This window comes from Flavobacterium sp. ZB4P23, assembly GCF_003970375.1.
In the GTDB taxonomy this organism is placed as follows: domain Bacteria; phylum Bacteroidota; class Bacteroidia; order Flavobacteriales; family Flavobacteriaceae; genus Flavobacterium.
Genome location: NZ_RYDK01000002.1, coordinates 57,672 through 115,342 on the forward strand (window position 1 = coordinate 57,672; position 57,671 = coordinate 115,342).

Annotated in this window: 45 protein-coding genes (2 of these 45 cut by a window edge); 22 read left to right on the forward strand and 23 right to left on the reverse strand. The window is 35.8% G+C overall.

The annotated features are described in order from the left end of the window. Positions 1-1,713, forward strand: the 3' portion of a protein-coding gene (locus tag EKL99_RS03450) for a TonB-dependent siderophore receptor (protein WP_126576407.1). Its footprint begins 495 nt before the window's first position; 1,713 of the gene's 2,208 nt are visible here — the last part of the coding sequence; its start codon lies beyond the left edge, outside the window; its stop codon occupies positions 1,711-1,713. Between the two features lie 59 nt (positions 1,714-1,772). Continuing rightward, positions 1,773-2,321: a PepSY-associated TM helix domain-containing protein gene (locus tag EKL99_RS03455; protein WP_126564400.1), complete on the forward strand. Its 549-nt coding sequence runs from the start codon at positions 1,773-1,775 to the stop codon at positions 2,319-2,321. A 91-nt stretch (positions 2,322-2,412) separates the two neighbouring features. On the opposite strand, the gene EKL99_RS03460 is transcribed toward EKL99_RS03455, so the two are convergent. Beyond that, entirely contained in the window at positions 2,413-5,046 is a 2,634-nt protein-coding gene (locus tag EKL99_RS03460; RefSeq protein ID WP_126576534.1) for a valine--tRNA ligase, read from the reverse strand. Positions 5,047-5,263: 217 nt separating this feature from the next. On the opposite strand from EKL99_RS03460, the gene EKL99_RS03465 reads away from it, so the two are divergent. Further along, complete coding sequence (locus EKL99_RS03465) at positions 5,264-5,650, forward strand: DUF1573 domain-containing protein (RefSeq protein WP_126461017.1); 387 nt, start codon at positions 5,264-5,266, stop codon at positions 5,648-5,650. 198 nt (positions 5,651-5,848) lie between these two features. On the opposite strand, the gene EKL99_RS03470 is transcribed toward EKL99_RS03465, so the two are convergent. Next, positions 5,849-7,177, reverse strand: a complete 1,329-nt coding sequence (locus EKL99_RS03470) for a PDZ domain-containing protein (RefSeq protein ID WP_126576408.1) — start codon at positions 7,175-7,177, stop codon at positions 5,849-5,851. 127 nt (positions 7,178-7,304) lie between these two features. Between EKL99_RS03470 and EKL99_RS03475 the strand changes: the two genes are divergently transcribed. From EKL99_RS03475 to lgt, 5 genes are all read left to right on the forward strand, one after another. Beyond that, positions 7,305-8,510: a pyridoxal phosphate-dependent aminotransferase gene (locus EKL99_RS03475; protein WP_126461023.1), complete on the forward strand. Its 1,206-nt coding sequence runs from the start codon at positions 7,305-7,307 to the stop codon at positions 8,508-8,510. Between the two features lie 225 nt (positions 8,511-8,735). Further along, the gene (gene folE, locus EKL99_RS03480) at positions 8,736-9,407 is read left to right on the forward strand and encodes a GTP cyclohydrolase I FolE (RefSeq protein ID WP_126461026.1); all 672 of its coding nucleotides are present in this window, start codon (positions 8,736-8,738) and stop codon (positions 9,405-9,407) included. Positions 9,408-9,548: 141 nt separating this feature from the next. Continuing rightward, positions 9,549-11,027 carry a cysteine--tRNA ligase gene (gene cysS / locus EKL99_RS03485; protein ID WP_126461029.1) on the forward strand — a complete coding sequence of 493 codons (1,479 nt, stop codon included), beginning with the start codon at positions 9,549-9,551 and terminating at the stop codon, positions 11,025-11,027. A 75-nt stretch (positions 11,028-11,102) separates the two neighbouring features. Then, a complete protein-coding gene (gene yidD, locus EKL99_RS03490) occupies positions 11,103-11,360 on the forward strand; it encodes a membrane protein insertion efficiency factor YidD (protein ID WP_126461032.1) in 258 nt (85 codons plus the stop codon). A 54-nt stretch (positions 11,361-11,414) separates the two neighbouring features. Continuing rightward, positions 11,415-12,368, forward strand: a complete 954-nt coding sequence (gene lgt / locus EKL99_RS03495) for a prolipoprotein diacylglyceryl transferase (RefSeq protein WP_126454092.1) — start codon at positions 11,415-11,417, stop codon at positions 12,366-12,368. 59 nt (positions 12,369-12,427) lie between these two features. Here lgt and EKL99_RS03500 read toward each other — a convergent pair whose 3' ends face one another. The 11 genes from EKL99_RS03500 to EKL99_RS03550 all read right to left on the reverse strand — a co-directional run bounded on the left by EKL99_RS03500 (position 12,428) and on the right by EKL99_RS03550 (position 31,724). Continuing rightward, a complete protein-coding gene (locus EKL99_RS03500) occupies positions 12,428-13,036 on the reverse strand; it encodes an acyloxyacyl hydrolase (protein ID WP_231507369.1) in 609 nt (202 codons plus the stop codon). 139 nt (positions 13,037-13,175) lie between these two features. Further along, on the reverse strand, positions 13,176-16,148 hold the full coding sequence (gene secDF, locus EKL99_RS03505; RefSeq protein ID WP_126568265.1) for a protein translocase subunit SecDF: 2,973 nt from the start codon (positions 16,146-16,148) through the stop codon (positions 13,176-13,178). 226 nt (positions 16,149-16,374) lie between these two features. Next, complete coding sequence (mdh, locus tag EKL99_RS03510; RefSeq protein ID WP_126461042.1) at positions 16,375-17,310, reverse strand: malate dehydrogenase; 936 nt, start codon at positions 17,308-17,310, stop codon at positions 16,375-16,377. An 85-nt stretch (positions 17,311-17,395) separates the two neighbouring features. Next, complete coding sequence (gene gyrB / locus EKL99_RS03515; RefSeq protein ID WP_126461045.1) at positions 17,396-19,339, reverse strand: DNA topoisomerase (ATP-hydrolyzing) subunit B; 1,944 nt, start codon at positions 19,337-19,339, stop codon at positions 17,396-17,398. Between the two features lie 184 nt (positions 19,340-19,523). Continuing rightward, positions 19,524-21,140, reverse strand: coding sequence for an asparagine synthase B (asnB, locus tag EKL99_RS03520; RefSeq protein WP_126461048.1), 1,617 nt, complete (start codon positions 21,138-21,140; stop codon positions 19,524-19,526). Positions 21,141-21,582: 442 nt separating this feature from the next. After that, positions 21,583-23,208 (reverse strand): amidohydrolase, encoded by a 1,626-nt coding sequence (locus tag EKL99_RS03525; protein ID WP_126576410.1) that lies wholly within the window; start codon positions 23,206-23,208, stop codon positions 21,583-21,585. Positions 23,209-23,380: 172 nt separating this feature from the next. Beyond that, positions 23,381-25,057: an asparagine synthase B gene (gene asnB / locus EKL99_RS03530; RefSeq protein WP_126576411.1), complete on the reverse strand. Its 1,677-nt coding sequence runs from the start codon at positions 25,055-25,057 to the stop codon at positions 23,381-23,383. Between the two features lie 269 nt (positions 25,058-25,326). Further along, positions 25,327-25,776 carry a hypothetical protein gene (locus tag EKL99_RS03535; protein WP_126564263.1) on the reverse strand — a complete coding sequence of 150 codons (450 nt, stop codon included), beginning with the start codon at positions 25,774-25,776 and terminating at the stop codon, positions 25,327-25,329. Positions 25,777-25,899: 123 nt separating this feature from the next. Then, on the reverse strand, positions 25,900-27,705 hold the full coding sequence (locus EKL99_RS03540; RefSeq protein ID WP_197037204.1) for a TonB-dependent receptor: 1,806 nt from the start codon (positions 27,703-27,705) through the stop codon (positions 25,900-25,902). A gap of 66 nt (positions 27,706-27,771) precedes the next feature. Then, positions 27,772-28,635 (reverse strand): PhzF family phenazine biosynthesis protein, encoded by an 864-nt coding sequence (locus tag EKL99_RS03545; RefSeq protein WP_126576412.1) that lies wholly within the window; start codon positions 28,633-28,635, stop codon positions 27,772-27,774. 74 nt (positions 28,636-28,709) lie between these two features. After that, positions 28,710-31,724, reverse strand: a complete 3,015-nt coding sequence (locus EKL99_RS03550) for a tetratricopeptide repeat protein (RefSeq protein ID WP_126576413.1) — start codon at positions 31,722-31,724, stop codon at positions 28,710-28,712. Positions 31,725-31,977: 253 nt separating this feature from the next. On the opposite strand from EKL99_RS03550, the gene EKL99_RS03555 reads away from it, so the two are divergent. From EKL99_RS03555 to EKL99_RS03575, 5 genes are all read left to right on the forward strand, one after another. Then, a complete protein-coding gene (locus EKL99_RS03555) occupies positions 31,978-34,479 on the forward strand; it encodes a TonB-dependent receptor (RefSeq protein ID WP_126576414.1) in 2,502 nt (833 codons plus the stop codon). Positions 34,480-34,484: 5 nt separating this feature from the next. Further along, positions 34,485-35,438 carry a carboxylesterase gene (locus EKL99_RS03560; protein WP_126576415.1) on the forward strand — a complete coding sequence of 318 codons (954 nt, stop codon included), beginning with the start codon at positions 34,485-34,487 and terminating at the stop codon, positions 35,436-35,438. Positions 35,439-35,442: 4 nt separating this feature from the next. After that, positions 35,443-36,357, forward strand: a complete 915-nt coding sequence (locus EKL99_RS03565) for a glycerophosphodiester phosphodiesterase (RefSeq protein WP_126576416.1) — start codon at positions 35,443-35,445, stop codon at positions 36,355-36,357. 304 nt (positions 36,358-36,661) lie between these two features. After that, the gene (locus tag EKL99_RS03570) at positions 36,662-37,348 is read left to right on the forward strand and encodes a cell division ATP-binding protein FtsE (protein ID WP_126461087.1); all 687 of its coding nucleotides are present in this window, start codon (positions 36,662-36,664) and stop codon (positions 37,346-37,348) included. Continuing rightward, positions 37,348-38,244: a glycosyltransferase family 2 protein gene (locus EKL99_RS03575; protein ID WP_126576417.1), complete on the forward strand. Its 897-nt coding sequence runs from the start codon at positions 37,348-37,350 to the stop codon at positions 38,242-38,244. The genes EKL99_RS03570 and EKL99_RS03575 overlap by 1 nt, the downstream gene beginning before the upstream one ends. On the opposite strand, the gene EKL99_RS03580 is transcribed toward EKL99_RS03575, so the two are convergent. Genes EKL99_RS03580 through EKL99_RS03590 form a run of 3 tightly spaced genes read right to left on the reverse strand, consistent with a single transcriptional unit; the run spans position 38,241 to position 40,848 of the window. Beyond that, positions 38,241-39,344: a glycosyltransferase family 4 protein gene (locus EKL99_RS03580; protein WP_126564268.1), complete on the reverse strand. Its 1,104-nt coding sequence runs from the start codon at positions 39,342-39,344 to the stop codon at positions 38,241-38,243. The genes EKL99_RS03575 and EKL99_RS03580 overlap by 4 nt on opposite strands. Continuing rightward, entirely contained in the window at positions 39,341-39,745 is a 405-nt protein-coding gene (locus EKL99_RS03585; protein WP_126461096.1) for an FdtA/QdtA family cupin domain-containing protein, read from the reverse strand. Before EKL99_RS03585 ends, EKL99_RS03580 begins: the two co-directional genes overlap by 4 nt. Beyond that, on the reverse strand, positions 39,742-40,848 hold the full coding sequence (locus tag EKL99_RS03590) for a glycosyltransferase (protein ID WP_126561847.1): 1,107 nt from the start codon (positions 40,846-40,848) through the stop codon (positions 39,742-39,744). Before EKL99_RS03590 ends, EKL99_RS03585 begins: the two co-directional genes overlap by 4 nt. 46 nt (positions 40,849-40,894) lie before the next feature. Here EKL99_RS03590 and EKL99_RS03595 point away from each other — a divergent pair, with 46 nt between their 5' ends. After that, positions 40,895-41,794, forward strand: a complete 900-nt coding sequence (locus tag EKL99_RS03595; RefSeq protein WP_126461102.1) for a glycosyltransferase — start codon at positions 40,895-40,897, stop codon at positions 41,792-41,794. Position 41,795: 1 nt separating this feature from the next. Here EKL99_RS03595 and EKL99_RS03600 read toward each other — a convergent pair whose 3' ends face one another. From EKL99_RS03600 to EKL99_RS03620, 5 genes are read right to left on the reverse strand one after another with little or no spacing between them, the layout of a single operon-like run. Continuing rightward, entirely contained in the window at positions 41,796-42,551 is a 756-nt protein-coding gene (locus EKL99_RS03600) for a transferase (RefSeq protein WP_231507370.1), read from the reverse strand. After that, a complete protein-coding gene (locus tag EKL99_RS03605; protein WP_126461105.1) occupies positions 42,544-44,031 on the reverse strand; it encodes an oligosaccharide flippase family protein in 1,488 nt (495 codons plus the stop codon). Before EKL99_RS03605 ends, EKL99_RS03600 begins: the two co-directional genes overlap by 8 nt. Positions 44,032-44,034: 3 nt before the next feature. Then, complete coding sequence (locus EKL99_RS03610) at positions 44,035-45,153, reverse strand: DegT/DnrJ/EryC1/StrS aminotransferase family protein (protein ID WP_126576419.1); 1,119 nt, start codon at positions 45,151-45,153, stop codon at positions 44,035-44,037. Continuing rightward, entirely contained in the window at positions 45,150-46,100 is a 951-nt protein-coding gene (locus EKL99_RS03615) for a GNAT family N-acetyltransferase (RefSeq protein WP_126461112.1), read from the reverse strand. Before EKL99_RS03615 ends, EKL99_RS03610 begins: the two co-directional genes overlap by 4 nt. Before the next feature lie 35 nt (positions 46,101-46,135). Next, entirely contained in the window at positions 46,136-46,738 is a 603-nt protein-coding gene (locus EKL99_RS03620; RefSeq protein WP_126461115.1) for a trimeric intracellular cation channel family protein, read from the reverse strand. Between the two features lie 177 nt (positions 46,739-46,915). Between EKL99_RS03620 and EKL99_RS03625 the strand changes: the two genes are divergently transcribed. The 6 genes from EKL99_RS03625 (at position 46,916) to EKL99_RS03650 (ending at position 53,741) form a co-directional block, all read left to right on the forward strand. After that, entirely contained in the window at positions 46,916-47,701 is a 786-nt protein-coding gene (locus tag EKL99_RS03625) for an RNA methyltransferase (protein ID WP_126461118.1), read from the forward strand. A 394-nt stretch (positions 47,702-48,095) separates the two neighbouring features. Next, complete coding sequence (locus tag EKL99_RS03630) at positions 48,096-50,315, forward strand: bifunctional (p)ppGpp synthetase/guanosine-3',5'-bis(diphosphate) 3'-pyrophosphohydrolase (RefSeq protein WP_126556323.1); 2,220 nt, start codon at positions 48,096-48,098, stop codon at positions 50,313-50,315. Between the two features lie 116 nt (positions 50,316-50,431). Then, positions 50,432-50,914, forward strand: coding sequence for a Fur family transcriptional regulator (locus EKL99_RS03635; RefSeq protein WP_126461125.1), 483 nt, complete (start codon positions 50,432-50,434; stop codon positions 50,912-50,914). Between the two features lie 31 nt (positions 50,915-50,945). After that, entirely contained in the window at positions 50,946-52,217 is a 1,272-nt protein-coding gene (locus tag EKL99_RS03640; RefSeq protein WP_126461129.1) for an adenylosuccinate synthase, read from the forward strand. A gap of 61 nt (positions 52,218-52,278) precedes the next feature. After that, positions 52,279-52,860 (forward strand): GDP-mannose pyrophosphatase NudK, encoded by a 582-nt coding sequence (gene nudK / locus EKL99_RS03645; RefSeq protein WP_126576420.1) that lies wholly within the window; start codon positions 52,279-52,281, stop codon positions 52,858-52,860. Beyond that, a complete protein-coding gene (locus EKL99_RS03650; RefSeq protein ID WP_126453668.1) occupies positions 52,860-53,741 on the forward strand; it encodes a DMT family transporter in 882 nt (293 codons plus the stop codon). Before nudK ends, EKL99_RS03650 begins: the two co-directional genes overlap by 1 nt. An 82-nt stretch (positions 53,742-53,823) precedes the next feature. On the opposite strand, the gene EKL99_RS03655 is transcribed toward EKL99_RS03650, so the two are convergent. Together EKL99_RS03655 and EKL99_RS03660 are read right to left on the reverse strand one after the other, a co-directional pair. Further along, positions 53,824-54,462, reverse strand: coding sequence for a peroxiredoxin (locus EKL99_RS03655; RefSeq protein WP_126461136.1), 639 nt, complete (start codon positions 54,460-54,462; stop codon positions 53,824-53,826). Between the two features lie 287 nt (positions 54,463-54,749). Next, positions 54,750-55,961, reverse strand: a complete 1,212-nt coding sequence (locus EKL99_RS03660) for an MFS transporter (protein WP_126556334.1) — start codon at positions 55,959-55,961, stop codon at positions 54,750-54,752. Positions 55,962-56,795: 834 nt separating this feature from the next. Here EKL99_RS03660 and EKL99_RS03665 point away from each other — a divergent pair. Beyond that, positions 56,796-57,017 carry a hypothetical protein gene (locus EKL99_RS03665; protein WP_126561839.1) on the forward strand — a complete coding sequence of 74 codons (222 nt, stop codon included), beginning with the start codon at positions 56,796-56,798 and terminating at the stop codon, positions 57,015-57,017. A 189-nt stretch (positions 57,018-57,206) separates the two neighbouring features. After that, a protein-coding gene (locus EKL99_RS03670) for an RNA polymerase sigma factor (RefSeq protein WP_126561838.1) crosses the window boundary here: on the forward strand, positions 57,207-57,671 show its 5' portion. It continues 120 nt past the right edge of the window; the window shows 465 of its 585 coding nt (coding positions 1-465); it begins with the start codon at positions 57,207-57,209; the stop codon falls past the right edge of the window.

Sequence of the window (57,671 nt, forward strand, 5' to 3'; positions counted from 1 at the left end):
GTAGCACCCGGAGGAATATTGAATATGGTGACCAAAATCCCTTCCTTTAAAAAAGGAGGAGAAATTGCGATGCAAATGGGCAGCTATTCTTTTTACAAACCTTCCATCGATATTTACGGTCCCTTAAATGATAATATTGCCTATCGATTCACCGGCTCTTATGAAAACTCTGAAAGCTTCAGAGATAATGTGACCAAAGAACGGTATTACATCAATCCTTCTTTCCTTTTTACAGTGAGTGCCAAGACTGAAATCATAGTACAAGGAGATTATCTGCACGATGACTGGACTCCGGATTTTGGTACTGGAATCATCGGAAAAGAAATTGTTGAACTTCCTCGAAATACTTATTTAGGGGCAAATTGGTCTAATGGACAAACAAAACAAGCCACCGTATCTACCTTAGTAAAACATGATTTTAACAGCAATTGGAAATTAAACTTCAATACCTCTTTTCAAAACTACGACCGAACTTCAAAAGGAACGGAACGCATTCAACCGGCAACAAACGGTGACTGGAAAAGACCCTTAGGACAAAACAAAAATCTGGAACAAATCATTGGAGAACAATTCAGCATACAAGGTAACTTTAAAACTGGAAAGGTAAAACACCAACTATTCACGGGAGTTGATATGGAAAATGCATTTACACAAGCCTATGCTTTTGCATTCAGCCCTACAACCTATGGCAGTGGAAACATTTTTGATTTTGAAAATTTCAATCAAGGCGGTGCCATACCGGATGCAACTACAACCAGAATCGTAAAAACAGACACCAACCGTTTTGGGATATACGCCCAAGATTTAATTTCACTAACCGATAAATTTAAAGTTTTAGCAGGAATTAGGTGGTCTTGGCAAGAAGCTCAAGTAGCGACAACGGATGTCCTTAAAACCACAGTTACCGAAGCTCCAAAACGCAAAGATGTTGCTTTCACCCCAAAACTAGGACTTGTATTTCAACCTACAAAAAACATGTCCCTTTTTGCAAGTTACTCCAATTCATTTACACCAAACACCGGAACTACAGTAGATTTAAAAGCCATTGAACCGTCTATCATAGACCAGTATGAAGTTGGAATCAAAAAGGATTTCTGGAGAGGAATACTAAGCACAAACGTAACGGTGTACCAAATTACCAATAGCAACTTAGCACAAACTGCTGAATTCAAAGCCGATGGTTCCAGCAATATCGATACATCGATAAAAATTTTAAGCGGCGAAACCACCAGCAAAGGGGTCGAATTTGACATTATTGCAAAACCCATAGAAGGCTTAAATATCATAGCCGGTTACAGTTATAATGACATGCGCTATACTAAAACATCCGGTATAAAAGGAAGCTTTATAGAAGGAGATCGTTTGGCCAGAACTCCGGCTAATACAGCTAATCTAAGCTTTTTTTATACGCTGCCTTCCGGAATATTAGAAGGAGTATCTGTTGGAGCTTTAGGGAATTATATTGGAAAAAGAGTAGGCGGATGGAATAATCAAATTGACCAATCCTTGCCTAACGGGATTTATGACCGAGAAATTCCAATAAAAGGATACACCACAATTGATGTTTCAGTAGGATACAACTGGGAGAAATTCTCTCTATTATGCAGATTGTCAAATATTACAAATGTTTTGAATTATACCGTACATGAAAATTACAGTGTAAACCCAACAGCACCTCGTCAAGTGATGACCAGCTTAAAATATAAATTCTAATTAAACCTTTTACCAAATAAAAAGTCTGATACATAATTCAAAACCTAAAATTCAAACCCATGATGAAAATAAAAGCAAGAAATTTACACCGTGATTTAGGGTATTTCTATATCGGATTAATTGTTTCTTTTGCCATCTCAGGACTTATGATGAACCACAGAGAATACTGGCATCCGGAAAAATACACTACCGAAACCAAGGCGATCCAAGTAAAAGTTTTTGCTGAAAATGAAATTAATGAAAAATTTGCTGAAGATTTAGGCAAACAATTGGGCATCGATGATAAAATGAGACGTCAAATGGTAAAAAAAGGAACCTTTAAAATTTCTTTTGAAAAGCACGATGTCGAAATTGACCTGAAAACTGGAAAAGGAGAAATTGTTTCCTTCTCTAAAACGCCAATTATCAGCCAAACGATGAAATTGCATAAAAACACCTCTAATTTTTGGATTTATTATTCTGATATTTTTGCGATCAGCTTAATCATTATTGCCTTAACAGGAACGGTTATGATTAAAGCCGGAAAATTCAGTTGGAAAAACAGGGGTTGGAAACTAGCCGTTGCCGGAATTATATTTCCGTTATTATTCTTGTTTTTATTTGGCTAAATTTCTGCTTCAATCCTGCTAAACTAAGTTGACTTAAAAAAGAACCCGACCCATATTGAAAATGGGTCGGGTTTATATATTTTGACTAAGTCTATTTTAAACCCGCCAAACTGTGCTCGATAGTTTCCATTTTTGCCAGAGCATCTGCTTCTTTTTGTCTTTCGTTGGCTAAAACTTTCTCCGGTGCACCAGCCACAAATTTCTCGTTGGCTAGTTTATTTTGTACTGATTTCAAGAAACCTTGCGTATAGACTAACTCCGCCGTCAGTTTAGCAATTTCAGCTTGCACGTCAATATTTCCGGTGATTGGGATGAAATATTCATTCGATTTGACACGGAAAGACAAGGCGCCATCCACTTTATCCAAAACATATTCTAAGGAAGTCAAGTTTCCTAATTTAGTCACCACCGAATCAAAATAAGCCGAAGTATTGTCATTATTGACAATTTTAAATTCAATCGCATCTTTAAACGGAATATTCTTGTCTTTACGGATCGTACGAATTCCGGAAATAACCTCCATTGTGTTTTCAAAATCAGCAATTAAACGGGAATCAAACGGTTTTATTTCTGGCCAAGTCGAAACGATTAATGCTTCATCTGTAGTTCTTTCGGCAAGAATTTGCCAAATTTCCTCTGTCAGGAACGGCATAAACGGATGCAATAATTTTAAATTATTTTCAAGCATTGCTATGGCTTTCGCCAAAGTAACGCTGTCGATTGGCTGTTGGTACGCCGGTTTTATCATTTCCAGAAACCAAGAGCAGAAATCATCCCAAACCAGTTTGTAAATTCCCATTAAAGCTTCGGAAATTCTGTATTTTTCGAAATTATCTTCGATTTCTAGAAGTGTTTGTTGCAACTTGGCTTCATACCACTCGATTGCTACTTTTGAAGATTCCGGTTGTGGAATCGTTTCCGAAACTTCCCAACCTTTGATCAATTTAAAGGCATTCCAAATTTTATTGGTGAATGCTTTTCCTTGGTTGCACAATTCTTCGTCAAACATAATGTCATTTCCGGCAGAAGCGCTCAAAAGCAATCCCACTCGAACTCCATCAGCACCAAATTTCTCAATTAAGTCTAAAGGATCAGGGGAATTACCTAATGATTTAGACATTTTACGTCTTTGTTTATCCCGAACTAAACCCGTTAAATATACATTGGTAAACGGTTTTTTATCGGTATATTCATAACCCGCAATAATCATTCTCGCTACCCAGAAAAACAAAATATCCGGGCCCGTAACTAAATCATTGGTTGGATAATAGTATTTAAAGTCTTCACTTTCTGGATTCATTATACCTCCAAAAACGGACATTGGCCATAGCCAAGACGAGAACCAAGTGTCAAGAGCGTCAACATCTTGCTTTAAATCTTTTGTTTCAAGTTTAGGGTTTAAAGTTTTCTCTCTCGCTAACTTTAGAGCGTCTTCAATATTTTCAGCGACCACGAAATCCTCTTTTCCGTCGCCATAGAAATAGGCCGGAATTTGTTGTCCCCACCACAATTGACGCGAAATATTCCAATCGCGAATGTTGTTTAGCCAATGGGCGTACGTATTGTTAAAACGTGCTGGATGCAATTTAATTTCGCCAGCAACCAATACGGATTGAATTGCCGGTTTTACCAAATCTTCCATTTTCAAGAACCATTGGTCTGATAAACGAGGCTCGATAACTGCTTTGGTTCTTTCCGAAGTACCTACTTTATTTAAGTGTGTTTCTGTTTTTGCTAAAGCACCTATAGTCCCTAGTTCTTTTGCAATTTCTTCACGAACCACAAAACGATCTTGACCCTGATAATGCAAACCAAAACTATTCATCGTTGCATCTTCGTTGAAAATATCAATAATCTCCAAATTATGCTTTTCTCCCAATGCCTTGTCATTCATGTCGTGAGCTGGGGTCACTTTCAAACAACCAGTACCAAATTCGATATCAACATAATCGTCTTCGATAATAGGTATTACTCTTCCGCAAATAGGCACAATCGCTTTTTTGCCTTTCAAATGAGCAAAACGTTCGTCATTTGGATTAATACAAATGGCGCTATCACCAAAAATAGTTTCCGGACGCGTTGTTGCTATTGTCAGAAAATCTTCGGATCCTTCTATTTTATATTGTATGTAATATAACTTTCCTTGTTGTTCTTCATAAATTACTTCTTCATCAGACAAAGTCGTTTTGGCTTCCGGATCCCAGTTCACCATTCGGTATCCTCGATAAATCAAACCTTTGTTGTATAAATCTACAAAAGAACGAATCACTGAGGCTGACATATCAGGATCCATGGTGAATTTTGTTCGATCCCAATCACATGAACAGCCCAATTGTTTGAGTTGTTCCAGAATTACACCGCCATATTTATCCGTCCATTCCCATGCATGCGCCAAAAATTCTTCACGTGTTAAATCATTTTTATGGATTCCTTCAGCTTTTAATTTGGCTACCACCTTAGCTTCTGTAGCTATTGAGGCATGATCCGTTCCCGGAACCCAGCACGCATTGAACCCTTTAAGACGCGCTCTTCTTATTAATACATCTTGAATAGTATTGTTCAACATGTGTCCCATGTGTAAAACTCCAGTCACATTAGGCGGTGGAATTACGATAGTATATGGTGTTCTTTGATCCGGCTCTGAGTGAAAATAATTATTTTTCATCCAGTAGTCATACCACTTATTCTCAATAGTTTTAGCGTCAAATTGTGCAGGAATAATCATTTTATTGTGGGTCATTTAATCGTTAAATTCAATTGTTTGTTGGTTCCGTTAAACCAATAACCAGATCAACAAATACCCTTGTAGACTTTGGTCTGATATTTGTAATTCTGATAGGGCACAAAAGTAAATAATTAAGTAGACTATAAAAAGGGAAATAAAAATTTGTGCGTTAATTAAAACAAAGTATATTTACTTTAATGAATTTAAAAAAATGAAAATGAAAAAAATACTAATTTTATTTGCATTCACATTAATTAGCACCGTAGGATTTGCTCAAAATGGCCCTAAAATTGAATTTGCTGCAAAAGACAATACAATCGATTATGGGAGGGTTACCAAAAATGATAATGGAACCCGTAATTTTATTTTTACGAACACTGGAAATGCGCCATTACTTATTACAAATGTACTTTCTACTTGTGGGTGCACCATTCCAACAAAACCAACCGAGCCAATTATGCCGGGAAAAACAGGAAAAATATCCATAAAATACAATATGGCTCCCGGACCAATTAGAAAAACAATAACTGTTGAATCGAATGCCGTGAATTACGATTCCGGGAGAGTCGCTTTAAAAATAAAAGGGGAAGTAGTTGCAAATTAAATCACGCAATTGTGATTTATTTAAAACAAGGAGATACCCTGTTTTCTCAGACTTTCGCGTTAAGGAGCCAATGGACAAAAACACTATTCCTCTAAATCCAATGTGTCCTATTTGATTTTTACCCGACCTACTTGATGGATTTAAATTCCATGTGTACACATCAATACGCTTCCTGAAACCCTCTGGAGGCGTTTTTTGTTAGAGAAAATCCTGTAACTGAAATCTAAATTTCAGAATCTGACTGTTTCTTTCCACTTCCAATGTTATCCATTTTTCCTCCTCAGATCTAAAGAGAGAATTAACTTTTTGCAACGAATATCTATAAGCAGGAGCGTTATTGATTAAAATAATAATATCGCCTTTTTGTACTCCTGAATTTGCTGCAGGCGAATTATTTCTAACATTTGCAATCTCATAAATAGGCTTTAATTGGAATTTATATTTAAAGTCATTGAGTACTTTAGTTTCGCCTGACTCATTATATTTTGGTAACAAAGGGACGGTTTCCATCCGAACAGTTTCCTGAACCCACTGTAATCCATTGTGCTGGATCTCTACTCCGCTTTTATTGTATGCAAAAGGATCGTTGTAAAGACTATTTTTTTTTACATACATTTCTTTTTTAGGGTAATTAAAAATAACGGTAAATCTTTTCATAATCTCTCCTCCTACTGATCCCATCCGATCAGGAACCATAGTAACATTCCTAATTGAAGTAGAGTCCGGGAAAGCTACTATTGGATTATTAAATACAAACTGATTCATTGCGAATTTTTGAATTCTGGCTCTTTTTCCTTCAACATCACCACTAAATCCTCTGCCCAAAAAATCAGCAAAATTTTTCGGGGGAACTTTAAGAAATTCGGAGCGATCCTGAAACAACCATATTGCATCACTATTTCCTATATCAATCAGCAACTTGACCACCAGTTCCTTATTATTCAACAACACCGTACTTTTTAAATACGGCTTTGATTTCTCGATAGCGATAGGAATAGTTTTGAACTTTCTAACTATTTTTTTTCTATTTTTAGCGGTATCGCTATAGACTATAACTCTCTTTTTAGAGTAATTAATTTCGACCAGATTATTTCTAAAAAACTGAAATCCTATAATTCCGTTTACAGGAATCCCAATATGAGAGGATAAATTAAAATCCTGATTCAAAACAATATAAACCATATGATCCGCATACAACATGCTGCCGAATTGCAATATATTATTGGTCGATTTCAATCCCTCGACCGCCTCTTGACTCCCTAATCCTCTTAATAGTACTTTTTCAGCGTTAAAAAAACGAACTTCTTTTTTTTCTTCCAAACTAAATAATATGGTCTCTTCTACACCGGAATCCAATAAAAAATTCAATTCTACTCCATTCACTTTTATAGGCAGAAGCACTAAATTATTGATCAACTTGAAAGGCACACTAATTTTGTCTCCGTTTTTTTCAAACTGAAATCCTTGCTGCGCCAAAACACTGAATATTGAGAAGATTAAAAAAAATAAATTTAGCGTTCTTTTCATTGTGCTAGCTTTCTATAAAAATACTAAAAATATAAAACAAAACCTTGTTTTATATGATATATCCGGGCATAAATTGTGATAAATTCGAAAAAAAAATCGCAAATTTGCAATTCAATAATTTAAGACTATGCCAACAATATCAAATAAAGGCAAACAAATGCCTGAATCACCAATACGAAAATTGGTTCCCTACTCTGAAATAGCGAAAAATAAAGGCCATAAAGTATACCATTTAAACATTGGCCAACCCGATATCAGAACTCCTGAAGTTGCTATGAATGCGGTTAAAAATATAGATTTAACTATTTTAGAATACAGCCATTCCGCCGGGAATGAAAGCTATAGAAAAAAATTAGCTGCCTATTACACAAATCAAGGAATTCCTGTACATATTGAAGATATTATAATCTCCACCGGAGGATCTGAAGCCTTGATGTTTGCTATAGGCAGCACGATGGATCATGGTGATGAGATCATTATTCCGGAACCATTTTATGCAAATTATAATGGATTTTCAACCGCATCAGGAGTTTCTGTAGTTCCAGTAATCTCGAGTATTGAAACCGGTTTTGCATTACCGGCCGTAGCTGATTTTGAAAAGCTGATTACGCCAAAAACAAAAGCGATCCTGATTTGTAATCCAGGAAATCCAACGGGTTATTTATATTCAAAAGAAGAAATCATGCAACTGGCTGCCTTAGTCAAAAAACATGATTTATTTCTAATTTCTGATGAAGTATATCGTGAATTTACTTATGATGGTGATGTCCATTATTCAGTAATGAATGTTCCCGGGCTTGAAGAACATGCAATCATGATTGATTCTGTTTCAAAAAGATACAGCATGTGCGGTGCCAGAATAGGATGCATTGTTTCTAAAAACAAGGAACTGATGGCTACTGCAATGAAATTTGCACAAGCAAGATTAAGTCCACCAACGATTGAACAGATTGCAAGCGAAGCTGCTCTTGACACTCCACAAAGTTATTTTGACGAAGTAATTTCAGAATATAGAGAACGCAGAGACACTTTGATTGAAGAATTAAATAAAATAGATGGCGTTATTGTAAGCAAACCAAAAGGGGCTTTTTATTGTATTGCGCAACTACCAGTTGCTAATGCCGATGCTTTTGCGCAATGGCTATTAGAAAGTTATGACCTAAATGGAGAAACAGTAATGGTAGCGCCAGCAGCCGGTTTTTACTCTACTACGGGAATGGGATTAAATCAGGTTCGAATTGCTTATGTTTTAAAGAAAGAAGATTTAATTAGCGCAGTACGAATCCTGAAAGCAGCGATTCCTGTTTATAATGCGACACTAACGAAAGTATAATCAAACACATTTTGGTAGACATCCCCTTTAGGGAACCGGAACTATTTTATAAAAGGCAGTAACGAGTTCGTTATTGCCTTTTCTTTTTAGATCCAAAAAAGAGAGTATAACGGGCGGCTGAACCGATAAAGTAGTCTTAAATAGTAGGAGCGATAGAAATTTTTTAATTTTTATTATTTACCTTTACCCCTTAAATATTTACACCAACAATAATAGTTGCTTTTAATGATAAAAAACGAAGAATTTCAAGACGAAATAGGAGAAAACCATATTAGTTTATCCGCAAAAAATCCAGTACGAGATGATGCTTTTGTCATTTCTGATGAGGAAAAAATTGAAAAAATAAAAAAGGACGTGGAGAGCATTCTAATCACACTTGGAATGGACTTGACCGATGATAGTTTAAAAGGCACGCCCAATCGTGTTGCCAAAATGTTTGTAAAGGAAATTTTTGGCGGTTTAAATCCTGCTAAAAAACCAAAAGCATCTACATTTGACAATAATTACAAGTACGGTGAAATGTTAGTTGAAAAAAATATCATCGTATATTCTACCTGTGAACATCATTTATTACCAATTATAGGAAGAGCGCATGTGGCTTATATTTCAAACGGCAGAGTTATTGGTTTGTCTAAAATGAACCGTATCGTAGAATATTATGCTAAAAGACCTCAGGTTCAGGAGCGCTTAACCATGCAAATTGTTCAGGAATTACAAATCGCATTAGGTACAGAAGATGTAGCCTGTGTAATCGATGCCAAGCACCTTTGTGTAAATTCAAGAGGAATCAGTGATATTGAAAGTAGTACCGTAACCTCTGAATTTGGCGGAAAATTTAAAGATAGTGTCACTCGCAGAGAGTTTTTAGATTACATTAAATTAGAAACTAAGTTCTAGTCCTCTCCCCGACCCTCTGCAAAGGAGAGGGAGCCCAGCTTGGTAAGATCAGAACAAGATTACAACAATTATTAATAACGCATTCACGTCTCAACTCCTTTCCCTTTGGGAGGGGTGGGGTGGGGAAAACAATAATCTACAATGCCATTATACAATAGCCAAAATCTAAAAATATACAATTCTCTTTCAGGAGAAAAAGAAGTTTTCAAACCTATTCATGAAGGAAATGTAGGAATGTATGTTTGTGGACCTACAGTTTACAGCAATGTACATCTTGGAAATGTGCGTACCTTTATGTCTTTTGACGTGATTTTTAGGTATTTTTTGCATTTAGAATACAAAGTACGCTACGTTAGAAACATTACGGATGTGGGGCATATTGTGGACGATGTGGATGAAGGTGAGGATAAAATTGCCAAAAAAGCACGTCTGGAACAACTCGAACCAATGGAAGTAGTGCAACGCTATACGGTTGATTTTCATGAAATTCTGAATGCTTTTAACTTTTTGTCACCAAGTATCGAACCTACTGCAACGGGACATATTATTGAGCAAATTGAAATTATCAAAACCATAATTGAAAAAGGAATTGGTTATGAAGCCAATGGCTCTGTTTATTTTGATGTGGTAAAATTTAATGAAACCAATCATTACGGCAGATTAAGTGGCCGAAACATTGAGGATATGCTAGCCAATACCCGCGATCTTGACGGGCAAAGTGACAAGAGAAATCCACAGGATTTTGCGCTTTGGAAAAAAGCGGAAACTCAACATATTATGCGTTGGCCTTCGCCTTGGAGTGATGGATTTCCTGGATGGCATTTAGAATGTACTGCAATGAGCACTAAATACTTAGGCAATCATTTTGACATTCACGGTGGCGGAATGGATTTAAAGTTCCCGCATCATGAGTGTGAAATTGCACAAAACGAAGCCTGTACCGGTCAAACTCCGGTTAATTATTGGCTCCACGCCAATATGTTGACTTTGAACGGAAAAAAAATGGCAAAATCTACGGGAAATAATATTTTGCCAAGAGAAATATTGACTGGAGAAAACACCGTTTTAAGTAAAGCTTTTTCAGCATCAGTAGCACGATTTTTTATGCTCCAGGCGCATTACAGAAGTATTCTTGATTTTTCTGATGATGCCATTGTTGCTGCCGAAAAAGGATACAAACGATTGATGGAAGCGATGAATTCGTTGAAAGAAATCACTGTTCACACAAAAAGCACCGTTGACATTCCGGCTTGGAAGCAAACCTGTTATGATGCAATGAATGACGATTTTAACACGCCAATTTTGATTGCGCAGTTGTTTGAAGGTGTACGTTTTATCAATTTATTAAAGGATGAAAAAGAGACCTTGAATGCGGAAGATTTAAACCATTTTGCAAAAACAATGCATGCATTTGTGTTTGACGTATTAGGATTAGAAGACGAAAAAGTCTCGGACAGCAATAACGATAAGTTAGAAGGAACGGTCAATATGCTTATTGAAATGAGAAAACAAGCTCGCGACAATAAGAATTTTGCACTTTCTGACCAAATAAGGGATCAATTGATTGTACTAGGAATTCAGTTAAAAGATGGTAAAGAAGGAACTTCGTTTAGTATCTAGTCCGCTAAATACCGAAATCGATTACAACTGAAAAATAATTTTGAATAACAACAGAGAAGTTTTAATTTTAAAATCATGTTATCAAAAATCATCATTTACCCATTTTTACTATTGGTTCGTTTCTATCAAGTGGCCATTTCACCCTTTACACCTGCGGCTTGTAGATTTGAACCCACGTGCTCCTCGTATATGATTGAAGCTTTACAAACCCACGGTTTGTTTTATGGCGGGTTTTTAGGTATAAAACGTGTTTTTAGTTGCCATCCTTGGGGAAAAACCGGCTATGATCCGGTTCCCAAAAAATCATGTACGCATAAAGATTCTCTTTTTTAATACGAATTTTACATTTAATCTCTATTTTTACGTCAAACATATAAAATACAATACATGACACACGCTTTAAACATCGTTTGGAATCCATCAGAAGGAATTGATTTAGGCTTTTTTATCATTCGTTATTACAGTTTAATGTTTGTAATTGCTTTTGGATTAGGCTGGTATATTATGAAAAATATCTTTGATCGTGAAGGGGAATCAATAGAAAAATTAGATTCGTTATTTATCTGGACTGTATTAGCGACCTTACTTGGTGCACGTTTGGGTCACGTTTTCTTTTACGATTGGGAGTATTATCGCAATCATTTATTGGAAATTTTTATGCCAATACGAGAAAATCCAAACGAAACGATTTTATACATTATAAAAGGATGGGAATTCACAGGTTTTCAAGGTTTAGCAAGTCATGGTGCTGCCATATCAATAATTATTGCTATGTATTTTTACAGTAAAAATATATTGAAAAAACCCCAGTTATGGATTTTGGACCGGGTGGTTATTCCTGTTGCAAGCGGTGCTATTTTCGTCAGATTGGGTAACTTTTTTAATTCGGAGATTATTGGTCATAAAACGACTTCTGACTTTGGAATAAAATTCTTGAAAGACCATTTTAGTGCTATGGACGCGGTCAATGCGACTCAAATACCCAATCCTCAAGCTGCGTACTCAGCCATTGCGAACGACCCTAAATTTGTCTCTTTACTGGAACAAGTTCCGGTAAGACATCCTACTCAATTGTACGAGGCATTCTGTTATATTTTTGTTTTTGCAGTCTTATTTTTCCTGTATTGGAAAACCGAAAAAAGAAGGTATACCGGATTTATATTTGGTATGTTCCTGGTTCTTTTATTTACAGTCCGTTTTATAGTAGAATCTGTTAAGGAAAGTCAAGGCGGTTTTGAAAGTGCTTTAGGTTTATTTTCAACCGGACAATGGCTTAGTATCCCCTTTATTCTTATAGGACTGTATTTTATTCTTACGTCAGAAAAAGAAATAACAAACTAAATAACAATACGTTACAACAAAAAAAAGCGTTAGCTGCATCTTAGTAGCTAACGCTTTCTTTATAACGAAAAGGAGAACCCAAAGTCAATGTTTTTAGTCGTATATCCCGCATTGGTTTTCTGTAATCCCCCATTAGACACATGACGAATATTTGGTCTTACGTCTAAAGTCACACCCTTAAACCTAAAAGTAAATCCTACCGCTAAAACATCTGAAAAGGCAAAACCTTTGGATAGTCGTTCCGTTTCTGTATCTATAATCATTGGACCTATGCTCCCTAAAACATAAATACTCGCCGATTTAAAGACTGGTTTTCGCACTAAAAAGCCAAGATTAAGAACGTACTCTTTTACATCTTTTAGCTTTGTATAGCGCTCCCGTTTTGCAATATAATCCGGATCATCAGGCTCCACAAAATAAATATTTAGGAGTTGATGGCTTGCAAAATTAATTTCTGGCTGAAGCACTAGTGCGTATTTAAAATTCTTCGTTTGTTTTACAACATAATAAAATTGTACCTTATAAGACTGATTTGTAAAGGTATAATTTCTGTTTTTAAATTCATTTCCCATTCCATACGAAAAACCCAAATCAACTTTACTTGCCTTTTCTTGGGCATAAAATGGAATTGTACAAAGGACTAAAACTAAAATAACTAATACTTTCATCCGCATAACTACTAGTATTTTCGTTTATCTGATTATACAGTTTTCAAAAAAGGAATTAAAATTATGTTTGGAGTTACAAATAAAAAAAGAGATTCAACTTACGCTGAATCTCTTTTTTTGATTGGTATAAAAGCTGTTTCTAGTTTTCTAGATGCGCCTTTTCGACTCTGTCTTTATCTTCTTTTGAGATGGTGTCTACAAGTACTGGTGTTGCAATAAACAATGAAGAGTATGTCCCTACAATGATACCAACTAACATAGCAAATATAAATCCTCTGATAGATTCTCCTCCAAAAATAAACATGATCAACAACACCACAATCATCGTCAAAGAGGTATTGATAGTTCTTGACATCGTTGTATTAATAGATTGATTTACGATTTCAGAGAAAGAACCTTTAGTTTTTCCGGCTAAATATTCACGAACCCTGTCAAATACAATAACTGTATCATTCATAGAATACCCAATAACGGTTAGAATCGCAGCAATAAAATGCTGATCGATTTCCATACCAAAAGGCATAAATTTATAGCACAATGAATAAATTCCTAGCACAAAAATAACATCGTGGGCAACAGCAGCAATCGCTCCTAAACTGTATTGCCATTTTCTATAACTGATCATCAAATATAAAAACACGATTGCCATTGCTCCAAGAACCGCCCAATAAGCATTGGTTTTAATATCTTCAGCAACTGTTGGCCCTACTTTAGACGCTTGTAAAATACCGAGTTTTTTACCATCATAAGCATTAACAAATTTATCATACGTCATATCAGCTGAAAAATGTTGTTTTAAAGTAGTAAACAATAATTTATTTACTTCTTCGTCTGCTTTGATTCCTGGCTCTTCCACTTTGTATTTAGTGGTAATTTTCAATTGATTATCACTACCAAAAACTTTTACTTCGGCACTACCATCAAAAACTTCCGCTAGCTCTGCTTTTACTGTTTCAGTTTCAATTGCTTTTTCAAAACGCACCTGAAAAGTTCGCCCTCCTACAAAGTCGACTCCTTCATCAAGACCATTAATAGCTAATGACGTAAAACTGATGATAACAATAATACTAGAAAATAAATACGTCCATTTTTTAACTCCTAAGAAATTAAAATTAAAATTGACAAACATATTTTTAGAGAAATTAGTAACAAACGTCAAATTGTTCTTTTTACTAATGTTCCAGTCAATAAAGATTCGTGCAATAAAAATTGAAGTAAACAATGAGGTTATAATACCGATTAATAACGTAGTAGCAAACCCCTTAATTGGCCCTGAACCAAAAATGAACAATACGGCTCCGGTCAAAATATGCGTAACATTGGCATCCGTAATCGAGGACATTGCTCCTCTCCAGCTATAGGAAGTTTTAACGGCTTCTTCTAGTGTTTTACCCGCACGCAACTCTTCTTTTGCTCTTTCGTAGATAATGATATTCGCATCAACAGCTGTTCCCATTGTCAATACGATACCTGCAATACCTGGCAATGTAAGAACTGCACCAATACTTGCTAAAATTCCGAATAAGAAAAGTAAGTTAACCGCTAATGCAATATTAGCATACCAACCTGCTCTGCCGTAATAAATCATCATCCAGAGTGACACTAAAAGCAATCCTAACAAAGCAGAATTAGTCCCGTTATCAATTGCTTCCTGACCTAAGGATGGCCCTACCACTTCTGACTGAACAATATCTGCGGCAGCCGGTAATTTACCTGCTCTCAATACATTTGCTAAATCTTTAGTTTCTGTAACATCAAAAGCTCCTGAAATTTCAGATCTACCTCCTGAAATTGGACCTGTTGAAACTCCTGGTGCAGAATACACCACATCATCAAGAACAATAGCAATATTACTTTTTTGAGTGTATGCTCTACCTGTTAATTCTTCCCATGCTTTTGCACCTTGTCCGTTCATTTGCATTGAAACTGCTGGTTTACCTGATTGGTCAAAGGTATCACTTGCATCTGTAACCACACCACCAGCCATTGCCGGTACATTGTCTCGGTTTCCTTTTAAAGCATATAATTCTACTGCTTCAACAGCTTTTGCTTTATCGTCTTTAATAGTCAAAGGTTTTCCCCAAACAAATTTCACATACCGCTGGTCTGCAGCCAATAAAACTCTAATATCCGCTCTTTTTAAATATCCGTTTACAACAGCCGTATCTTTTGGAGAGAAAAGTCCCAAAACTGGACCTCCACCTTGCCCAATGATTTTATCAAATAAAGGATTATTTCCTTTTTTTGCATCAGCTGAATCTTTACCATCCGAAAGCAAAGCGCTCAAAGAATCTTTCACAACGGGTTTAACTTCGGCAATATTGATTTCAGTTTTCTTCAATGACTCGTTAGCTGCCATCAAAAAATTACCAATTTCTTCTATTTTATATGTTTCCCAAAACTCTAGTTGAGCGGTACTTTGTAATAATCTTTTAATTCTGTCTACATCTTTAGCCCCAGGAAGTTCTACAAGAATTCTTCCCGTCTCCCCTAATTTTTGAATGTTAGGTTGGGTAACACCAAATTTGTCTATACGCTCTCTCAATACACCAAAAGCACTTTCTACAGACTCATCTACTTTTCTTTTGATTACTTTTTCGACCTCAGCATCGGTCATTTGAAAATCGACTCCACCTTCACCTTGCAAACTTCTGTTTGCAAAAATATCAGGAGAAGCTAATTTTACGGTCCCTTTTGAATTCGCTTCAAAAGCATTGAAAAATGCATCTAAATAGGTTTGATTTCCTTTTAAATTTGCTGTTGCATCAGCCAAAGATTTATTAAAAACCGGATTTTTTGAGTTATTCGATAAACCTTTCAATATGTCTTTAACAGATATTTGAAGTATTACATTAATACCTCCTTCTAAGTCAAGACCTTTGTTGATTTGCTTATCACTTACTTCATTATAAGTAAAATTAGTAAACCCAAGGCTAAATACTTTTTCTTTACCGATAGAATCTAAATATTTAGCTTCTTTATCAGGGTTTCCACCCGCAAAAGATTTCGCATCATTTTTAATTTTGCTCGCGACAAAAGTGAACGAAAGTTGGTAAATACTTACCAATGCAAATAGAATTGCGAAAAATTTAATAAGTCCTTTATTCTGCATTATTACTAAAAATTAATTATTTTATATTTATTTATTTTTGCTTTAAACCTTATGAAAGAACACTTTACATTCGTTTTTTATATTATAAAAGAATATATCGAGCTACTTCATTTTTTTTAAACCGAGCAAATATATAATTAACGGTAAGATTAACCAATTTATTTATAGATTAATCTCAAGAAAAAGACTGCAAAGATGCAGTCTTCTCTTTTTTATATGTAAATTTTTATACCAAAATCGATTTTAAAGCGTCATTCATTTGTCTGACAGCGTCTGCACTTTTAGCAAATAAGGCTTTTTCAGCATCATTTAGTTTAATGTCAAGAATTTCTTCTACTCCATTTTTACCAATAATACACGGAACACCAATACAGATATCATCCTGACCATATTCTCCTTCAACGAAAACAGAACATGCAATCATTTTCTTTTGATCATTTAAAATACTATCCACCAAGAAAGCAACGGAAGCTCCCGGAGCATACCATGCCGATGTTCCAAGCAGTCCTGTAAGTGTAGCTCCACCAACCATTGTATCGGCAGCTACTTTTTGCAATTCCTCTTCCGATAGAAATTGTGAAACCGGAATTCCGTTATAAGATGCTAATCGTGTCAAAGGAATCATAGTAGTATCTCCGTGTCCCCCAATAACCATTGCTGAAATATCATTGGCCGGTTTGTCTAAAGCCAAAGACAAATACGTTCTAAAACGAGAACTGTCTAACGCTCCACCCATCCCAATAATTCTGTTTTTTGGTAATCCCGTAGATTTCAATGCCAAATATGTCATGGTATCCATAGGATTAGAAACGACCACTATAATAGTATCCGGTGAATGCTTCAATACATTTTCAGCAACCGTTTTCACGATTCCTGCATTAATTCCTATTAATTCTTCCCGAGTCATTCCTGGTTTTCTTGGAATTCCAGATGTAATTACCACTACATCACTTCCTGCTGTTTTAGCATAATCATTGGTAACACCTGATACTTTGGTATTAAAACCAGTATTGGTAGCACATTGCATGATATCTAACGCTTTTCCTTCAGCAAAACCTTCTCTAATATCCAATAGTACTACTTCGCTGGCAATTCCTCTATAAGAAATCACGTCCGCACATGTTGCTCCTACATTTCCTGCTCCTACAATGGTAACTTTCATATTTTAAAGTTTATTCGGTTATTTGTTAATTTGGTTACTTTTTTTGCGTTATTCTATTAGAATAAAAACGGATGATTACGTTACGTTACGCATCAATATTTGCGTAAACTGCATTTTTCTCAATAAATTCTCTTCGTGGTGGTACTTCATCACCCATTAACATTGAGAAAACTCTATCGGCTTCCGCCAAACTGTCAATAGTTACCTGACGCAATGTTCTAAAACTTGGATCCATTGTAGTTTCCCATAATTGCTCTGCGTTCATCTCTCCAAGACCTTTATAACGTTGAATTCCTGCACTTCCGCCCATTCTTTCATTTGCCTGATCACGTTGCAAATCATTCCATGCGTATTCTTTTTTGTTTCCTTTTTTAACTAAATACAAAGGCGGTGCGGCAATATATACGTGCCCTTGTTCGATTAATTCTTTCATAAATCTAAAGAAGAACGTCAAGATTAAAGTAGAAATATGACTACCATCGACATCGGCATCACACATAATGATTACTTTGTGGTAGCGTAATTTTTCGATATTTAATGCTTTGCTGTCTTCGGCAGTTCCTATTGTAACGCCTAGCGCAGTAAATATATTTCGAATCTCTTCGTTTTCAAAAACCTTGTGATGCATTGCTTTTTCTACGTTCAAAATCTTACCACGCAAAGGTAAAATAGCTTGAAACGCACGATCACGACCTTGTTTTGCGGTTCCTCCCGCCGAATCTCCCTCGACAAGGTATACTTCACATTTTGCTGGATCCTGTTCTGAACAATCTGATAATTTTCCTGGCAATCCACCGCCACCCATTACGGTTTTGCGTTGTACCATTTCACGTGCTTTTTTGGCTGCGTGACGTGCTTGTGCTGCAAGAATAACTTTTTGAACAATGATACGGGCATCATTTGGATTTTCTTCCAAATAGTTTTCAATCATCTCACTTACCGCTTGACTTACAGGAGAAACAACTTCTCTGTTCCCAAGTTTCGTTTTCGTTTGTCCTTCAAATTGTGGCTCCTGCACTTTTACCGAAATAATAGCGGTCAATCCTTCCCGGAAATCGTCTCCTGAAATATCAAATTTCAATTTGTCTAACATTCCGGAAGCATCTGCGTATTTCTTTAACGATCTTGTAAGACCGGTTCTGAAACCTTGCAAGTGCGTTCCTCCCTCATGCGTATTGATATTATTCACATACGAGAAAATATTTTCCGTATAGCTGGTATTGTAAATTAACGCCACCTCTACCGGAATTTCTCCTTTTTCATGATCCATAGAAATTACGTGCGCAATAATTGGCTCACGGTTCCCATCTAAGTAACGGATGTATTCTTTTAAACCTTCGTCAGAATGAAATACTTCTGAAACAAAATTTCCGTCTTTATCAAATTCTCTTTTATCCGTAAATGTAATCGTGATTCCTTTATTCAAATAAGATAATTCACGCATACGAGCCGATAAAGTATCATACGAATACTCAATAGTTTGGGTAAATATGCTTGGATCCGGATAAAAAGTAACAATTGTCCCTCTCTTAGTCGTTTCTCCAATTTGCTTAACCGGGTATAATGCTTTCCCTTTTTCGTATTCTTGTTCGTATATTTTACCATCACTACTGTGAACTGTAGCTCTCAAATGGTTTGACAATGCATTTACCACCGAAACCCCTACACCGTGAAGACCACCGGAAACTTTATACGAATCTTTGTCAAATTTTCCTCCGGCACCAATCTTGGTCATTACAACCTCTAATGCTGAAACCCCTTCTTTTTTATGAATTCCTACCGGAATACCACGCCCATTATCTTCAACAGAAACGGATCCATCTTCATTAATATCAACTATTATGGTATCACAATGGCCTCCCATTGCCTCATCAATAGAGTTATCCACAACCTCATACACTAAATGATGCAGACCTCGAACTCCCACATCTCCAATATACATCGAAGGACGCATCCTTACGTGTTCCATTCCTTCTAATGCCTGAATACTATCTGCTGAATAACTGTCCTTCTTGATTTCTTCGCTCATATATATTTTATTCTAAAAAAAATGTACTTTTTGTCTAACACGCAAATATATAAAAACGCAAATTATATAACCGTTAAATTCCCTTTTAAAGCCCTTAAGTTATTAACATTTGTTCATATAATTACAAAAAAACGCTCTCAAAATTGAGAGCGTTCTTCATTTATAAAAAATTTAAATTATTGTTTCAAACTACAACTCCTATTTTGGCAATTTCAGTATCTGCCTGAACGTGTGCCGCATTCGCTCTTCCGCTTGGATCAAGGTTTTCCTGCCATTTTGGAATCCACTTCCTAACCGTTTGTGCCGCACTTACTTGCGGATAATATTTATTAAATACCGACCTGTAAAAATACGCTTCTTTAGTTGTAGGAGAATTATACGGAAATTCAGCTACAGCTCCAGCTAATTGCTCATCCGTAACTTGCGTAGCACAATAATCAATTAATTCATCAATCCAATTGTATCCTACTCCATCCGAAAATTGTTCTTTTTGTCTCCACAAAACCTCTTCAGGCAGATACGGATTGTCTGGCGTATCAAATGCTTTTCTTAAAATGTATTTTTCTTTTCCATCGTACGTTTTAGGCATCTTTTCTTCTGCTTTGATGCGAATTGACACATCCAAAAACGCTTTGTCTAAAAACGGAACTCTGGTTTCTAATCCGTGCGCCATCGTTGATTTGTCCGCTCTTAACAAATCGGCGGTAAACAATTTCTGTACTCTTTCAATAGTTTCCTTTTGGAAATCCTCCGCCGAAGGTGCATTTCTAAAATACAAATATCCCCCAAAAATCTCATCGGCTCCTTCGCCTGAGAGCACCACTTTTACACCTAAATCCGTAATCGCTTTCGACAAGAAATACATTGGTGTACTTGCTCTAACCGAAGTCACGTCATACGTTTCTAAATGCCAGATTAATTTATCTAAGATTTTTATTCCTTCTGCAACAGTAAAATGAATTTCATGATGTTCAGTCCCTAAAAATTCCGCTACTTTTCTGGCAGCCGCAGCATCTGGCGCATCCGCATTTAATCCAATAGAAAATGATTGTAATTTTTTGCCGCTTTCCGCCAATAACCTAGAAGCAATTGCTGATGTTAATGAAGAATCCAATCCTCCTGAAAGCAACACTCCAATGGGTACATCGCTCATTAAACGCTTACGAGTTGCTTCAGTCAACGTTTCCCTGATTAAATCCAAATCTAATTCTTGGTCGGCTTTTAAATAATCTTCATATTCCGGTTTGTAATATTTCACAAAACCTGTTTTTTGAGTATAATAATGTCCCGGAGGAAAAGTAGAAAATGTTTTACACTGATCCGCAATAGGTTTCATTTCGGAGGAAAAATAGATCCTTCCTCTTTCGTCCAAACCATAATACAACGGTTTCACTCCCATTGGATCTCTGCCGGCAATAAAATCATCGCCATCTACTACCACAAAAGCCCAGTCGCCATCCAGCATATTGCAAAAATCGTATCCAAACTCTTCGTACAAATGCACAATAACCTCTGAATCTGATTTGGTTCTAAAAGCATGCCTTTTCAACACACCATCTCTCAATTCCTGATGATTGTATATTTCGCCATTATGAACCATATAGGCCGTTTTTGTGCCTTGTATCGGTTGTTTTCCAGAATGTAAATCAATTATAGACAACCGTTCGTGACTTAAAATATGCCCTTTTTCAGTAACATGTAAATCACTTTCATCCGGACCACGATGCGTCATTCTTTTTGAAAGTGCTCCAAACAATTGTTCCTCTTTTCCTCTTCCGATAATGGCTAATATTCCGCACATAACTCTATATTTTTATTTTTTCCCAATTCTAAGTCGACAAATATGCAATAGCAGTTACAAATACAAAACACAATTATGATATTTAGTTACTATTTAAAACAAAAAGATGCATTTTGTCTTAAAAATGTAATTCAAATACCAATAAATTAAAATATTCTATTACAGCTGTAAATTATCGCTACATTTTAAAATAAACAGCATTAATTTTAAACATATAAGTCATGTAAGTTTAAAAAAGTCAGTTTCTCAAATCGTTATTAAAAGGAAAATAAGTTAAAAAAGTTCTTTGCAAGGCTATGTGACTTTACTTAAATGAACTTTTAGTTTTATTTAATTTTATTCAAATTAAAAACTTATATGACTCCTATGTTTTAACAATGTATTCTACAAAATGCTATTGTTTGCAGAATTAATCGTAAATTATAAAAGGCTGACAATTCAATTACTTCACTTTCTGACCTTTTAAATAGGTATTCGTTGGTTTCATTTTTACTATCATATTCTCTTTCACCATAATTAAATCCGTGTCAAACATCACAAAATCAGCCCATTTTCCTACTTCCAGACTTCCTTTTTCTTTTTCTTCAAAATTAGAATAGGCGGCCCAAATAGTCATTCCTCTTAAAGTTTCAACTCTAGTCAACGCATTTTCCATTTGGAAACCACCTTTTGGATATTCCTTACTGTCTTTTCTGGCTACAGCAGCATGAAAAGTAAGCATCGGATTCACTTCCTCTACTGGGAAATCAGTTCCAAGAGCTACCATTCCAGCTTTTTGAAGTAATTTTTTATAAGCATAGGCATTTTTCAATCTTGCTTTTCCCAATCTGTCTTCAGCCCAATACATATCAGATGTGGCATGCGTAGGTTGAACCGAAGGAATAATTCCAAATTTGAAATAGTCAAAATCCGCTTCACGCAAAACTTGAGCGTGCTCAATTTTCCATCTTCGGTCTTTTGTGCCTGTCAAAACTTCTCTGTAAATTTTCAAAATCACCGTATTTGCTGAATCGCCAATGGCATGTGTATTCAACTGAAAATTTGAAGCTGCAATTTGTCTAGCTACATCGCTTAATCCAGAAATTGGTGCCAACAAAGCGCCATATTCGCCTGGCTTGTCGGAATACGGTTTGTGCATGCACGCGCCACGCGAACCCAAGGCACCATCACCATACATTTTAAAGGAACGCACATTTAGATTATCTGTTTTATAAATTCCTTTTTTTAAGTATAAATCAATGTTTTTTTGATTTGCAGTAATCATTGCATATACATTAAGCTTCATCACTTTTGCCTTTTGCAAACTATCCATCAAGTGAATAATGTCCGGATCCAATCCTGCATCATTTACGGTCGTCAATCCGTAATCAAACATCACTTTTTCGGCATCAAGCAAAGCGGCTATTTGTGTTTTACGGGTTGGTTTTGGAATTATTTTGAACACTAATTCCATTGGATTGTCTACTAAAATTCCTGTTGGCTCCCCGTTTGTAATTTCGATCTGACCACCAACAGCTTTCGTATCCTTTGTGATTCCTGCTAACTTCAAAGCTTTACTATTCACGATAATGGCATGACCGTCGATTCGATTTAAAACTACAGGAATATCAGGAAACGCAACATCTAAATCTGCTTTTGTTGGATATTTTTTGACTTTCCAATCGTTTTGATCCCAACCATTACCCACAATAAAGGTTGGATTTTTATCTTTTTGAAAAGCCTTTAAACGGGAAATTATTTCGTTCATGCTTTTGGTACCGCGCAAATCCGATTCCTGCAAGCTCAATCCATAGCTATAAAAATGGCAATGTGCATCAATCAGGCCTGGATAAATGAATTTACCTTTCGCATCTATCGTATTCTTGGATTCATATTGTTTTGAAATTTCACCATTAGTCCCAATAGCGATAATTTTACCTTCATCGATTGCCATAGCCGAAGCTTTCTCAAAGGAGTTATTGACCGTGTAAATAGTGGCACCGGTAATAATGGTATCAACGGAAATCTTATTTTTTTGATCACACGAAATCAATAAAAATAAAACAAAGAATAAAGTAATATCTCTCATAATAAACATTTTAGTTTTGCTAATATAAAGAACTCCTCCTAATTATTTTAGACAATGTGTAATTATAATGTTTCTTCAAATTCTAAACTACTCTCGAAATATATTTCTCATAAAAAAACGCTCTCAAAAGGGAGAGCGTTTTATCTATTTATAAAATCTTATTTAATTGTATTTATGCTTTTGCATACGCATCATCATGCACACTTGCCACCGCTCTTCCGGACGGATCATTCATGTTTTTGAACGCTTCATCCCATTCCAATGCAATTTTTGTACTACACGCCACACTTGCTTCTTGCGGCACACACAAAGCGGCGGCATCACTTGGAAAATGCTCATGAAAAATCGAACGGTAATAATATTCCTCTTTTGAAGTAGGAGTTTGCAACGGAAATTTATATTTAGCATTTGCTAATTGTTCATCGGTAATTTCAACAGCGACAACTTCTTTTAATGTATCAATCCACCCATAACCTACACCATCACTAAATTGTTCCTTTTGTCTCCAAGCTACACTTGGCGGCAACATCTCTTCAAAAGCTTTACGAACCACCCACTTTTCCATAGGATGTTCTGTATTGATCATTTTATCTTGTGGATTAACGCGCATCGCCACATCCATAAATTCTTTATCTAAAAATGGCACACGTCCTTCAATTCCCCATGCGGCTAAACTTTTGTTCGCTCGTAAACAATCGTACATGTGAAGTTTTCCTAATTTACGTACGTTTTCTTCGTGAAATTCTCTCGCGTTTGGCGCTTTGTGAAAATACAAATATCCTCCAAAAAGTTCATCTGCTCCTTCACCTGATAACACCATTTTGATACCCATAGATTTAATAACTCTTGCCATCAACCACATTGGTGTTGATGCTCTAATCGTAGTCACATCGTAAGTCTCCAAGTTGTAAATTACATCTTTAATTGCATCTAACCCTTCTTGAATAGTGAATTTAATTTCGTGGTGAATGGTTCCAATATGATCCGCTACGATTTGCGCCGCCGCTAAATCTGGAGAACCATCTAATCCTACCGAGAAAGAGTGCAATTGCGGATACCAAGCATCAGCAACATCTCCGGATTCAATACGTTTTTGCGCATATTTTTTGGCCACAGCCGAAGTAATAGAAGAATCTAAACCTCCTGAAAGCAAGACACCATAAGGTACATCGCTCATTAGTTGTCTGTGAACAGCAGCTTCTAAAGCCACTTTGATTTCATCAATGCTGGTTACGTTGTCTTTTACAGCATCATAATCTGTCCATTCTCTTTTATACCATTGTACAAATTCGCCATCTTTGCTCGACATATAATGTCCTGGAGGAAATAATTGGATTTTAGTACAATAGCCTTCTAATGCTTTCAATTCAGAAGCCACATAAAAAGTTCCGTGTTCATCCCAACCTATGTATAATGGAATAATTCCCATGTGATCCCGAGCAACAAAATACTCGTCTTTTTCGACATCATAAATAGCAAATCCAAAAATCCCATTCATTTCATCTATAAAATGAGGCCCTTTTTCTTTGTAAAGTGCTAGAATTACTTCGCAGTCACTTTCGGTTTGAAAGTTATATTTACCCTCAAATTGTTTACGTAATTCTCTGTGGTTGTAAATTTCACCATTTGCTGCTAAAACAAGTTGTTTGTCTTCACTGAACAACGGTTGTTTCCCTGAAGCAGGATCAACAATTGCCAGTCGTTCGTGAGACAAAATGGCTTTTTCATTACTAAAAATTCCACTCCAGTCCGGTCCACGATGACGGATAATTTTAGACATTTCTAATACTTGCGGTCTTAAAACTTCCGCTTTTTGTTTTAAATCAAAGGCACATACTATTCCGCACATAATTTTTTTGTTTAAAGTTTAAGGTTTGCTTCGCCTGTTCGAGTAAAACTCTCGAGTCAAGTTATGAAAGAAACCTGCTTTGTTCATTTTGATAGGGCAAAGATGGAGTTATAGTTCTAATTGAAAAACGCAAATACTCTTTTTAGTTATAATTTATAACTAAAAAATAGAATTTACGTTTAAACCGTAATGGAAAGGCGCTAAAAATAGAATTGAAGTTGCGGATTGTAAAATGGGACGCAAATGAGACGGATGTAAATAACGGATTTTTATTTAATATCCTCAACCAAATACTTCGTACCATTTATCTCAAAAGTAAATCCTTCTTGATTTCCCATCAGTTTATTTCCCAAAGGTGATTGTGGTGATAATGCGATAATATTGATTCCTTCGACATTGATTTTAGGAAGTGCCACACTCAGGTACAAATAGATTCCGTTCGCTTTTACCAAGCTCCCCACAATAATGGTTTCGGCAACTGTGCCAGCATCAATTTTATCCAAAACTGTTTTTTGGTCCAGTACTTCTCTCAATTTACGATTGAGTTTTTCCTGCTCAATGTGCATCATAGACAAAGCGGTTTCATGTTTATCTCCGGCTGAACCTTTAGCATCGTTTTTAGAATCTTCGGTAAGTGCGACAATCATGTCTTTGAAAACATCGATTCGATCCTGAACTAATTGCAGGTAATGGGTATGTATTTTTTGTTTGAAAGTCATAAGTAGATTTACATGCCTGACAGGGTTTTGAACCCTGTCAGGCATTCAAAGTTTTTAAATAAAAAAAGCGAAGATTGTTTTACTTTTCGGCTCCTTCTCCTTCGGGGAGGCCTGGGGTAGGGATTAAAAATCAAATTTATAGTTCACGCCTAAAATCACCTGAAATCCCTGCACTGGATAATTTTGCCATTTTTGGTAGGCATTATTAGTGATATTATTGGCTCTGGCAAAAGCAGTCAATCGGTCGCTATATTTGTAACCAACATTTGCATTGACATCAAAATAAGACCTCAAAGTTACAGGAGCAGCGTTAGTCACCACATTGGTATTAACCTGAAAATCTTTTCGCTCGCCCACATAGAACACATTTGTACCAGCAAACCACTTCTCTGTTATGTTAACATCCAAGCTTGAATTTAATTTTATAGCTGGCAAATTCCACGCTTCTTGTTGAAAATCATTTGTAAAACTGCTAAAGCTTCCGTTGATTCCAAAAGTCACGTTCTTAGAAAAATCAGCTTTTACTTCTCCATAAAAATTCAACGTTCTCATATCGTCATACACCACTTGAAAAGAATTCCCAAAAGCATAGTCCTGATTGGTTGCATTTTCATTGTAATCATTGCTTTTAAACAACGCCTTATTGCGCTCATTAATATATGAACCTCTTATATTATAACTCATATTATTAGTCAATTTCCCTTTTAATCCTGCAAAAATATCATACTGCTGATCCGTAGGTGCAATAGCGAGTGTTGGTGACAAAAAAGGATTTTCATCTACAAAGTCCTGGTACGAGTTTTGTTTTAAATTTCCTTCGGCTCCCGCATAAAAAATCATCAAATCACCAACAACATTATAGGAAGCGTTAAATTTTGGATACACAAAAAATTTATTATTGCTGTTTTGATTGTCCAGACTATAAAAAATAGCGGCACCAATATTCAGTGTCCAATCCTCCTCCTGCATCACAAAACTAGGTGCAATTCCCAGATTTGTAAAACCGTATTTGATTGGTTCTGTATTGGTATTTAAATAATTATTATTGAAACTTCCACCAACATAATCTATGATTAAGTCCGTTTTTACAGCACTATCCATCACATCAAATTCTACAGTTGGCTTGGCGTAAAACCTATTTTCTGAAGAATCAAAAATATCAGAAAAATGATTAAATTTCAGACTCATTTTATTAAAAAAACTTTCGTTAAAGGCTACATTCCCTCCTAACGTCAGCGTACTGTAGGATTGCTGCGGCCTGATTCCACTGATCAAGATTGCTCTGTCCTGAGGCGCCAGCGTAGTACCAAAATCAGCCGGTAATCCATACCAATTGTACGTTTGGTTTTGATATCCTAAATCCAGATTCCATGAAACTTCTTTTCGATTTGATCCATACATCAAATCAATCGAAGTGTCATAAAAACGATCGTCCAGAATCACCTTTTCAATACCCCCTTGGGAGGAGTGATGCCGAAACATGCCACCAATATAATCCGTAGCATTAAGGTCATGATTCACATATAATTCCCCTACAAAGGTTCCGTAATTCCCTACACCAAATGTGGCGTAGTTTTGAAACAAAACGGCTTCTTTTTCTTTCTCTACGCCTGCTGCTTTTCCTTTAGACGGCGTGAAAGTTGATGCTACCGGGAAAGAGAAAATAGTATACTTTACGGTTTCCTTTTTCGTATTATCTTCTTCGTCCAGCAACGGTGTTTCCTTCACTTTGAAAGCATCTAATATGGTTGGTGTGTAGGGCTTGACTACATTTACGGTCTCGGTACCTATTTGCTCTTTCTTTTGTGCAAATGAAACTTGAGAAACGAAAAGAAATAAAATCCCCAACCCAACGCTCCCCAAAGGGAACGGATCCGAAAACGTTACGCTATTATTTATAAACGATATTACTTTGTTTTTAAATGTCATGTTTTATTTTTTTACTGCTAACTTCCTACTGCTACTTTTTTTACTACTGCATTTTTAACCGGTACGTTACACTTCCCATTCTCCTTTTGCGAGGTATTGTGTTTTTCCTCCAATTTTAATATCAAACTGATTTTCAGCTAATTTTCCATCGAAATAAATCTGAGAGGCTCTGTTTATAAAATCGCCCTGATGATTAATCATTTGAATTTCCGGCGAGTGATATTTTAAAAGAAAAGCCTGTAAACACGTGCTCGCACTTCCCGTAGCCGCGTCTTCTATAAGCTGATTCGCTTCAATACAAAACATCCTGCTACTCAGCTTTTTTTCTACCAAACAATAAAAATACAACGCTCTATGACTGGTTTTGCAGTGTGCATGCAGCCATTCTTTCATTTTATCCTTATCAAGAATCAAATGCTCTAGTGCCTTTTTACTTTTAATAGGAACAATCACAAAAGCGCTTCCTGTAGTCACTTCCTGAATGGGAAATTTATCCTCAAAATCAGCTCTGCTTAAATTGCTGAAGGATAAAAAATCTTCCGTTAAAAAAGTATTCAAAAACTCCGGTTGAGCCGCCTGTAGCCAAACCAAATCTCCCGATTGATATACCGGAATTTCACCAATTGGAACCGACAGCGAAATCTTTTCAGGTTTATTCTCAAATATTTTATGCATCAAAACCCATGATGTTCCTATGATTGGATGGCCTGCAAACTTCATTTCGTGGTCTGGTGTGAAAATCCTAATCGCAGCAGTTTTATTCTCCGGTTGAAGCTTAGTAATAAAGGTGCTTTCGGCAAAGTTGATTTCGCGGGCAATTGTCTGCAGCTGCTGGTCGCTCAAGGAATCAGCACCTAAAAAAACCGCGAGTTGATTGCCTGCATATTTATTCTCTGCAAAAACATCAACGATGTAAAAAGGTAGATTCATTCCGTATGTTTTTTTTGTTTTCAGTTATTTTTTCGCGTTGATTTTGGTTGTTTTTCTAACTTCCACTCACAGCTTTATTTAGTTATCGATGCATTTGTTTTGGACTCTTCCGCTTTAATTCTGTCTAATTCAGTTTGTGCCTCTGAAACTACATCCTGAAAATCAGTAAAATTCTGAATGACGTTTTCTAAAATGTAAGTCGCCTGATAGCTGTCTTTGAGTCCGTAAAAATTTTTCGCCATTAAGACTAATCCTTTGGCTCCAAAATACTTATAGCTCGCATAATTTTCGGCTAATTTTTGAACGGCAACATTAGAAGCTTCAAAATTTTCTTCTTTATTTTTAAAATAAGCATCGTAGTACAGGGCTTCGGCCGCTAATTCCCCCTTAGCAATTGTCATTACTTTGGCATAAGCCGCGCGTGCTATGGCTTCATCACCAGTTTGCATTGCTGCGCGTGCAATGATAATTTGCGCATCACTTTTGACATTATCATCAGTCTTTGGATTCATTAAGACTTTCTCCGCGTACACTACTGAATTTGTATAGTCCTTATTTTCATAAAAACATTTCATCAGATTGGATTGTGCAAATGTTTTATTCTGAGAAACATCTGCTTCGTTTTCTAGACGGGACAATACCGGAATTGCTTTGTCATATTCCTTATTTTTCAGAAAAAACTGTGCCAAACGCACTAAAGATGGCTCCGTAAATTCACTTCTGGATTGGGCTATTACAAATTCATAATTAGGAATTGATTTGCTTTCAGATCCTTCAGAAAAATACAATTGCGCCAGGTAATAATTAGCCTTCAAGGCGTGTATTCCTGGGGAAAATTGACTTAAATACCCACTAAAACCTGTAATTGCCTGTTTGGTATTGTTTTGTTGAAATTGTTTTTCGGCAGCTTCAAATGTATCATTATCCAGCTCTGCATCCGTGACAGCCACAAAATCTAGGGTACGTACCCAAGTTGCATATTCATCTACTCTGCCCATATCTACGTAAATTAATCGGGCTGCAGCTACTGCTTCTAATGCCTCCGGAGACCGAGGAAATTCAGCCGCTACTTTCTTAAACTTCACTACTGCCTGATCATTCCTGTCTGAATTAAAATAAATTAATCCCTGGCGCAAAATAGATTTTGAGGCAAAAGAACTCTTTTTGAATTCTGTATTCAGTTGCTCATACGCTTTTAAAGCCAAATCATTTTTATTTTCGGCAACATACGTATTCCCTAGTTCAAATAAAGTATCATCTCGGTAACCCGATTTTGGATACAATTGTAAAAAAGCATTCAATTCTTCTATTTTTTTATCGTTTTTATCCATAAATCCATAGGAAATTGCTTTTTGAAAATACGCATAATCCGCATCGACACTTTTAGAGGCTATCACTTTAGAGTACGCATCCATTGCGGGACCGTATTTTGAGGTTACAAAACGACAATCTGCCAAACGCAAATACGAATCATTCAAACGCACTTTATCCTCTGGTGCTTTTTCAATCTGATTTTCGAAATAATTCCCTGCCTGATCGTACTCTTTCAATTTGAAATAAGCATACGCAATCGTGTAATTGTGATTTTTATATTCAGGAGTTTTTGAGGCTTGTGCAAAGCCTGCAAATTGTTTGAAACTCAACAACGCATTTTTAAAATCATTCAAAACATATTCTGTTTCTGCTTTCCAGAAAGCCGCTCTGGCAGTAAAATACGGATCTTTCTGTTCGTTCATAGACTGCGTAAACATAGTCAAGGCTTCCGGATAATCACCGTCTGTATACAATTCTAACCCATTGAAAAAAGTAACTTTCTGGTACGCTAATTTGTTTTCAGGGGATCTGTTTTTTTCCAATATTACTAAGGCCTCTTTATAGTTTTTAGAAGAAATATAAGAATCAATCAAGAGTCTTTCTATTTCTGAACGGTTGGCATTATTGGGGTATTTCTTCAAAAAAGCATGCAAAATTGCAGGCACACTTTGATAGGAATTTCCAAGTTCATAGCTTAATTTAGCGTAATTCAAACCCGCATCTTCCTGTATTGCTTCGTCAAATGACATTTCCGACGCATTTTTGAAAGCATTTAAAGCTTGCTGTTTCTTGTTTGTATTGAGGTAACTTTCCCCCAAATGATAATAGGCGTTTTGTGCAACAAAATCTTTCCCACCTATGATTTTATTGAACTGAGAAATGGCATTTTCGTAGTCTTTTTGTTTGTAATACGCATATCCTAATTGGTAAAAATCCGTATTATTCCATCTTCCTTTTTTACCTTGATAATCAACTAAATAGGGAATTGCGGTATCGTATTTTTTTAAATTAAAATAGCTTTCGCCAATGATTTTATTAAGTTCCGATTTTTCTAAAGGATTTGATTTGGCCATTGCTTTTTCCCCTAAATCAATTGCGTTTTGGAAATTTCCTAATTTAAAATTCATATCCGCCTGATAATAAGACAGTTTTTCCTTGTATTTTTCTTCTCCGGAAACGGCGTCAAAATATTTTGTCGCTTGCTTATAATCATCTCCTTCATAGGCCATGAATCCCAAGTAATATTTAGCTTGCGAACCATATTCAGGAGCATTCACCACTTTATTAAAATAAACAGTTGCCTCTTTTTTCTTTTTGGCATTAAAAAAACTATACCCTTTTTGAAAATTAAACTGGTCTTGCTCCTTTCTGCTCAGATTCCTTTCATCCACTTTGTCAAACCATTGCAGGGCTTGGGGATAATTTCCCAAACTAAAATGATACTGTGCCACCTCGATATACGCTTGATTTTGTTTGACACTCGTAGGATAATCCGAAACAAAGCGTTCCATCATCTGATCTGCATTGGCTTGATTAGTACGAATGGCGCAATTTGCCACATAATAGGCACAATCTGATTTTAATTCATCGGTGCCGGCGGATTCTTTTACTTTATTAAAAATAATTTGTGCCGATGCATATTGTTCTTCGTTAAACAACGAAACCGCTTTGTTGAAATCCTTTAAATCGTGGGTATAAATAGTTGATTTTTGTGCCGAAATACTGATAGTGCTACTAATGAAGAAACTACAGAAAAGCCAAGAAATTTTACGCATTGTGGTTTTATTTTAATAATTCAAATGTATTGCATTCTGATCTTTATAACGAATTGCGATTGGTTTTTATTATGAATATTTTTTTTTAACCGTTTATAATTTAACCTTCTTAAAACAGACTGACCAATTATTATACCTTTTAATAACCTGATCACCGGATCCGTTAACACAATAGTAACGGACAACGAGTTTTGGCTTAACACCTTAAAAATATCTTTACTTTAATAAATTTAAACATAAACATATAAAAAAAATGAAAGTTAATTACTATTTTATTTTATTGAGTACACTATGGTTTTTTACTATTAAAGCACAAGAAAACAGCACTTTAAATGGAATCATTACAGACGAATCAGGCAAACCTCTTATTGGTGCATCAATCAACATTAATACCATATCTAAGAACACGATAACTGATATTGCTGGAAGTTACCAATTGCAAAATATAAAATTCGGCACTTACACAATTCAAGTGGCCTATCTTGGTTACGAAAGTCAAAAAATTTCAATCTCCTTAAACCAATCCGAAACAACACAAAATTTTATTTTAAAAGAAAGTTCCTTTCAATTAGATGGTATTATTGTTACCGCCCAAAAAAGAGAACAATTAAATAAAGATGTTCCCATCGCCATTACCTCTTATGGGGGGAAATTTATTGAAAATTTAGGGATTTCAGAATATGATGCTTTTTCAGATTATGTTCCTGGATTACAAATCCAGATTCAAAGTGTAAATAATCCTGGTATCGTTATTAGAGGAATTACCAGTGATAGTGGGGATTCTCGAGTAGAACCACGCGTTTCAATTTTTCAAGATGGCGTTTCCATCAGTAAATCCAGAGGATCTGTAGTAGAGTTATTTGACATTGAACGCGTTGAAGTTCTAAAAGGTCCTCAGGGAACTCTTTTTGGCAGAGGTGCACAAATTGGTGCCATGCATATTATTCAAAACAAAGCTAAAAACGAAAATTCAGGAGAACTAAAAATAGGAACGGGTAATTATAATCAGTTCTCAATGAATGGGTTTGTAAACACTTCCCTCATTAAGGATAACCTATTTGTAAGAGTAGCCGGAATCCTGAGTAAAAGAGACGGTTTTATAGAAAACAGATCTGGAGGCAACTTGAATGGTAAAGAAACGCTAGCTTTTAGAACTTCCTTAAAATATTTAATGAGTGATAAAACCAGTTTAGATTTAATTGCAAACTGGCAACAGGACACCCCACCGGGAACGGGTTTCAAAAGCGGAACTTATGCCCCTTTAGGTGGAACAACCAACCCAAATACCTTTGCGGACTTAGAAAGAGGAACCGAATTGGGAATCGACAGAAAAGTTTATGGTCTTACAGCGATATTGAAATCTGAAATCAATCCTAATTGGGATATGACCGCCACCACAGCTTACAGAGAATTTAAATCAGATGAAGCTTTTGATGCCGATGGTACGGCAGCTCCAGTGCTTTACTTTAGAGAAATTGCCGAAGGAAAACAATTCAGCCAAGAAATGAGATTTAATTTTAATGATAAAAATAAATTATCCGGTTTCTTTGGAGCAAATGTTTTTTATGAAAAAGGATCTCAAGCGGTTCCTTTTGAAGTAAATGAACAAAGTTATTTTGCCTTATTGGCAGCTAGAAACACACTAATCGTTAATGGCGTTCCTACCTTATACCCAAATATTCCAAACGACCCTGCTTTTGGTCCATTGGCAGGAGCTCCGCTTTTAGCTTTCAACAAAGAAAAATCAACCAATTTTGGAGAGAATTATTCTGGAGATATCTTCGCAGATGCATCTTATGATTTAACTGATAAATTGACTTTTACTTTGGGTGTAAGAGCTACTTTAGAAAATAGTAATGCCGGTTTAGAGGTTCAAAATGCAGATCAGCCTGGTGTATTGGGTAATTTTTTAGGAGTTTTTCCTAACAACTTATTTGCTCCTACAAATGGAAAACGTACTGCCAGCGAAACCTTCACCTCTGCTGTTGGACGATTTGCTATAAATTATGATATAACGGACCACATTACTCTTTTTGGGAATGTTGCCAGAGGCCGAAGACCTAACGTAATTAATGTTACCGCGAAAACTGTTAATGTATTATCGGATGAAACGGTATGGTCTTATGAATTTGGCGCCAAATCTCTCTTCCTAAACAACCGATTGCAATTTGACATCAATGCTTTTATATACGATTACAGCAATTTTCAAACGACTATCGCACGATTAGACGAACAGAATGGTTTAGTGATTCAGCCAAATGACAGCGGTTCTGCCTCAACTTTTGGTTTTGAAACGGCCTTGCAATATCAGTTTACAAAAAACAGTTCTTTCTTTGTCAATTATGCGTACATCGATGCTGCCTTTGATGAAACGGATTCAGACGGGAACCAACAACAATTGGCGGGAAATACTTTCCGATTGACTCCAAAACATTCCTTTTCTGTTGGATTTAATTACAATCCATCTGTAAACACTATCTTAGACCTTTACCTTAGACCAAGCTATACATACAAATCGAAAGTGTTTTTTGAAGAAACAAACTTACCTAATATTTCACAAGCAGGGTATGGTCTTTTGAATATCAGAACAGGATTAACCATTAGAAAAAAATACGAAATAGGATTATTCATGACTAATCTTTTTGACAAAAAGTATATTATTGATGCCGGAAATACCGGTGGTGCTTTTGGAATACCAACTTTTATAGCTGGTGCACCTCAGTTCTATGGTGTACAAATGGCTGTTAAATTTTAACAAAAATGAAAAAAACAATAAACACACTACTTGCAGCACTCTTTTTTTGTACTTCTATTTTTAGCCAAGAAGGAATAAGCACAGTAGAAATATCCAGCTTAGATTCCTATCTCGCTACTACAGAAGCTAAAGTAATTGGAATCAAGCCAAACAATGCGGCTAAAATAATATGGGCTGATGGGTATAAAAACAAAAAAACAGCTGTTGCTTTTGTTTATTTGCATGGTTTTGGTGCCAGTCACCGTGAGGGAGAACCGGTTTTAAAAAAGCTTTCTACACAATACAAAGCCAACATCTACCTCTCGCGTTTAGAGGAACATGGTCTTTATCGTAAAAACACCTTCGAATTTCTTACGCCTGAAAACTATATTGCCTCTGCTCAACAAGCACTAGAAATTGGGAAAAAACTGGGAGAAAAAGTAATTTTGGTCAGTACCTCGACGGGAGGAACTTTAAGCTTGAAATTGGCATCCGAAGATCCTAGCATCTCGGGATTGATCCTCTATTCGCCTTTTGTCGATTTATTTAATCCTGCTATGGCGGGTATCATCCTGCCTGGTGGTAGAGAGAAATTCAAAGAAACTATTGGTGGCAATATGCGAACACAAAACCGCCCAGAGGAACAAGCTAAGTACTGGTCTACCAATTACCACATCAATGGCTATGTTTCCTTAATCACTATGCTTAAGCAAAACATGACCGAAACTACATTTACAAAGGTCAAGTGTCCGGTTTTCTTAGGCTATTATTACAAAAACGAAAAAGAACAAGACCAAGTCGTTTCCGTTTCTGCCATGCATACAATGTACAACTCTTTAGGAACGCCTGAAAACAAAAAAACAAAAATAGCCTTTCCAGAAAGTGGGGATCATGTTATTGCTTGTGATTTACGTTCAAAGGATTGGCAAGGTGTTCATCAGGCTACGGTAGACTTTTTAAACCAAACAATTTTACAATAAAAACATGAATAAAATCATAATAACAGCAGTTTTAGCAATATGTACGCTAGGTTGCAAGGCTCAACAAGAAAAACAAATAGTCCAATTACTTCCTGGTGAAATTCAAACTCTCTTTAATTTTGATTTACAGGGGCATCGTGGAGCAAGAGGACTCTACCCCGAAAATTCATTAGTTGCCTTTGAAAACGCAATCAAATTGGGAGTAAACACCTTAGAGCTAGACGTAGTTGTTACAAAGGACGACCAAATACTGGTATCACATGATCCTTTTTTCAACCACATAATTTGTTTGGATAGTTTAGGAAACACTATTAACAAGGAGGACGAATTAAACTTAAATATCTATCAGACTACTTATTCACAAGTACAGCACTATGATTGTGGCACCATCGAACATCCACAATTTCCGGAGCAGACTAATAGTAGGGTTTCAAAACCATTGCTGTTGGATGTAATTGCGCAGTCTGAACTTTTATCTGACCAAAAGATCTTCTATAATATTGAAATAAAAAGTACTCCAGAGGGGGACAATAAATACCATCCAACACCTCAGGTTTTTGCAGATTTATTTATTAAAACAATCCAAGGGCGTATCCCTATGGAAAGACTAACTATCCAGAGTTTTGATTTTAGAGTACTGCGCTATATCCATCAAGCCTACCCTGATTACAAACTAGCGGCTCTGGTGTACAAAGATAGTGTCAAAACAAATTTAGATGCTTTGGGATTTATCCCAGACAGCTACAGTCCAGAACATACGCTATTGACTGCCGAAATTGTAGCGGAATTACATGCCAAAGGAATGAAAGTTATTCCTTGGACTATTAATGAAGCAAGTCGGATGAAAACGGTTCTAGGTTGGGGAGTTGATGGCATCATAACGGATTATCCCGATAGAGGATTGCGCTTTAAAAAATAAGAACTTCCGTCTTGATTTCATTTGTTCCTTAAAGCAACAAAACTATCCTGTTTGAGTGAGGCTACTGAAAAGGTCCTTAACAAATTATATTTCATTAAAAGAGTAGAAAACCTTCATTTTCTACTCTTTTTTTATGCTAAAATGGGAACTTCAAGCAGCAATAAAGTGCGGATAAATTGGCTTTAAATAAAATTCGGACTTTCCCTTGTTTATACCTGTTTTTTGAAAATCCGTTGAATAGAATAGAATTTATTTTGAATAGAACCGTTATCTTGTTACTTTTACCCCATAAACAAACTGTATTATGTCACAATCTGTCCTGTCTTTAAAAAACGTTACTATTTTCCAAGAACAAAAAACTATTTTAGCTCATGTAAATTTGGAGGTAAAACATGGTGAATTCCTGTATATTATAGGAAAAACAGGTTCCGGAAAAAGCAGCTTAATGAAGACCTTGTATGGTGATTTGGCTTTAAAAGAAGGCGAAGGAAGTATTGTTGACTTTGATTTAGCCACCTTAAAAGAAGATGATATTCCGTTTTTGAGAAGAAAAATTGGAATCGTTTTTCAGGATTTCAAATTACTGCCGGACAGAACCATTAAAGACAATATGTTATTTGTCCTGAAAGCTACAGGCTGGACTGATGCTGATGAAATGCAGCGAAAAATTGATGAGGTGCTGGACAAAGTAGCAATGAAAGAGTTTGGCAACAAAATGCCACACCAAATTTCAGGTGGTGAGCAACAACGTGTTGCCATTGCCAGAGCTTTACTCAACGATCCTGAACTTATACTTGCGGATGAACCTACCGGGAATCTGGATCCACAAACCAGTGCTGAAGTCTTGGAAGTATTAAAAAGCATCAATGCCAATGGAAAAACAGTCATTATGGCCACTCATGATTATGCGTTGCTTATGAAATTCCCTTCGAAAACATTAAAATGTGAAGACGAACGAATTTTTGAAGTAGTGCAACAGAGAGCCGTGTAATGCTTTCTATTCTTATCCCAATATACAATTATAATGTGTATCCTTTAGCATTGGAGCTGCGCAAACAATGTTTGGAATGCAATATTGATTTTGAGATTTTATGCCAAGATGATGCTTCTGATTCTTCCCTAAATATTTTTAATGAAAAAATAAATTTGCTTTCTCACTGCAGTTTTGTTTCATTAAAAGAAAACATTGCCCACAGAGAAAACAGGAATTCACTTGCCGAAAAAGCAAAATTTGAGTATTTACTTTTTATAGACGGGGATTCTACTTTTCTGAATTCTGATTATATCAAAAGATATTTATCAAATTTATTTGATTTTGATGTGGTTTATGGAGGACGCTTGCATCCAGAAAAATGTCCTTCTGATAATCAAAAACTACGGTGGAAGTACGGAAGATTCATTGAAGATAAATCTGCTGCAAACAGAAAGACAAAACCCTACCACTCACTACTTTTTAATAATACCATAATTAAAAAAGTCTGTTTTGACACGGTACAATTTGACAAAACCATAAAAAAATACGGTCACGATGACACCCAACTCTCGTTTCAACTAAGCAAATTAAAATCCAAAGTAAGCCATATAGAAAACCCTGTTGAACATGGCGATTTAGACACTAATCTAGTGTATTTGAACAAGACCAAAGAGTCTTTAGAAAATTTAAATTTATTGTATCAGAAGAAAAAAATTGACATTGAATTTGTACGATTATTGCAACTGTATCATTTTTTAAAAACAACCAAATCAACTTTTATTATTTCAAAAATAAATGCCGTTTTTGAAAAATTATTATTTAAAAACCTGACCGGAGACAATCCTAATATACTGGTTTTTAATTTGTTCAGAGCAGGTTATTTATGCTCCATTGACTTTAAGAGCAGAACCTAAACTCCTTTTTTGAGTCCAATAAACAATTGATGCCAAGTTTGCATAATGGCATCGATGTGATATTTTTTACTCGATAATTTTGCCTTTTTTGCCATTTCACTTCGTAACACCTCGTTTTCGATTAAAATTTCTATAGCCGCTACATAATCCGATTCGTTCCCGTTTTCAATCAAAAATCCATCTTCTTTATGCGTGATTATTGCTCTTGGTCCGCAAGGACAATCGTAAGCAATACAGGGTAATCCGGAAGCCATTGCCTCAATTAACACCATTCCAAAACCTTCATATCGAGACGTCATCAGATAAAATGAAGCATCTAAATATTTTTCGTTAATATTCTGAACAGGTTCATAAAAAACTATATTATTTGAAACATCCAATTTTTGGGCAAGTTGTTTTAAATCGATATTTTCATTAGATTTTCCATAAATTTCCAATATCCAATCTGGATGTTTTAAAACCACTTTTTTCCAGATGTGCAACATGCTGTCAAAACCTTTTTCGTACGTATGTCGCCCTACCGCAATTACTTTTTTGTTTGTTAATTCACCAGATTTTTCCGTTACAAACCATAAAGGATTCGCAATAACCAGTGTGTTTTTTATGTTCCATTCTGAAATACTCTCGTTTGTTTCAACAACAAATCGATTGTATTTTTTTATTCCGTTTTTTTTCAGTTGTAAAACAAGATTCGAGAACAATTTAGTAAAACTGTTTGTCACAATTTCACTTTCTTCAATAAACCTGGAACTATGCATTTCTAGTACCAGAGGAATTTTATATTTTATAATAAAAGGAATTAAATATGCCTTTAGACCATTATCACAAACAAGTATAATATCCGGGTTTACAGTCTTAATACAACTGTTTAGTTTCTTACAATACGCTTTCAAAAAAGAAAGATTTTTTCCTTTTAAAATCATATCGTGAAAAGTGATCTTCTTATTAAAAGAATAAAACAAAGGAGAATGACCTCCGTTTTGAGTCAGAATAACAACTTCATAGCCTAATTGTTCAACCAGATAATTGGCTTTGACAGCAATAACTCTTGCCACACCTCCGGCGTTATTAATGTTAGGAACTACAAATAGCAACTTCATTTTTTTGATTTCAAAAATTCGTCATAATCTCTGATATAATCTTCTTCTTTAAACATATCTGAGGCTAAAACCAAGCAAACTGATCCCGAAGAAAAGTTTTGCAGTTCTCTCCAAATTCCTGTTGTAATGAGTAAACCTACGTTTGGTTTATTTAATAGGTAGCTTTTTTTCTCGATACCGTCATGAACAACCACCTCAAAACTACCGCTCAATGCAATTAAAATTTCTTGTTGCTGAATATGGGAATGACCACCTCTAAAAGCAGTACTAGGCACATCAAAGAGATAGTAAATTCGTTTGAATTCAAATGGAATTACACCACTTTGAATGTAGGCTAAGTTTCCACGAACATCGTCTATTACAGGAATTTTTAATACTTGTACGTTTTCTACTGTTGTCATTTTCTGCTAATTTTCATTACATCTAACCATTGCATGCCTATATTTTCAATTGAGAAGGATTGTACGCTTGCCAATGCATTTTGTTTACAATACTGATACAATACTTCGTCTTCAATGAATAAATTCATCGCTTCCGTCATTTTACTACCATTTTGATTTTCAACTAATAAACCATTTTCTTTATTTACAATTATTTCACTTGGACCAGTTAAGCAGTCAAAGGATATTACCGGTGTATTACAGGCTAATGATTCTAGTAGAACATTTGGCAGTCCTTCATTCAAGCTACTCAAAACAAAGAATTTAGCATTTTTCAGGTACTTAAACGGATTCTGTTTAAACCCTAAAAAATGAACTTTATCTCCCAGTTTTTTTTCTTTTACTAACTTTAAAAGAATATTTTTTCTTTTGCCTTCCCCTAATAAAACCAAATGTATCCCTTTTTGGGGTAAAGTCGAATGGGCATACGCTTCAATTAATTTATCAAATTGCTTGATATTAGTTTCCATTTGACCTATCCCAATAATATACTTGAAGTTAAGTGCCACAGGTTCTTCACTCTTCCTGACAATTTCCTCAATATCTATAGGATTGTAAATGGTAATCGCATTTTTCAGCTGGTGCTTTCGCGCTATTAACTCTTTCGATTGATTAGAAACACTAACCACTTTATAACAATTTCCATACATGTATCGGGTAAGCACCGACCAATTGGGCATATAATGATTAATCAAATAACTGTGCACGGTGAAAATAGTATTGGTTTTATAAAGCCATTTTGAAATTAATAATTCTTGAATGGGTTTTATCCTAAATCGGAAATCAATAATAAAATCAAATTCATGCTCTTTCAAATAGTTCTTCAAAAATAAAAACCGACTGAATTTATTTAAAAAACCGTTGGTTTTGTTTTTCATTTTACCCAAATTGACTAATTTTCCGGCATAGGAATAGGAAACGGCATCCAGGACAATAATAGTATGAACTTCTATGCCCTGTTTTTCAAAAAAAAAGGATAAAACAGCCATCACTTTTTCAGCACCTCCATCACTTAATCGGTACCCTATTAATGCGATTTTATATTTTTTATTGGGTATTATCATTCTCAATTTGTTATTTTCGTCTCAAATATAACGCTTTTAAAAAAACATGCAAGATAATCCACTAGTCACCGTTATTTGTTTGTGTTACAATCATAAAGATTATGTAATAGAGAGCTTAATGTCCGTATTAAACCAACATTACGATACTATTGAGTTGATTATCGTAGACGATTGCAGTACTGATAATTCTAAATCCGTAATTGAGAAATGGCTTCTGGATTATCCACAAATTCCATTTATAGCCAATGACACTAATTTAGGGAATACTAAGTCTTTCAATAATGCCTTAAAAACAGCAAAAGGGGATTATATTATTGACTTGGCTGCTGATGATGTATTATTGCCCAATTGCATCACTTCACAAATAAATGCTTTCAACAACACAACTTTTAAAAATCTTGGAATTGTATATGGAAACGTCGAATTAATCACTGAAAAAGGCAAACACGAATCTTATTATTTCCCTGTTGATAGCTTTCAAAAGGTAGTCAAGGAAAGAACAACGGGAGATATTTATGAATCCGTTCTTTCTGGTGGTGACTGTATTTGCTCCGTTTCATCAATGGTCAAAAAATCACTCTTCGATGCTTTGAACGGCTATGATGAAACGCTGGCGTACGAGGATTTGGATTTTTGGATTCGGGCTTCTCGAACGTACGAATTTGACTTTATTGATGCTATTCTGGTTCAAAAAAGAATTGTACACCACTCCCTAGGCACTCATTTTTTTAAGAAAAAAGATGCCAGAGCCAGAAAAATTAATCAGAGTACATATTTGATCCTTAAAAAAGCAATTGGGCTCAATAGAACAAAAAAAGAGGATAAAGCAATTTTAAAACGCATTCATTTTGAGATGATTCTCACCTATAAAACTGCTCATAATACGTTGTTACTGCGCTATATTATTATGGAAATTAAGTTGCGATTTCATTTGTTAGCTTCATAAACTACACTATCAAATACTCGTCCAGCAAGGCTTTCTCTCCTTCCCAATCTCTGGAAATGGCGTTTTTTATAAATTTTGCCGGAATACCACCAATCAAAATATTTGAACCAAATGACGTATAATCCGCAGTACACACACTACTGGAGCCTATCGTACAAAAATCAGGGGTAGTCGTATTTTGCAGTACCGTAACCCTGCTGGCTGCATAGTTGTAATTTCCTATTCTAATTGGCGCTGTCATTTTAAACTTTTCACCCGTTGTAGTATCCATCATCTGATGGAAATTAGTGTCCATAATTTGTGATTCCGAACCAAAACGGGCGTAATCCCCTAATACAACATGCTCCATACAAATCAATTTTGCATTTGAGGCCAATGAAGCCATGTGTCCCAATTCGCACAATCCACCGTCACCAACATAAATAAAATAATCTTTACCTAATTGTATGTGACCTTTAAAAATGAGCGTTCCCAAAATAGTGATTTCGGCAATTCCTTTGTGAAGCGTATTTATTTCATAAGGTTGTCCAAAACCAATCATTCCCTTTTTGACAACTCCCTCAATTTTGATTGCACCCGTTATTGAAGTAAATTTTACTTTTCCATAAAAAAATACAGGGAGCTGCTTAGCAATAGGATACGGGAATTTTTTAAAATTAAAGTACAGTGTTTTGGTCCAGTTTACGGAATAATACAGTTGTAACCGATGATAAAAAAATCTTACTTTTCTGTAAACATTCTTAAGTATTTCAATCATTCTTTTTCTTAATTATAGCATTGAACAATTCTTTTAATGCGGTCTTTTTGTTCATTTCAAATAAAACAAAAACAATCGACACTACTACCATTAGTGACATTAAGCCATACTTTAAAATTGGATTTGGAAGGTGTCTGAACAAAAAAGTTGCCACACACAGCAAGATGCAAATTAAATAAGTGTTATAAAAATCGCTTTCAAAATAAAACCCATATCTTTTTTTGGTGATTATTTTTAAACCCAAAAAATGAATGAAATAATAGAGCAAAAAACTAAATCCAAGACCTTCCAAACCATAATAATAATACCCTAAAACATTCAAAATAAGCGAAATGCTATTAAATCCAACAGCAGTTCGCATAAACATTTTCGAATCGCCTTTGGCAATCAAAATATAGCCCATTGACCACGAAACGGCCCGAAACAACATTGCTATTATTCCAAAACAAACCATTGGAATAATGGCGTTGAATTCCGGTGTAAATATAATTTTCACAATCAACGGAATGCACGTTAAAAACAAAATGATTACCGGTGTAATAATCAATATTGAAACAAACGATTGCTGAACAACACTGGTTCTTACTTTTTCATTATCCGCATTAATGAACGCTAATCTTGGAAAATAATCGGTACTCATGACCGTAAAAATTACTCCCACATAGGAATTCAACAAGGTGAAACCGGCATTGTAAAACCCAACTTGTTCTAAACCACCCCATTTTCCAACAAAAATTTGAATCAAATACGTTGATAACAAGGTCAGCAAACCACTTAATGTCAATAAAATACCTAGTCTAATAATACTTTTTCCTTCGGCATTTCCTTGTTCTTTAGAAAACACATTTTTTTCAAATGGTATTTTTTTCGAATAATAAAAAGAAACCAATAGTGAGGCTAAAGAAGCAACTATGATGGTGGGGACAATGGCATCAATCCGGTAATAATAATACAACGGAATTGAAACTAACAACCCCAATCCATTTCCATAAAAATTAGCTTTGGCTAAAAACCGCATTTTTCTTAAACCCTGCAAAACAACCAGCTGGCCAATCATTAATTGCCGGAACAACAAGGTGATCGAAATAAAAACAAAGGTAAAAGTATGATTCGAATTCCCAAAAGTAATTTGGCTCAGCCAACTAGAAAACAGGATCACAAGAACGCATCCTAAAATCCCGGTTAGTACTGCGAGCTTTTTTATAAGTGCTGCTACAGATGCAATCGTACTTAAATTGTCGTTTTTGTAGCTACTGGAAAGGTGTTTTACACCACTGGTTTCAATCCCTAAACCAGTAACACCGCCCACAAGATTCATCGCCGAGTTCAACAAAGAAATAATCCCCATTCCCTCAGGCCCAATAAAAACAGCAATACACTTAGTCCGGATAACCCCAATAATAATCATAAAAAACTGAACGCCTCCAAAAAGCGACGTCGTTTTTACAATGCGATGATATGACGTTTTACTATCGGACACTTTTTAATATGTATTTAAAATTGCAATAATATGACGAACCTCCTCCGGTGTCAAGGCAGGACTTATGGGCAAACTCAAAACTTCTTCATGAATTTTTTCAGTAATTGGAAAGGACAACATATTCCATCCCGCAGTCTCGGAAGAGAAAGCTTTTTGACGGTGGGGCGAAACTGGATAATGGATAACCGTTTGAATTCCGTTTTGACGTAAATATTCTTGTAAATCCGTTCTATCCTGAGTTCGAATGACAAATAAATGAAAGACATGATTGTTTGACAAATCCCAAAATGGAAGTATTATTTTATCGTTTTTTATTTCTGATAAATAGCGATTGGCAATTGTTCTTCGGCGGTCATTCTCAGCATTTAAAAACGGTAATTTCACATTTAAAAAAGCAGCTTGCAATTCGTCTAATCTGGAGTTTATCCCTACATAGTCATTATAATACTTGGTTTCCGATCCGTAATTTCGAAGCGACTGAATAACCCTGGCTAATTCAGAATCATTAGTCGTAACGGCACCGGCATCGCCTAATGCCCCTAGATTTTTCCCAGGATAAAAACTATAGGCTTGGTTTTTTGGCTTTTGGTTTTGGGTCTTCGCACTTTCATCTTCAAAGGAAGCCCCGTGAGCCTGAGCCGCATCTTCTACTACTAATAAATTGTTTGCTACAGCAATTTCATTTATTTTCTCCATTTCTGCCAGCTGTCCGTAGAGATGAACCACTAGAATCGCTCCCGTTTTAGAAGTGATTTTTGCTGTAATTAAATCGGGATCCAAGTTATAGGTTTCTAATTTTGGCTCGCTCAGAACCGGAATTAAATCTGCTTGCAAAATAGCGAGAATACTGGCAATGTACGTGTTTGCTGGCACAATGACTTCGTCCCCTTTTTGCAGTTTTCCTAACACGATATAGGCTTTAAAAATGAGCACTAAAGCATCAAAACCATTTCCCGTCCCAATACAGTATTTTGTTCCGCAATAAGCCGCAAAATTGGTTTCAAACTCGCTGACTTCATTCCCTAAAATATACCAACCATTCGCTAAAAACCCTTTTAATTTTTCCTGAAAAGCGGTTTCATAGGGCTTGTTTGTTTGTTTTAAATCTAAAAATGGTATCATACTAGATTCATTTTATAAAAGTCTTGGCCATATACCGTACAGCCTAATTCTTCTTTTTGTTTCAAAAGTCCGGCATGAAATCCGCTTTCATTAGTATCATTAACAATACCCATATCAAAAAAAAGCATGCCTTGTTTTTTGTATTTTTCTATTAAGGTAATAAATGCAAAATCCAATGCGCGCAACTCCTCGCCTTTTTTAGTGGTGGCTCCATATTGTGATTTCACCACCGTTTCGGTTTCAAACAGTGTCACTCCGGCAACTATTACATCGTCATAATACACTGAAAATTGTTTGATGTTTTGAGGGAACAATGCCTTTAATTTTGTGATTTCTTGCAAGGTATGAACTGGTTTTGCATTGTATTTTTCACGCAATCTTGGTTCTAAAACCAATTCCCAGAAAGAGTCCGGCTCCGCTTCCTCGACAAGTTGCAAGTCGAGTGCTTCCATTTTTCTCAAATGCTTCAATTTACTTTTAGAAACAGTCAGTGGCATTGCTAAATTAATGGCCAAATTCATTTCTTTCTTCTCCAGAAAAGCGCCTTTTTTAAGCAAGAAAAACTCCATTTCAGCATTTCCTTTTGAAAAATAAAAAAAAGGGATTTGTTTCAAATAAAAGGATTGGATGCTATGGTCTTTAAAAAAAGACAAAACACAGTCTACAAGTTCCGCTACTATCTCTGCTTTTATTATAGCTGAAAAAACCAAGCCGCCATAGGTCAAACCCTGATGTGAAAAAATGCTGTTTTCCAATTTATTAGCTGGCAAAACTGCTACCAGTTTTTGTTTGTCATAAATCAGTACTGAAAAATCTTCAAAGCGATCCTCATGGTATTCCATAAAATCACGGTGAAACAAAAAGGTTGCATTTTTGGCTTGACCAATAAAGGAATTCCAATGGGCATAATCGCTTTTTTGATATCGTTTGACGGTATAATTTTTCACGCTTTGGTTTTAGACTTTGTGAAAGTAATCATTTTTTATTTAGGTTCTAAAGTGGGCAGATACCATTTGAATTTTACGGCCATCAACCGAATTATAATAATAAAAATTGACGTTGTTATGTATAAAATATCCTTATCCAAATTAAATTCCCGAAGCATAAAAAATAGCATTCCGCCCAGAATACAAATCGTGGCGTAAATTTCCCGTCTGAAAATCACCGGAATATCGTTGCATAAAATATCCCGAATAACCCCTCCAAAACAAGCTGTGATCGTTCCTAATGCAATGCATATAACAGGATGCAAACCAATATTTATTCCTTTTTCAAGACCAATTAATGTAAAAACGCCCAGCCCGACGGTATCAAATAAAAACAAAGAAGTGCGCAAACGATCAAATTTTTTCCTGAAAATAATCGACAAAACAAACCCAAAAAAAATCACATACACGTAATTCAGGTCTAGCATCCAGCCCACGGGCGTCCTACCAATCATAACATCTCGTAAGGTTCCGCCGCCAACAGCCGTTACAAACGCAATGATGAACACCCCAAAAGGATCGAGTTTTTTACTCATAGCGGTCAATGCGCCTGACATGGTAAAAGCAATCGTACCGACAAAGTCTAGAAAGTAAAACATTTAGATTGAAATTTTTTAAATATGGAATTTCTACAAAAATAAAGAAAATACTCGTAAAAATAACCAAAGCAACTGGCATTAATGCTGCTATTGCTTCCAAATAAATATTCGGATCAGATTAGAAAACTGGATTTTCTCTGTGTATCTTTGTCGTGTTTAATTAAATAGAGGAAAGCCTTGAAACAAATTACTTCGATACAAAATCCGCACATAAAATCCTTAGTGCAATTGCAGGAAAAAGCAAAAGCGCGCAAACAATCCGGTACTTTTTTGATAGAGGGAAAACGGGAAATTTCAATTGCCATCAAAGGCGGTTACGAAATAGAAACTTTATTGTTTTTATCTGAACTTTGTTCCGAAACTGAAGCGCATCAATTTTCTGAAAATGCAGAATTGATCGAAATCAACAAAGAAGTCTACCAGAAACTGGCTTATCGCGATACCACCGAGGGTATTTTGGCTATAGCCAAAACCAAATCATTGCGATTATCCGATTTAGAATTATCCGAAAACCCATTGATTCTAGTTGCTGAAGCACCTGAAAAACCGGGAAACATTGGCGCTTTGTTGCGCACTGCGGATGCTGCTAATCTGGATGCCGTGATTATTGCCAACCCAAAAAGCGATTTATACAACCCAAATATTGTGCGTTCCAGCGTAGGTTGTTTGTTTACCAACCAAATTGCAACCGGAACTACAGCAGAAATTATTGCTTTTTTGAAGGAACGAAAAATCAATTTTTATTGTGCAACGCTACAAAACTCCACTTCCTATCATACCCAAGATTACACCACACCAACGGCTTTAGTAGTAGGAACAGAGGCAACTGGCTTGACAGCAGCATGGCGAGAAGAAGCCACGCGAAATATTATTATTCCAATGCAGGGCGAAATCGATTCTATGAATGTTTCCGTTGCAGCAGCCATCTTGATCTTTGAAGCCAAAAGACAACGGGGATTTTAGACTGAAGATGAATGCTTTTTTGATAGGAGATTTCAAAATTTTCATTGGCACACCTAAAGACAATTGGTTTAGAGAAGTGCAACTTTCAAGTAAAAGAGAAATTTTATTTTGCTTCCAAACGTTCCCACAACTTTATGGTGCTATTTTTTCTGCAAAGACAGTAATTGTGTGGTAAAATGGAATAATACCTATTTTCATGCTGATGTGTATTTATTTTTAGAATGTGGGGCAATTGAAAAGCAGTCTGAATCACAATAAAACCCATTTCCGGACGGACTGATTTCAGTTATGACTTTCAAAATTTAGCGTTTAAAAAAATCCTGTAATATCGTGCTTAAATAAAATTGCATATCTGCTAACTTATTGCTATTTTTAAGAAATGAACCATGCCGTTATGATCGAAATAGATTTAGAAAAAGAAAATAAAGCTATAGCTCAGGAGTACAAAGAGTTACTTCGAATAAGCTACCAAACCTTGAGTGATGAGGACAAAAAACTCATCCGAAAAGCCTTTGATGTATCTGTAGAAGCCCATAAAGAGCAACGCAGAAAGTCCGGTGAAGCCTACATTTTTCATCCTATCGCTGTAGCAAAAATTGTTGCTTCAGAAATAGGTTTGGGAGCAACCTCTATTGCAGCTGCATTATTGCACGATGTGGTCGAGGATACACCCACTACAATTCAGGACATCGAGCGCTTATTTAATCCTAAAGTAGCCCAAATTGTTGAAGGATTAACAAAAATATCTATGGTGCAAAGAGACCTAAACGTTTCAATGCAAGCCGAAAATTTTCGCAAGATGATTTTGACGCTAAATGATGATGTGCGCGTAATCCTGATTAAACTTGCTGATCGCCTGCACAACATGCAAACCATGGATTCGATGCAAGAGGACAAGCAGACTAAAATTGCATCTGAAACCTTGTACATTTATGCGCCACTGGCCCATCGATTGGGTTTGTACAATATCAAGACAAAACTGGAAGATTTAGGATTAAAATATACGGAACCAGCAGTATACAATGAAATCGTAAGTAAAATAAAAGAAACTAAAGAGGAGCAGGATGCGTATATTGAGGCTATTTCAAATATTTTAAAAACATCCTTAGATACTGAAGGAATTGATTATATCATAAAAGGCCGTCCAAAATCAATCTACTCCATCCGGAGAAAGATGCAGGCTCAAAATGTAAGTTTTGACGAAGTGTATGATAAATTTGCACTCCGAATTGTTTACAAATCAACTCCCCATGACGAAAAATTCATCGCTTGGAAAATATACTCCATTGTAACGGACCACTACAGGCCCAGCCCGAGTAGGTTGCGCGATTGGATTTCGTCTCCAAAATCTACTGGCTACGAAGCCTTGCATATTACCGTAATGGGACCCAAAGGGCGCTGGATTGAAGTTCAGGTACGCAGCGAACGCATGGATGAAATTGCCGAAAAAGGATATGCTGCGCACTACAAATATAAAAATGGCGCTACCGAAGAAAGTGGTTTGGATGTCTGGCTCAATTTACTAAAAGAAGCCTTAGAGAATTCTGAGACAAATGCAGTAAATTTTGTGGAGGATTTCAAGATGAATTTATATTCAAAAGAAATTTTTGTTTTTACCCCAAAGGGAGAAATAAAATCCTTGCCCAAAGGTGCTACATCGCTTGATTTTGCTTTCAGCATTCACTCCGAAATAGGCATTCGCACCAGGGGAACACGTGTAAACGGAAAATTAGTCCCGTTGAATTTTGAATTAAAAAGTGGTGATCAAATTGAAGTAATCACGTCACAACATCAAAAACCAACGATCAACTGGCTGGATTATGTGACCACTTCAAGAGCCAAAACTAAGATAAAAAATGTTTTAAACGAGAACACCAAGAAAATTGGAGAAGAAGGAAAAGAACTGCTGACGCGTAAACTAAAGCATTTAAAAATAACTTTAAATGAATCTGTTGTAAATGAGCTAGTCAATTTTTTTAAGTTAAAAACAAGCTTAGATTTATTTTACAGAGTCGGGATTGGCGCTATAGAAAACCAACAACTCAAAGATTATGCCGCCCAAAAAAGCAATACTTTTATTAATTTTTTCAAGAATAAAATAAAACGAACCGCCAGCACAGCTGATGAGGACATTCATAAACCAATAATAAGCAGCAATTATGACATGCTCGTATTTGGCAAAGAACATGACAAACTGGATTATAAATTATCCCCGTGTTGCAACCCAATTCCCGGGGATGACGTGTTTGGGTTTGTCACGATAAATGAAGGGATAAAAGTGCATAAAAAAGATTGCCCAAACGCGATTGGAATGCAATCCAACTATGCCTACCGGATCATGACGGCCAAATGGATTGACTCTTCCCAAGAAGAATTCAAAGCCATCATAAACATAACCGGAATGGATGTTTTAGGACTTACCAACCAGCTAACAAAAGTGATTTCGAATAATATGCATGTGAACATCCAGAGTATTTCTTTGAGCACAGAGGCAGGTATCTTTCATGGGCAGGTGGCCGTAATTGTTCAGAACAATACAATCTTAAAAAAATTAATCAATAATATCAAAAAGATTGATGGAATAGATAAGGTAACCCGAGTTTATAAAACCTAGAAAAGTTGCTGGTTTTTTACATAATGTAGCTTTTCATACCTGAAACGGAACAAACTTGAAACTAAACAAACCGGAAATTTTAATCTTTAAACTAAAAAATTTATCTTTGCCAGCATATGACACTCATTTCCACAGATAACAACAAGAATCAAGAAATTGTAAAAAATGTTTTTACAATGTATCTTGAAAAAAAAGGACATCGCAAAACGCCAGAACGTTATGCTATTCTTCAGGAAATTTACGATAGTGAAGAACATTTTGACGTAGAGAATCTCTACATCAAAATGAAAAATAAAAACTATCGGGTTAGTAGGGCAACCCTTTACAATACTATCGAATTATTATTGGACTGTGCTTTAGTGCGCAAACACCAATTTGGACAGAATCAGGCACATTACGAAAAATCATATTTTGACAAACAGCACGATCACATTATCATGACTGATACCGGTGAAGTAATCGAGTTTTGTGACCCTAGAATCCAAAGCATCAAAAAAACAATTGAGGAAATTTTCGATATAGAAATTACAAATCACTCCTTATACCTTTACGGTGTAAAAAAGGAAAAGAATACTCTGGACGAACAAGATCGTTCCTAAATATAAAAATTAACTACAAATAACATATAGAATGACGGTAGATTTATTACTAGGGTTGCAATGGGGAGATGAAGGAAAAGGAAAAATTGTGGATGTTCTTACTTCGAAATATGACATTATTGCACGTTTTCAAGGAGGTCCAAATGCAGGACACACTTTAGAATTTGATGGAATAAAACATGTTCTTAGAACTATTCCTTCCGGTATTTTTCATAAAACTGCTGTAAACATCATTGGAAACGGAGTTGTAATTGATCCTGTAGTTTTTCAAAAAGAAATTGAAGGCCTTGAAAAATTTAATTTAGACATCAAAAACAAATTAATCATTTCAAGAAAAGCGCATTTAATTTTGCCAACGCACCGCTTGTTAGATGCCGCATCAGAAGCATCTAAAGGAAAAGCAAAAATTGGTTCTACTTTAAAAGGAATTGGCCCTACTTATATGGACAAAACCGGAAGAAACGGAATCCGTGTGGGTGATATTGAATTAGAAGATTTTACAGATCGTTACAGAGCTTTGGCTGACAAGCACGAAGCCATGATAAAATTCTATGATGTTGCGATACAATACAATTTAGAAGAATTAGAAAAAGAATTTTTTGAAGCTATCGAAGAGCTAAAAAAATTAGACTTTATTGATAGCGAAGAATATTTACACCAAGCGCAAAAAGCAGGTAAATCAATATTATGTGAAGGAGCCCAAGGTTCGTTATTAGATGTTGATTTTGGAACCTATCCATTTGTGACTTCCTCTAATACAACTGCCGCAGGCGCTTGTACCGGTTTAGGGATTGCTCCAAATAAAATCAAGGAAGTATACGGAATCTTCAAAGCCTATGTAACACGCGTTGGAAGTGGCCCGTTCCCTACTGAACTTTTTGACGAAGATGGTGCAACTATGGCCCGTGTTGGAAATGAATTTGGATCAGTAACCGGCAGACAAAGACGTTGTGGCTGGTTAGACTTAGTAGCACTGAAATATGCGGTTCAGGTGAATGGTGTAACCCAACTGATGATGATGAAAGGGGATGTCCTTTCAGGATTTGAAACGTTGAAAGTATGTACGGAATACAATTATAAAGGAGAAAATATTTCACATTTCCCATACAACATTGAACCGGAAAATGTAACTCCAGTGTATCAGGATTTCAAAGGATGGAAACAAGATTTGACTGGTATGACCACATATGATGAGTTACCAATCGAATTAAAAGAATACATTGAATTCATCGAAAAAGAAGTAGAAGTGCCTATCAAAATTGTTTCTGTAGGTCCAGACAGAAAGCAAACGATTCTGAAATAAGATTATGAAACGTCCCGATAAATCGGGACGTTTTTTTTAGTTTAAAAATCAATTCCTACGAATGAAAAACCCAACCATTAAAATACAAAAAACCGAATTGCTCTCAGACAATTGGTACCTTTTAAACAAAGTCACTTTTGACTATCAAAAAAAAGACGACTCCTGGATTACCCAAAAAAGAGAAGTCTATGATAGAGGAAACGGAGCCGCCATTTTACTTTATAACACTTTACAAAAAACCGTTATTCTTACACGCCAGTTTCGCTTGCCAACCTATCTTAACGGAAATAAATCAGGAATAATGATTGAGGTTTGTGCCGGCCTTTTGGATCAAGACAATCCGGAGCAATGCATCATTAGAGAAACCGAAGAAGAAACAGGATATCGTATTTCTACAGTCAAAAAAGTCATGGAAACATATATGTCGCCAGGAGCTGTAACTGAAATATTGTATTTATTTGTTGGCGAGTACGATGAATCTTTGAAAGTAAGTGACGGTGGCGGAGTAGCACATGAGGAAGAAAATATAGATGTGATTGAAATGTCTTTTGAAGAAGCGTATGCCATGATTGAATCTGGTCAAATGCAGGATGCCAAGACTATTATGTTACTACAGTATGCTAAAATTCATAATTTGGTTTAATGAGTAATCCCACTAAAGGAGTTCTATTTGCCTTATTTGCTACCTTGTTATGGTCCGTAAATATGGTCATCGCCAGTGGCATAAAAGACCACATTCCTCCTATAGGACTGGCCTTTTGGCGCTGGACAATTGCATGTCTCGTTTTGGCTCCATTTGCTTTAAAAAGCACTACTAGAAATTTCACAATTGTTAAAAAACACCTCCGGTATCTTGTGTTTACGGCGGTATTGGGAATCACTATTTTCAACACGTTAATTTACATTGCAGGAAAAACAACGAGTGCTGTGAATTTATCGCTAATCGCCATTTCGATTCCGTTATTTATTGTTGTAATCTCCAGAATTATTTTTAAAGAGACCGTTTCTAATCTAAAAATCATAGGAATTGTAACTATAATCACAGGGGTTCTAGTGCTAATTACCAAAGGTTCGCTTCAGGCCTTGCTAAAAATAAACTTTACCATTGGGGATTTATTGATGCTTGTGGCTTGCTTCTTTTTTGCGTATTACACTATTTTAGTGCGTAAAAAACCACCTGAATTAACACCAAAAGTATTTTTGTTTAGTGTTTTTGTAATAGGCACACTGCTCCTTTTTCCTTTTTATCTTTGTGAACATTTGCTTTACAAAAAAGTTGTTTTTGACACTAAAACGATACTGATTACCTCCTATGTTGGCATTTTTGCTTCGCTGGTTTCTTTCTATTTGTGGAACGAAGCCATACGATTGATAGGCACATCTAAAACAGCTCTAATCTATTATTTAATCCCAATATTCAGCGGTATTCTTGCTTACTTTTTCCTAAATCAAGCAATTGGATTGATACAAATTATTAGTATGGGCATCATTGTTTCTGGTTTATTAATCACCAATAAGAAGTAATTTTTAATTTTTGACAAAATAGAAAAGCAGAATGAATTTATTTTCATTCTGCTTTCATGTTTATACGGTTTTCTAAAAAATATTATTTATTGGGCTGCGGAGTCATACGCAAATACGGTTTGACCCTTTCGTAGCCTTTTGGAAATTTAGTCGGGATATCTTCATCTTTAACCGCAGGCGAAATTACAACGCTATCTCCATCTTTCCAATTGGCTGGTGTGGCCACGCTGTAATTAGCTGTCAATTGCAGACTATCGATGACACGCAATAATTCATCAAAATTTCTACCGGTTGATGCCGGATAGGTCAATGTCAATTTTATTTTTTTGTCTGGTCCTATTATAAAAACGGAACGAACAGTGAAACTCTCACTTGCGTTGGGATGAATCATGTCATATAGTTCCGCGATATGCTTGCCTTCATCGGCTATTATAGGGAAATCTACAGTAGTATTTTGAGTTTCATTGATGTCTTTAATCCATTCCATGTGTGAATCGACGCCATCTACGCTCAATGCGATTACCTTGACATTTCGTTTTTTAAATTCAGGATAATACAGTGCTGCTGTTCCTAACTCAGTGGTGCAAACCGGTGTAAAATCAGCGGGATGTGAGAACAAAATACCCCAAGAATCTCCTAGCCATTGATGAAATTCTATTTTTCCTTGTGACGTTTCTGCTTCAAAATCAGGAGCAATATCGCCTAATCGTACTGTTGCCATACTTGTTTATTTTAATAATTAGTAACACTGTAAGGTATCGAAATAAACACACTATAGAGGGAAAACAACTCTTAAAATTCTACTAATTTTTATAAAAACCAGAACGAAGCCCTTTAAAAAATAATGCCATTAGGAAACCAAATACCTAGAGCTCTGATCGCAACAGCATCTCCCGATTTAGAAAAACGAGGCTTTTTCAGCTGTAGTTTTTATTACCTTGGAATACAAGTACAGAGCAGGATACGAGCGAAGCGAACTGACGAAGTAAATATAGCTACGAAAAAGTATTATTTTTTCTTTAAATTAGGCAAAAAGAAAGCAATAATTCCGATCAGCGGCAAATAGGCACACAGGTAATAGACATAAGTGATGCTGGTGTGATCTGCTAGATTTCCGAGTAAAGCAGAGCCTAAACCTCCCATTCCGAAGGCGAAACCATAGAAAAGTCCAGAAACCATTCCGAGTTTTTTAGGCAGTAATTCCTGTGCAAAAACCAGAATAGCCGGAAAGGCTGAGGACATTATAGTTCCAATGAGGACGGAAAGGACTCCGGTCCAAAATAAATCGACAAACGGCAACAGTAAGGTAAAAGGCGCGGCTCCCAAGACAGAGAACCAAATGACGTATTTCCTGCCGTATTTATCGCCCAAAGGCCCACCAATTAAAGTTCCTATTGCACAAGAGGCTAAAAACAGAACCAAGTGAAACTGGGCATCCTGCACTGATAATCCAAATTTTTCGATTAAATAAAAGGTGAAATAACTGGACATACTGGCCATGTAAAAGAATTTTGAAAATATCAAAACCATCAAAATTCCCACGGAGATTGCGATCGTTTTTTGGGACAAATTAGGCAAATTGATTACCGCTTTTTTAGTGCTCCTTAAACTCAAATGATTTTGATACCACAGGGCAATCCTACTCAAAACAACCAATCCGATAAGAGCGACGGAGACGAACCAAATGATGTGATATTGGGAATTAGGAACCACAATTAAGGCAACCAGTAAAGGCCCGATTGCTGTTCCGGCATTGCCCCCCAACTGAAAAATGGATTGTGCCAAACCCCGTTTTCCTCCAGAGGCCAAAAAGGAGATTCGGGATGCTTCAGGATGAAAAATAGACGAACCGATCCCGACCAATACAACCGACACTATGATCATTGAAAAACTGGACGCATAGGACAAACCCACAATTCCGGATAAGGTAAAAAGCATTCCGAAAATTTGGGAAAAAGGTTTTGGTCTTTTGTCCGTGTAGAGTCCCACGATCGGCTGCAAAATGGAAGCCGCTAATTGATAGGCCAAGGTAATTAACCCGATTTGGGTGAAGGTTAAATTAAAATTTTCTTTTAAAATAGGGTACGCGGCCGGAATAACGGCCTGTAATAAATCATTGAGCAAATGAGCAAATGCAATAGAAAACAGGACAGGATACACGGTTTGCTGTGCAATAACGGCAGTGTCAATTTGTGTTGCATTATCAGAAGATGAATTCATATTTTTTAATAAAACTGTATTATTAACGCGAATAAGGAGTAGCAAAAAGCAGCCTAAACCTTTAAATTAATTAAAAACAAAAGACTGAAAGCCATACTATTTAAGATGCTTTTGACTCCTTTTTGACCTAGCTGTATACTCTGAATAAGGTGCTAAAATTAGTTAAAAATTGCGTTTTAATCCGTAAAAAAGATGGAAAAAAATTAAAACAAGCACGATTTGTTATTACAGTAAATTAAAATCCTGTTTAGGTATTTATAGAAATTATTACGCCTCTCTTTGTAGAAATTCAGTACTGCCTTGCCTATTTTTTTTTTACAAAAAAAGCAGAAAAAATACATTTTTACGCGTTTAAACGGTAATAATAGCTTTTAAACGGTAAAAAAAGAGTGTTTTACTAAAAAATATTTTATATTTGAACAGTTAAATTATAGCGTTTGGATAATTCTGTAAAAGGACAGTTGCTAAAAAACAAAAGGACTCTCGACTAAGTGGACTATATTTACAAAAGAGAACTATTCCTAAAAAAGTTAGCACCGAATCACATTAATTTTCAGCAATTTTTTTTTTAAAATTAAAATAAAAATTCCGCGTAATTCGGGTAATTCGTGGCTGGAATAATTAAGTGGTATTAGTTACGGACAGTCCTGTAAAATAATCCTATTAATGGCAGAACAGCAAAACTTATTTAGAGAAATACTTAAAAAGTATATTTATAAAAAATAAAACTTACTTATATTTTTAATAGTACTCTGAATTTTAAAATTGATTCGCATTATTATCTATATTTGGACCAATATCCAAAGTAAATAAACCAACTTTAAAATTTATAACATGAAAAAAATACTAACATTTGTTGCAATTGCATTCTTTACTAGCGCTCTTAGTGCGCAAGAAGTAAAAGCTGTCGCAAAAGCTAAAAAAGAATCCTGTTGTGCCAAAAAAGACTCCAAAGCAATGACTGCCGCAGAAGTTGAAACATGCAAAACAAAATGCAAAGCCGAAGGAAAAAAGTGTGCGGCAACAATGGCAAAAGTCAGCGGAAAAAAATGCTAAACTAAAACCTTCCATTTTCACTTTATAAAAAACGACGCTTATTTCAGCGCCGTTTTTCTTTTTAATAACCAGAAAAAAAAATGTTTAACACCGTTGGGGATAAATCATCGACATTCGTTAACCATAGCTTAAACTCCTTTCGAATCCCAGCTTGTTAAAATTGATTTCATTTGTAGCAACTACTACAGCATGAAAACAACACTACTGCTATTATCCGATACGGAATTACAAACAAGATTGCAGCACCAGGATCAGCTTGCCTTTGGCATCTTATTTGACCGTTATTGGAAAAGATTGTATACCTATGCTTTTAAAATCTACAAAGAGGAAGCCATTTGCGAAGATATTGTTCAGGAAATATTTATTAGTCTCTGGGAAAAATCAGCCAATACATCTATTGAAAATTTAGAAGGTTATTTACTCCGAGCCGTCAAATACAAAGTTGCCAATCACATTCGGGATTTAAAATTTGATTCCGGGCATCTTGAAATACTCCAAAACATCCCGAATCCTTCCGGAACCGACAAGCATTTAGTATACCAAGAATTTGAATCCGAAATTTTTAAGCAAATAAAGAAACTCCCTCCCAGAAGCCAAGAAGTCATAATCCTGAGCCGATTGGAACATTACACCAATATTGAAATTGCCCAAAAA

Coding starts and splice junctions, on each gene's coding strand:
- EKL99_RS03455 (WP_126564400.1), top strand. CDS start 1,773: ATGATGAAAATAAAAGCAAGAAATTTACACCGTGATTTAGGGTATTTC.
- EKL99_RS03460 (WP_126576534.1), bottom strand. CDS start 5,046: ATGATTATTCCTGCACAATTTGACGCTAAAACTATTGAGAATAAGTGG.
- EKL99_RS03465 (WP_126461017.1), top strand. CDS start 5,264: ATGAAAAAAATACTAATTTTATTTGCATTCACATTAATTAGCACCGTA.
- EKL99_RS03470 (WP_126576408.1), bottom strand. CDS start 7,177: ATGAAAAGAACGCTAAATTTATTTTTTTTAATCTTCTCAATATTCAGT.
- EKL99_RS03475 (WP_126461023.1), top strand. CDS start 7,305: ATGCCAACAATATCAAATAAAGGCAAACAAATGCCTGAATCACCAATA.
- folE (WP_126461026.1), top strand. CDS start 8,736: ATGATAAAAAACGAAGAATTTCAAGACGAAATAGGAGAAAACCATATT.
- cysS (WP_126461029.1), top strand. CDS start 9,549: ATGCCATTATACAATAGCCAAAATCTAAAAATATACAATTCTCTTTCA.
- yidD (WP_126461032.1), top strand. CDS start 11,103: ATGTTATCAAAAATCATCATTTACCCATTTTTACTATTGGTTCGTTTC.
- lgt (WP_126454092.1), top strand. CDS start 11,415: ATGACACACGCTTTAAACATCGTTTGGAATCCATCAGAAGGAATTGAT.
- EKL99_RS03500 (WP_231507369.1), bottom strand. CDS start 13,036: ATGAAAGTATTAGTTATTTTAGTTTTAGTCCTTTGTACAATTCCATTT.
- secDF (WP_126568265.1), bottom strand. CDS start 16,148: ATGCAGAATAAAGGACTTATTAAATTTTTCGCAATTCTATTTGCATTG.
- mdh (WP_126461042.1), bottom strand. CDS start 17,310: ATGAAAGTTACCATTGTAGGAGCAGGAAATGTAGGAGCAACATGTGCG.
- gyrB (WP_126461045.1), bottom strand. CDS start 19,339: ATGAGCGAAGAAATCAAGAAGGACAGTTATTCAGCAGATAGTATTCAG.
- asnB (WP_126461048.1), bottom strand. CDS start 21,140: ATGTGCGGAATATTAGCCATTATCGGAAGAGGAAAAGAGGAACAATTG.
- EKL99_RS03525 (WP_126576410.1), bottom strand. CDS start 23,208: ATGAGAGATATTACTTTATTCTTTGTTTTATTTTTATTGATTTCGTGT.
- asnB (WP_126576411.1), bottom strand. CDS start 25,057: ATGTGCGGAATAGTATGTGCCTTTGATTTAAAACAAAAAGCGGAAGTT.
- EKL99_RS03535 (WP_126564263.1), bottom strand. CDS start 25,776: ATGACTTTCAAACAAAAAATACATACCCATTACCTGCAATTAGTTCAG.
- EKL99_RS03540 (WP_197037204.1), bottom strand. CDS start 27,705: ATGACATTTAAAAACAAAGTAATATCGTTTATAAATAATAGCGTAACG.
- EKL99_RS03545 (WP_126576412.1), bottom strand. CDS start 28,635: ATGAATCTACCTTTTTACATCGTTGATGTTTTTGCAGAGAATAAATAT.
- EKL99_RS03550 (WP_126576413.1), bottom strand. CDS start 31,724: ATGCGTAAAATTTCTTGGCTTTTCTGTAGTTTCTTCATTAGTAGCACT.
- EKL99_RS03555 (WP_126576414.1), top strand. CDS start 31,978: ATGAAAGTTAATTACTATTTTATTTTATTGAGTACACTATGGTTTTTT.
- EKL99_RS03560 (WP_126576415.1), top strand. CDS start 34,485: ATGAAAAAAACAATAAACACACTACTTGCAGCACTCTTTTTTTGTACT.
- EKL99_RS03565 (WP_126576416.1), top strand. CDS start 35,443: ATGAATAAAATCATAATAACAGCAGTTTTAGCAATATGTACGCTAGGT.
- EKL99_RS03570 (WP_126461087.1), top strand. CDS start 36,662: ATGTCACAATCTGTCCTGTCTTTAAAAAACGTTACTATTTTCCAAGAA.
- EKL99_RS03575 (WP_126576417.1), top strand. CDS start 37,348: ATGCTTTCTATTCTTATCCCAATATACAATTATAATGTGTATCCTTTA.
- EKL99_RS03580 (WP_126564268.1), bottom strand. CDS start 39,344: ATGAAGTTGCTATTTGTAGTTCCTAACATTAATAACGCCGGAGGTGTG.
- EKL99_RS03585 (WP_126461096.1), bottom strand. CDS start 39,745: ATGACAACAGTAGAAAACGTACAAGTATTAAAAATTCCTGTAATAGAC.
- EKL99_RS03590 (WP_126561847.1), bottom strand. CDS start 40,848: ATGATAATACCCAATAAAAAATATAAAATCGCATTAATAGGGTACCGA.
- EKL99_RS03595 (WP_126461102.1), top strand. CDS start 40,895: ATGCAAGATAATCCACTAGTCACCGTTATTTGTTTGTGTTACAATCAT.
- EKL99_RS03600 (WP_231507370.1), bottom strand. CDS start 42,551: ATGATTGAAATACTTAAGAATGTTTACAGAAAAGTAAGATTTTTTTAT.
- EKL99_RS03610 (WP_126576419.1), bottom strand. CDS start 45,153: ATGATACCATTTTTAGATTTAAAACAAACAAACAAGCCCTATGAAACC.
- EKL99_RS03620 (WP_126461115.1), bottom strand. CDS start 46,738: ATGTTTTACTTTCTAGACTTTGTCGGTACGATTGCTTTTACCATGTCA.
- EKL99_RS03630 (WP_126556323.1), top strand. CDS start 48,096: ATGATCGAAATAGATTTAGAAAAAGAAAATAAAGCTATAGCTCAGGAG.
- EKL99_RS03635 (WP_126461125.1), top strand. CDS start 50,432: ATGACACTCATTTCCACAGATAACAACAAGAATCAAGAAATTGTAAAA.
- EKL99_RS03640 (WP_126461129.1), top strand. CDS start 50,946: ATGACGGTAGATTTATTACTAGGGTTGCAATGGGGAGATGAAGGAAAA.
- nudK (WP_126576420.1), top strand. CDS start 52,279: ATGAAAAACCCAACCATTAAAATACAAAAAACCGAATTGCTCTCAGAC.
- EKL99_RS03650 (WP_126453668.1), top strand. CDS start 52,860: ATGAGTAATCCCACTAAAGGAGTTCTATTTGCCTTATTTGCTACCTTG.
- EKL99_RS03655 (WP_126461136.1), bottom strand. CDS start 54,462: ATGGCAACAGTACGATTAGGCGATATTGCTCCTGATTTTGAAGCAGAA.
- EKL99_RS03660 (WP_126556334.1), bottom strand. CDS start 55,961: ATGAATTCATCTTCTGATAATGCAACACAAATTGACACTGCCGTTATT.
- EKL99_RS03665 (WP_126561839.1), top strand. CDS start 56,796: ATGAAAAAAATACTAACATTTGTTGCAATTGCATTCTTTACTAGCGCT.